We start from the raw sequence: 57671 nt of genomic DNA, 5'->3' as shown, positions 1-57671 counted from the left end.
GTAGTGAAAATCCGATGGAAAAAGCAGCTAGCGGAGCAAGTGAAAAAGACTGCATCGCTAAACCTGCTTGGATGCCATATCCAAAGCTATCAACATTAATGAGTAGAGCAATCATGACAAAGTAAGAACGTTGGTATAAGGGAATTTCATTAAATAGGTTGTAGACACCTAAACAAATCATCATAACCCCTGCAATAGACCCCATATAGTGAGTGGGCACAATTTCACCAAGTAATCGACCGAAGCCCATCGAAACAAAAATGATAAACCCAGAAAACATCGCAATAACAAAAATAACCGATAAAGAGATACGAATTCGCTTTAAACCAAAAAGTAAACCAATGGCAAAGCCATCAATGCTCATAAGCATCGATAAAATGAATACATATAAGAGTTCTTTTATGGCGAACCCTCCCTTTATAAAGGTGTTGTAGTTAATACGTATGCCTGTTCAACTCTCTATATGAAAAATAGCGTATCAAAAAAAGAAACACGCTACATAGTAGTCACTTTATTTTACCGTAAATCTATAAGTTCGTAATGTTCTAAGTAGCTTTCGTAATACAAAAGTACTTCATTCACGTACTCATCACTTTGATTGTACGCAAAAAGTGCTTTTTTATAGTCCCCTTGTTTTGCACCGTGATCCGCTAAATATTTTGCAGCAGCAAAAGCGGAGTCCGTGACATCGAAAGGATCAGCTTTTCCATTTCCACTTGCATCAAGTCCATAACCATTATGTGTTTCAATTAACAAAATGTCAGTTAAATCAACGTCTTCATCGATTGTGCCAAGATCTGAACCGGGATGAGTCCAACCTATCCACGTTCTAGGCATGAATTGAAAGTGTCCAACTGCTCCGACAGGGCTGATAAGTGGGTCCATCGTGGAGAACACTGTTTCAACACGATGGACAGAAGCTAACAACTCCCAGGGAATGTCAAATTCTTCGGCGGCTTTTTTATAAATTGGATAATACTGTTCAGGTATAGAGTGTTTTCCTAAAGTAGCTATGTAAGTAATTTGCCGAATTTTATCTTGTTCTTCGATAATAATTAATGAAGCGATTATTAAAATACCTAGTAATAAAAATCTAATTCGTTTTTTTCTCAAAGTAAGTCATCCTTTTTTAATGTGCCTTAATTATATACGCTTGTTAATAAAACGAATAGTCCTTTTAAAAAATTACTAAAATCATTCAAAGCAGGCACTAGAAATGCGTGTTACACTAAGAAAAAAAGAAGCGAGGAGAAATAGGTTGAAACAAATTTATTTGGATTACAATGCAAGTACGCCAGTTGATCAAGAAGTAGTAACGAAGATGTTGCCTTATCTAACAGAACACTATGGGAATCCGTCTGCGTCACATTTTGCAGCAGTTGAAGCAAAGAAAGCGGTTGAACACGCGCGAATGCAAGTGAGTTCCCTTATTGGGGCGAATATTGACGAGGTGATATTTACGAGTGGCGGAAGTGAGTCGAATAATTATGTCATTAAAAATGTGTTTGAGAAATTCTCCTACAAAGGAAAGCATATTATTACCTCTTCAATTGAACATCCGGCTGTCCTAGAACCTCTAGCCTATTTAAAGAATAGAGGAGCAGAGATTACATATGTTAGCGTTGATTCGTATGGAAGAGTGAATATAGAAGAGATTGAAAAAGCACTTAAACCAGAAACAATCCTAATTACTATTATGCATGCCAATAATGAAATAGGTACAATTCAACCTATAAAGGAAATCGGGCAGTTGGCACGTAAGCATCGAGTTCTTTTTCATACCGATGCGGCTCAATCAGTAGGGAAAATAGATATTAATGTGGATGATTTAAATGTTGATTTTCTGAGTATCGCTGGCCATAAGCTTTATGCTCCAAAGGGCGTAGGTGCTCTCTATAGTCGGAAAGGGATAAATATAGGTTCTTTTATTCATGGAGCTGGGCATGAAAGCGGTCGACGCGCGGGAACGGAAAATGTCATGCTGATTGCAGCGCTAGGTCAGGCTTGTGAGGAGTGTAAGAAAAAGAAAGAAGAGAACTTTCGAATTCTAGAGTTAAGAGACTACTTTTTGGGTAAATTAAATGAGGAGTTTCCTGGTAAGGTAAGGCTCAACGGGCATCCGACAGAACGGCTGCCAAATACATTAAATGTTAGCTTTAAAGACAAAATTGGGAGCGAAATCTTATCCGAGGTCCCTGAACTTGCTGCATCAACAGGCTCGGCTTGTCATTCTGGTATTGTCACCCTCTCGCCTGTTCTAAAAGCAATGGGATTATCTCCTGAAGAAGGGAAAGGGACGGTGAGATTTAGCTTGGGTAGAATGACAACGAAAGTAGAGATAGAACAGGTAGTACGCCTATTACACTCTGTTTTGTAAGCATATTATTTTACAGAACAGAGTACGATTCGTTACACTTGGTTCCTAGTTAAAATAAGGGAGTGTATGCACTATGAGTACGGTAACTAAGTCGGGTGTTTTTCAACTAATGGAGGAACGACATTCGGTTCGTAAATATGTGCCCGATGTTGAAATCCCGAAAAGTGAATTAGAGGAAATGCTACAGGCTGCTTCTGAAGCACCCTCTTCTTGGAATTTACAACATTGGCGTTTCTTGGTTATTGATGAAAAGGCAAAAAAAGAAGAATTATTGCCAATTGGCTATAATCAACAACAAATTGTAGATTGTTCAGCAGTTATTGTCATTCTTGGTGATGTGGAAGCAAATAAAGAAGCCGATTCAATATATGAAGAAGCTGTTAAAAAAGGATCAATGCCTAAAGAAGTAAAAGATACTTTGGTTGGTCAGATAAACAGTGCATATAGCAAAGAAGGTACCTTTGCACGTGATGAAGCGTTTTTAAATGCTTCATTAGCAGCAATGCAAATAATGCTTGCTGCTAAAGCTAAGGGCTATGATACATGCTCAATGGGTGGGTTTAATCGTGAAGCATTAGTTGAAGCATTTCATATTCCAGAACGGTTTGTTCCGGTTATGTTATTATCAGTAGGAAAAGCGGAGAAGCCAGGTCATCCCTCTGCTCGTAAGCCAGTAAGTGAACGTATAATTTACCAATCGTTTTGATGTAAAAGGGCGTCCAAGGAAAGCTATAGAAAAAAGTAAAAACCAACCTTTTGAGCTCTAAAAAGGTTCAGTTTTTACTTTTTCAGTGCTTTTTTTGTTTTTAACGTTGAATTAAGAACGTGCTTAAACGAAGGCAAAGAGCGTAACAGTGCTCATATTGGGGCCTCTTTAAAATAAAGGAAAGAAACACTCATAGAGCTAACTTCCTCGCTCCGTATAGACTCGGAGGTTAATACATAGAGAATGTAATAAAAAAGGAGAAACGTATGATCGATCTTCATTTTGAACAATATCAAGAATGCAAAATGACCGACATGAAAATTGTCGATTCTTACCCTGTTTCCCGATGGACTCATTGTACAGTATCGTTTAAAACGCAGACATTACCAGAGAAAATGATAGACCCAGCAGCTCTTGTTATTTTAAATGAATCAGGAGATGTTTTACAAATCATTCTTCAAGAAGAAGGATGTGATTCTCCTAATTTTCAGTTTACTGAAAACGAAAAAGAACAATTCAGCAAATGGATTCAATTTGAATTATCAGAAGGATAATTTAGCCAATGCCTGACATAGAAAAAAGACAGCGGAAATTCCGCTGTCTTTCACTTACCCACGATCCCGAACTTCGTAAATAGCGAATTTTAAGTATTCTCCTTCTTCTTGGCTAAGAAGCGTAGGATGGTCTATCCCAGCGCCACTCCAACGTAGCTCTCTTAGTATTTTTTTCGCATCGAATGCAGCTTCTTGAATCATCTCATCAAACTGATAGCCGCGAACGTGGAAGGAACAACTTGCAGTTACAAAGTAACCACCGTCTTTAACGAGCTTTAATCCGTTTAAGTTAACATCTTTATATCCACTTAACGCTTTCTTTACAGCATGTTTTGATTTAGCAAAAGCAGGAGGGTCAACAATAACAACATCCCATTGTTTTTGTTCTTTCACAGCATCTCTTAAATAATCAAATGCATTGGCGACAACAAACTCAACATTGTTGAAGTTATTTAATGCAGTATTACGTTTAGCTGTCTCAATGGCGTATTCGGAAATGTCAACAGCAGTGACGGTTTTTGCACCGTATAGGCAAGCATTTAACATAAAAGAACCTGTATGAGTGAAACAATCAAGTACAGTGCTGTCTTCTTGAATTAAAGGTTGTATAGCTTGTCGATTTTCGCGTTGATCGAAGAAAAATCCAGTCTTTTGACCATCCTTAATGTCAACAATATATCGCACGCCATTTTCTTCAATCTCTATTTCCGTATCTGATTCTCCGTACCAGAAACCTTTTTCTTGTTCTAATCCTTCTAACTCTCGTACGTATACATCATTACGTAAATAAATAGCTTTCGGTTTAAAGACCTCAAGCAAACCGTTTAAAATCCAGTCTTTTCGTACTTCCATGCCGAGAGCCATAATTTGAACAACAAGAACATCCTCATACTTATCAACAACTAAACCAGGTAAAAAATCACCCTCACCGTAAATAGCTCGGCATGATTTGACTTGGGGAAGGAATCGCTGACGATGTTGCCAGGCTTTCCGAATTTGGTTTAAGAAAAAAGCCTCATTTATCGTATCATTGTTATTTTGAGTAAGCATACGAACGATCATTTGGGAATCAGGGTTAATAAACCCTTGACCAAGAGGGAATCCTTTGTGATTAACGACTTGAACTAAATCACCAGGTGAAAAGTCGCCCTCTATTGATTCTACTTCGCTTTGAAAGACCCAGGGGTGTCCGTGCTCAATTCGTTTACGTCGATTTCTTTTTAAACTAACTTTAATCAAAAGTGTCACTCCAATATACTTTATTTCATTCGTACTTATCATACTTAATATAAAGAAGTTAATCAACGTCTCCCTCTTTGACCAATCTTCTGTGTTTAGTTGGTCAAAACTTTAAAATAAGAAATCACTTTTTCAGTATTATTTTTAATATCTATTGATTTTTTTTGAAGGTTTAGTTTATGTTCACGGTGAAAATTATCAGCTTCCTTATTGATATTTTGCGTCCATTTTTTGAAATTCAAATGTTCTTCAGGTGTGAAACTTAGTTCAACTGTTGAACAAATGAAAGAACGACAAACTGTATTTTTAAATGACGGTGGGAGAGTACAGCCTCTTGTTTCTTCAAAAAACTGACATACAGAATACGACGTTTTTAAATCTTCTTGCTCAAGAACAGAAAGTGTGGCTATATCTTCTTTTGCAAAAGTCGAATGAACTTTAGCATGGACAACGATGTGATAGGGATGGATGCTCACATCACTAGTTTGTAGTAAGCGGTGAAGAAAGGATTCGTTTTGCTTAATTATTTTTGCGATTTCAAAAAGTCCGAGAACTGGACTATAAGAACAACACCCAACACGAGGTACTTGTTCATTCGGTGGTTGAAAATGTTTTTCCTGGCAATTCATACAAGAGTTGGTAAGGATTTGGCTGTGTTTTTCATCAAAATAAATCATATAAAAAATTCCTCGCTTCTTTTTTGAAAAAAATGTGTATATTTTATGACAAACAACTAGATTTTCTATACAAAAAGTTTTACAATTTCAAGTTGAAGATACTTTCTATCCTTACTATTTTTATTCCATGCCCTTTTTTTATAGGGTCGTTTGGAAAGTACCTCAAACAAATCTATGAATGATTGAAGATAACCTTTGAGTGGATGTTACAATCATGTTAAAATGTACGTGTAAGCGTTATAAAATAATATCATTTATAGATTTGATTTAAAAGTAACTAGGAGGTTTTTATCACATGTCCAGCAAGGAGAACACACCGGAAGAACCATGGCAAGGATTTCATGGTCCGAACCTTGGCGTCGCAATTGAGCTTTACGAAGAATTTACAAAGGACCCAGAAGCTGTTGATGAAGAGTTAAGAGAGCTATTTCAAGCATGGGGACCACCACCTTCGTCTTTAGAAGCTGATTCGGTTCAAACGACAAATGCTTCAGTAGCTTCAGCTGCAGGAGCGGGCATGATGAAAAAGATTGTAGGAGCGATGAAATTAGCTGATGCAATCAGAACCAAAGGCCATTTAGCATCTGATGTCCACCCAATTCATAAAGACAGGAAGAATGATGCGTTTTTAGAATTAAGCCGATATAATTTAACGGAAGAAGATTTAAGACAACTTCCAGTCGATTTAATTTGTCCGGATGCACCGTCTCACGTTAAAAATGGACTAGACGCTATACGTCATTTGGAGAACATGTACACAAAAACAGTAGCTTTTGAATTTGGACATGTTCAAGATGAAGAAGAACGCAATTGGTTAAACAAAATGATTGAGTCAGGTATGTTCTTGCCGAATTTCACGAAACAACAACGTTTGAATCTTTTGAAGCGTTTAACAGAGGTTGAAGGCTTTGAAAAGTTTATTCATCGCACGTTCGTTGGACAAAAGAGATTTTCAATTGAAGGTCTTGATGTGATGGTACCGATGCTTGATGAAGTCGTAAGAGAAGCTGTTCATGAAGGTACAGAGAATATCATGATTGGAATGGCTCATCGTGGTCGTTTGAGTGTCCTAACTCACACGTTAGGCAAGCCTTACAATATGGTGTTTTCAGAGTTTTTACATGCTCCTACCAAACTTGTTGAGCCAGAAAAAGGAATTAATGGCTGGACAGGAGACGTTAAGTACCATTTAGGTGCGGATCGTCAGATAAAAGACGATAACACAGCAGAGGCTACAGTGACTCTTGCTAATAATCCAAGTCACTTAGAATTTGTTAGTCCAATTGTCGAAGGATACGCTCGTGCTGCTCAAGAGATTCGTACCTCAAAGGGGTTCCCTGAGCAAACTGTTTCAAAAGCGTACTCAATTTTAATTCATGGTGATGCAGCGTTTCCAGGACAAGGTATTGTGACTGAAACCCTTAACCTTAGTCGTCTTAAAGGTTACCAAACTGGTGGGTCTCTTCATATTATTGCAAATAATAACATCGGGTTCACCACGGAAGCACATGATTCTCGTTCTACTACATATGCAAGTGACCCTGCAAAAGGATTTGAGATTCCAATCCTTCATGTTAATGCAGATGATCCTGAAGCTTGCTTAGCAGCTATGCATTTGGCTTTCCAATATCGTAAAAGATTCAAAAAGGATTTTCTTGTTGATTTAATTGGTTATCGTCGATTTGGTCATAACGAAATGGATGAACCATCGGTAACTCAACCTGCACTCTATAATAATGTCCGTAAGCATCCTACAGTGCGAACGCTTTTTGCAGACCAATTAGTCGGATTAGACGTTATTGAGAAGTCTTATGCAGAAAAATTGGATAAAGAAATCCAAGAGAACTTGCAAGCTGAATATGATAAGGTGTCAGGCAATCAGTCTGAAGGGGTAAAGGAAATGTCGCCTCCTGATTTTGTTGTCAATGGTCTACCAAAAGTGAAAACAGCTGTATCTATGGAAAACTTAAAATTAATTAATGAGTCATTATTAACTTGGCCAGAGACATTTACAGCTAACGAAAAACTAGAAAAGATTTTAAAACGTCGTTATAATGCATTTGACACAGACGGTAAAATCGATTGGGCTTTAGCTGAAACCCTTGCTTTTGCTACTATCTTAAATGACGGAACACCTATTCGATTAACTGGTCAAGATTCCGAACGTGGTACGTTTGCACATCGTCATCTTGTATTACATGATAGATTAACTGATAAGCTATATACTCCATTGCAAGAGTTTGAGGAAGCAAATGCTTCTTTTGCAGTGTATAATAGTCCTCTTTCAGAACAAGCTGTGGTTGGTTTTGAATATGGATATAATGTTTATGCACCCGAGACATTGGTAATTTGGGAAGCACAGTTTGGGGATTTTGCAAATGGTGCTCAGGTTATTTTTGACCAATGGGTATCTGCGGGACGTGCAAAATGGGGACAAAAATCTGGATTAGTTTGCTTACTGCCTCATGGTTATGAAGGTCAAGGTCCAGAGCATTCAAGTGGGCGTGTTGAACGTTTCCTAGTTCTAGCGGCTGAAAATAACTGGACAATTGCAAACTGCACTACAGCTGCTCAATATTTCCACATCTTAAGACGTCAAGCTGCCATTCTTGAAAAAAATGCGGTGCGTCCACTTATCATCATGACGCCGAAAAGTTTACTGCGTAATCCGGTTGTCGCTTCAACACATGATGTGTTTACAGATGGAGAATTCCAATCTGTATATGAGCAACCAGGACTTGGAGACAATCATGATAAAGTTGAGCAAATTGTTATGTGTAGTGGTAAGGTTTCGATTGAACTTGCCGATCGCATACAAAAAAATAATGAGCAAAATTGGGAATGGCTTCATATTGCGCGTGTTGAAGAGCTATATCCGTTCCCGAGAAAGATTATTCGTGAACTATTGGCACGTTACAAAAACCTAAAAGATATTGTTTGGGTTCAAGAGGAACCTAAAAACATGGGTGCTTGGCCATTTATCGAGTCACGTATCCGTGAGATCACTCCTCAAGGTGTAAACGTTAGCTACATCGGACGTACACATCGCTCAAGTCCTGCAGAGGGTGACCCAGTTGCGCATAAGAAAGAACAAGAACGAATTGTAAGCGAAGCGTTGACTCGTAAATAATAAGGAGGCCATATCCGTGATTGAAATTAAAGTACCAGAACTAGCTGAATCGATTACTGAAGGAACGATAGCACAATGGTTAAAGCAAGTAGGAGACCATGTTAATCAAGGTGAATATATTGCTGAACTTGAAACAGATAAAGTTAATGTAGAAATTACTGCAGAACACTCAGGTGTGATTAAGGAATTCAAAAGAGAACCGGGTGATACCGTAGAAGTGGGCGAAGTTATTGCTGTGATTGATGAAACGGCTTCTGGTTCTACTCCTGCTGCAGAGACTGCACAAGAAGAAACAAAAGAAGAAGAAACTAAGAAAGAAGAAAAAACAGAAGCACCAGCAGCAAAGGTAGAAGAATCGTCTACAGGTGATCGTCCAATTGCATCACCAGCAGCACGCAAATATGCTCGTGAACATGGAATTAATTTGAGTGAAGTATCATCAGTGGATCCACTCGGCCGTGTACGCAAACAAGATGTAGAAGCTTTTGATAAGAAGCCTGCACCAGCTCCGAAAAAGGCGACTTCTGCACCAGCAGCACCACAAGAGCAACCAGGCAAGCCAGTTGAACGTGTGAAGATGTCACGTCGTCGTCAAACAATTGCGAAACGCCTTGTTGAATCACAACAAACGGCTGCTATGTTAACAACATTTAATGAAGTCGATATGACTGCTGTTATGGATGTTCGGAAGCGACGTAAAGACGCGTTCGTAGATAAAAATGGAGTAAAGTTAGGGTTTATGTCTTTCTTTACAAAAGCCGTAGTGGGAGCACTTAAGGAATTTCCATTATTAAATGCAGAAATTCAAGGTGATGAAATTCTACTTAAGAAGTATTATGATATTGGCTGTGCTGTCTCAACAGAAGAAGGATTAGTGGTTCCGGTGTTGAGAGATGCGGATCGACTTAGCTTTGCAGGCATTGAACGTCAAATTGGTGAATTGGGTAGAAAAGCACGTGATAATAAGCTTTCTATTGCAGATCTCCAAGGTGGAACGTTTACGATTACAAATGGTGGTGTATTCGGTTCACTTATGTCAACGCCAATCTTAAATGCTCCACAAGTAGGGATTTTAGGAATGCACAAAATTCAATGGCGTCCAGTTGCAATTGATCAAGAACGTTTTGAGAATCGTCCAATGATGTATATTGCCCTTTCATATGACCATCGCATTGTTGATGGGAAAGAAGCAGTAAGCTTCCTTGTCAAAGTAAAAGAACTTATTGAAGACCCAGAATCTTTATTGTTAGAAGGTTAATATTTTACGAAGAACCTCTTTGATTTCTCAAAGAGGTTCTTTTAAAGTCTTTAGATCAATCTTAAGAGGATGAAAAAAAGATCATTTTGATTTATAATGTTAAGGTAGATAAAAGGAGGAGACGAAAATGATCCATCAGCATTGGTTAGATAATAAAACAATTCGAGATGTGGAATGTATACATACGGACGCCAAAAAATATATGGTTAACCGGGCATTAACTACCGGCAAAACCTACGAACTAAAAAATGAAACAGAAGAGTTCTATTTTGTTATTGATAACACAGGAAAAATCGGCGGGTATTACAAGGACTACTTTAAAGGATAGGGGGTGTGTCAGTAGGTCGGTTTTTGGCCTGATGACACACCCTCAGCAATGTAATAAACGGATCCGTACCATATACTTTTGAGATAGTAACTTGTAACTTGAGTAATTTCATTGCTAAAGTTTTGTATTTACTGTATATTTTAGGTAATAAATGGTCGGATAAAAAGGAGTGATTGGATGGATACAGCCACTATTATTCAATTTATTCAAAGTCATGGCTATGTCGCACTTCTTTTAGTTTTTACAATTGGTTTATTTCTATTTCCTGTTCCTAATGAACTGCTAATAATGAGCGGTGGCTGGCTTGCAACAACTTATCTATTAGACCCGATTCCTAGTTTTTTAATTATCTATTTATCTATTTTTTTCCACGGCACGATTTTATATACCATAGGGTCTCTAGTTAGCAAGAAAGCTCATATTTCGTTTAAACCAAACTCAATTTGGCAGAAAAATGCAGATAAAGGGAAAGAATTATTGGAGCAATATGGATTAAAGGCGACTTCATTTAGCTACTTTTTTCCTTTTATACGGCACGCAATCCCTTTTAGTGTCGGAATATCAGATATTTCCTATCGCCGTTTTGCCTTAATAGGCTTTAGTTCTGCTTTTGTGTGGATGAGTATTTACTTTTTCCTCGGTCTTCACTTCGGTCGTTCGATTACTAACTGGACGACGTTTATTGACCAAGTTATCTTTGTAGCTTGTGCAACAGTAGTAATAGTTATTATCTTTCAAATAGTTAAGAAAAAAAAGAAAAACCAGAAAGAGCCATATATGCATTCTTAAATGAATCTCTCATTTCTCTCTTATGATGTTACATCAATAAGAGAGACGTTCACCGCATTTTAACAACGTTGTTATTACATGAAGAAGGAGAATAGAGATGATAAAACTAGGAGAAGTTCTGACGAAACTAAACCAACTTGTTTTTTCAATAAATTTAGTTGGATATAAGCAATGTGAACCCACTTGGTACCATGACCCAAGACAGCAATCTTTTCATTCTCTCTGGTTTATTGCTAAGGGGAAGGGTGATTTTATAATAAATGGAACAAGTTATCCAGTGGAATCTGGTAAATTATTTTTTTTCGAACCGAGTATGGTTTGTGAACGTAAAACAGATATTGAGGAGCCGTTAGAATACTATTTTATTCGATTTACCTACGCATCTGCTTTTATGGAAAAAGAACAATGGACCTTTGGAGAAGAAAGAGACGTTTCTTTTCCAATGTCCGGCATGTATAATGTGCAAAATTCTGCTCATATCATTAATTTACTTGAACAAATCCTTCACTTAAGAAAAAGACGTGGGGCCATTGTTGCGATGAAACGAAAGCTACTTTTTTGGGAGCTACTATTAATGATAATTCAAGATTTTCGTTCACAAAATTTAACGGGTAATACTACAAATGCAATTGATAGAACGGTTGATTATTTAACTAGTCACTACCAAGAGGCTATTACGTTGGAAAATTTAGCTCAGATGGCTGGGATGAGCGTAAGTCACTATTCTAGATTATTTAAGAAATTTATTGGGTATAGCCCAATGGATTATTTAAGACACTTGAGAATGGATCGTGCAAAAGAGTTAATTGTGTTTTCTGATTCTAGGTTAAAAGAAATCTCGCAAAGTGTTGGCTACCAAGATGAATTTTTCTTTAGTCGCACATTTAAAAAAGTGGTGGGCGTGTCACCTACTGAATTTGCAAAAAAACATAAAACGAAATTAACGTTACCTTCAAAATGATTGAAATGCCTATAGAACACCATCTTTTTCTTTAGTTTTATTCTCACCGTCTTCTAGAGTAATGACGGTGAGAATACTAAATTTATTGGATATGAGGAGAACAAACCTGGTTGCTTTTTTTAGAAACTTCTTTGTTTTGAATTTCAAAAAGCTGAAAATAAATTCCTTTACGTTTAAGAAGATCATTATGTGTTCCAGATTCTTTTAGGAGCCCTTTATCCAGAACGATTATTCGATCTGCATCCTGAATCGTGGACAAGCGGTGGGCGACGATAATTGTCGTTCTATCCTTCGATAATTTTTTTAAAGCTCGTTGAATTAATTCTTCTGTCTGTGTGTCAATATTGGCTGTGGCTTCGTCTAGAATAAGAATGTCTGGGTTAAAGGCTAGTGCCCTCAGGAATGAAATTAATTGTCTTTGACCACTTGATAAAATGATCCCTTGCTCTCCAAGTAGTGTTTGATAACCGTTTGGTAAACTTTCAATAAAATCTTCAAGGCCGATGGAACGGGTTAAGTTCATAACATCTTCCTCTGATAAATGTTTGTGATGAAGACGAATATTATGCGTGACATCGCCAGTGAAGATATAGGGGTCTTGTTGAATGATGCCTACCCTTGTTCGTAAATCAGTTAATTTAGTTTTCTTAATATTATAGCCATCGATGGTAATAGAACCTTTTTGAATATCATAAAAACGTGATATTAAGTTAATGATCGAACTCTTACCCGCTCCTGTTGCACCTACAAAAGCAACAGTTTCTCCTCTTTGTATTTGAAAATTAATATCTTTTAGAACCCATTCTTGATCCTGATATGCAAACCAGACATGTTCAAATTTTATTTCACCGTGGATAGTTTTCGGCAAAGCAACAGCGTCCGGATGATTTTCAATTGCCGGTTGCTCTTCAAGCATGTCAAAAATCCGTTCAGCCGATGCCATTGCCGTTTGAATTTGATTATACCTGTCTGCAAGTGCCATTAAAGGTTGAAAAAATTGGCGAATGTAGTGGGTGAAAGCATAAACAACACCGAAGGTTAAGGCGCCACCCATCATGCCCATTCCGCCATACCAAATAATCAGGGCCAATGCAATGTTACCTAAGAAACCAATTGCTGGGTTGAAAATGGAGTTCACTATCGTTGCCCGCATGCCTGCTCGATAGTGTTCTTCATTTAATTGGTCAAATTGTTTGATTTGTTTATTTTCCCTTGTGAAAAGTTGAATAATTCGGATACCTGATAAATTTTCTGCTAGATTAGAATTTAATTTGGATAATAGTAGTCTTGTATACCGATGCGCATGCCGAATGAGTTTCTTATAGAACACGCTTAAAATAAGCAAGACAGGTATGACCGTAAAGCTAATTAATGTTAAGCGCACGCTCATTTGTAGCATTATAAAGAAAATACCAATTAAAATTAGTATTTCTTTCACAAGATTAACGATAACCTGTGAGTATAACTGATTTAAAGCCTCTGTATCATGTGTAACCCTTGTAACTAGCCGACCTACAGGATTCCTGTCAAAGAACTGCATCTGCATTGTGGAGAGGTGTTTAAAAATTGTCTGACGAATATCAAAGATAATTGATTGACCTGTAAACTGGAGCAATCTATCTTGAAAATATGTTAGCAGTGAAGCTAGAATAATAGTTCCTAAAAATAGGGCGGCAATCATAGAAAAACCCTGAAAGCTTTCTTGAAAAGAAGTCTGAACCGTCAAGTAGTCATCAATTGCCACTTTAATTAAATATGGTTGAGCTAGTGTGGCACCAACAAAGATTATTGCTAAGAAAAATGAAATGACGATTTTCTTCCAATAAGGTTTTGCATACCGAAGTAATTTTAATAAAAGCTTTCTATCTACAACTTGAACGTAGTCTTTTTCATCATGAATATTCATTCATTACCTCCTGTTTCTCTTAATTGAGAATTTTGGTAAGGCTGGAACATGTTTTAGGCTTTGCTTAGCATACATGCTCTGATACATACCACGTTGGAGAACTAGCGAGTCGTGAGTTCCTTGCTCAACAATCTGGCCCTGATCCATTACAATTATTTGATCAGCATCTTGAATGGAAGAAATGCGATGACTTACAATAATTGTTGTCCGGTTTTTCATTTGTTCGCGAAGTCCTTTAAGAATTTTTTCCTCGGTCACTGCATCCACTGCAGAAAGACTATCATCAAAAATAAGAATTTCGCTTTTCTTAATTAATGAACGGGCAATGCTTAATCGTTGACGTTGCCCACCCGAGAGAGAAATGCCTCGTTCACCTAAAGGCGTTTGAAAATGTTTTGGAAATTCAATAATATTATCGTAAACTTGTGCTAACTTTGCGGCCTCCGTAATTTCTTGTTCGTTATAATCAGCGGGATCAAAAGCAATATTCTCCCCAATTGTTGAGGAAAATAGGAAATTTTCCTGTGGAACAATCCCGACTGAGTGTCGCAACGTATTTAACGGAATCTGATATAAATCATAACCGTCAATAAAAATAGTCTTTCTAGGTGGATTATAAATGCGAAGCAATAGGTTGATAAGTGTCGTTTTTCCGCTCCCAACCTTCCCGACAATAGCTAAACTCGTGCCACATGGAATCGATAGATTAATATTATTTAATGCAATTTCTTTACTATCTGGATAAGAAAATGTCAGATTTCTAATCTTAATATCTCCTTGAATGGTAACATTCTCTAGAACATCTTCTTCATCTGTCACTTCAGGTTTTGTATTTAAAATTGTACGTAATCGCTTATTTGAAGCCCAACCACGTTGTAAAATATTGATAACTTTTCCGAGGTTTTCAACAGGGGCAATTAATAATGATAAATAGGTATTAAAGGCAACAAATTCTCCCAGAGTTATTGTTCCATTCATGACGAGCATCCCACCAAAAAAAATCGAGAGTAAGTAGCTTAAACCAACAATAGCAATACTTACTGAGTTAAATATCGAATTGGTTAGGATAAGTTGTTGATTTGCGAAAACATTTTTCTGGTTTTCATTTTCAAACTTTTGACGTTCATCCTTTTCTTGAGTATATGCTTTAATTACCCGAATGCCCGAACAAAATTCTTGTACAGTGCTTGTAAGATGACTAATGGCTTCTTGAACTTTTGTGGAGCGATCTTGTATTTGGAAACGAAACTTATAAGCTAAAATCGTTAATCCAGGTAATGGGAGAATGACGAGTAGCGTTAACCATGCATTAATGGTTATTCCCATTGCCACAACCGCGACAGTGATTAATATCACCACCTCAATAGTGAGAAACACCCCTCCCATGGCAACTTCACGGATAACATTAACGTCATTAATGGCGTGCGACATTAAGTCTCCAATACGGTTTTTATTGAAATACTGAGAGGGAAGCTTAACCCAGTGAGTAAAGAGCCGGTGACGAACACGCTTCTCAAGAATTCTTGATAACCGAAAAATATAAATTCTACTAAAGGAGCGAAAGAATGCAATAATAAATCCAACGATAACAATACTAATTGCTAAACGGATAAGTAGGCCTGTATTGACGGTTTCGTCTTGGATACTGTCCGCAAAGCGTTCTAAAAATGTTGGAATCAGTAATTGAAATAAACAAGAGATGGACAATAATATCACACCAAAAATATATTGCCATTTATGTCTAATTAAATGTTGTTTAACAATCGATTTAGATTCCAAGCGTATTTCCTCCTTTTGAAAACGGTTTATTGTGTGTAAAATTAGAATAAAGCAAATTGTATGTATTAAACATGGATTTCCTTATCAGCTTGCATGGACTTTTTTGCTTTTTGATAAAAAGGAAGTTGTGTAGGGGAGGGGACAATGGACTGAGATATTAACTTAGGACTGTTACAAAGTCGCCGTAAAAGAATAAAAAGGATGCCCGAAAGTGGTCATTGACCTTGGGCATCCTTTAATTGAGCTATTGAAGCATACTATTTATTTTGCAACTTGTAGAAATTCATTGTACGTCATTTGCTTATCGATAATTCCATCCTCGGTAATTTCGATAACACGGTTGGCAATTGTTTCATTAAATTGATGATCATGAGAAGAAAAAATCATCGAACCTTTATAATTAATCAGTCCATTATTTACTGCAGTAATGGATTCTAAATCAAGATGGTTCGTTGGTTCATCAAGTAAAAGAACATTCGCACCGCTAAGCATCATTTTTGAGAGCATACAGCGAACTTTTTCTCCACCTGATAAGACACTTGCCTTCTTTAAAACTTCTTCTCCTGAGAAAAGCATACGGCCAAGGAATCCACGGAGAAACGTATCGCTATCATCTTGAGGTGAATATTGTCGTAACCAGTCAACAATGTTCATCTCGCAGCCTTCGAAGAACTCTGAGTTATCTTTTGGGAAATATGCCTGGGATGTCGTTACACCCCATTTATAGCTACCACTATCTGGTTCCATTTCACCAGCTAAAATTTTAAAAAGTGTTGTTTTAGCAATCTCATTATTTCCGACAAGAGTAATTTTATCATCCTTGTTCAGCGAAAAGCTAACATTGTTTAAGACGTTTACCCCATCAATTGTTTTTGACAGGCTGTCGACAGTCAGCACATCATTGCCTATTTCACGTTCCGGCGTAAAATGAACATAAGGATATTTTCGTGATGACGGTTTAATGTCATCAAGTGAAATTTTTTCAAGCGATTTTTTTCGAGACGTGGCTTGCTTTGACTTTGAAGCGTTCGCGCTGAACCTTGCAACAAAGGCTTGAAGATCTTTTATCTTTTCTTCCTTTTTCTTGTTTGCATCTTGTGCTAATTTAAGTGCTAGCTGACTAGATTCATACCAGAAATCATAGTTACCCACATAAATTTGGATTTTTCCAAAGTCAAGATCAGCAATATGTGTACAAACTTTATTTAAGAAATAGCGGTCATGTGAAACAACAATGACAGTATTTTCAAAGTTAATAAGGAATTCTTCTAACCAATTTATCGCCTTTAAATCAAGATGGTTCGTAGGCTCATCTAGTAAGAGTACATCTGGGTCACCAAATAATGCTTGTGCAAGTAATACTTTTACTTTTTCAGACCCACTTAAGTCGCCCATTTTTTTTGTATGAACGTCCTCGGAAATCCCTAAACCTTTCAGAAGGATAGAAGCTTCTGATTCTGCTTCCCATCCGTTTAATTCTGCAAATTCACCTTCGAGTTCTGCTGCTTTAATCCCGTCTTCATCAGAAAAATCTTCCTTCATATAAATGGCATCTTTTTCTAACATTACTTCATATAGGCGAGCATGGCCCATTATGACGGTGTTTAATACTTCGTGCTCTTCGTATTCAAAATGGTTTTGTTTTAATACTGCCAGACGTTGACCTGGCTTCATATGGACGTCGCCAGCTTGTGGTTCAATTTCTCCAGATAAAATCTTTAGGAACGTGGACTTACCAGCTCCGTTGGCACCAATTAACCCATAACAGTTTCCTGGTGTAAACTTAATATTTACTTCCTCGAATAATTTACGGTCCCCATATTGTAGACCTACATTTGTAACAGTAATCATCTATGAATTGCCTCCAATGTCCGAAATTACATTATTTCACCTCTATAAGAATACCCTTTTTTTGATGCAAAAACAAAGGGTTTCATCTATGAATTTAAAAAAAATGATTTTGACACGTGGGTGGCGGTTCTAAAATCCAACTATGAGAGTCGAGATTTTTTTGGTACTCTCTTTCTTAAGAGTTTTTTTAAATCAAAAACGGTGAGGTTTATAATAAATCATGATACGATAAAGAAAGACGAACTACGTCCAAACACGGAAATAATATACGATTAGACCTGCTGCTGTAGCAAGCATCGTAATCGTTAGCAGCTTCATGGATTTCATCGAGTAATTAACGATGATTGCCCCCAGTAAAATAGCAAAATAGAGAGAATAATCGAGTGGAAATTGACGAAGCGAAGTGATAAATGAAGCTTCTGTAAACATGTAGATTAGCAAAGGGGAAAGCATTACTACGGTAATAACAAAAAGACATATCGTATTGATTCTTTTCAAGGAACTTTGCATAATAAAACACCTCTTTTATTTGATTGTGTAGGATAGAATTCCCTCAATGTTTTTTTTTATGTAGGAAAGGAAGGTTGCCCATGGTGAAAATTCTTCAGGCAGAGGAACAACTGAAACATTATTTTGGCTATTCTCAGTTTAGAGAAGGACAGCAACAAATTATTGAACAGATTTTAAATGGTCATGATTCGATTGGTATTATGCCAACAGGGGGAGGGAAATCAATTTGTTATCAAATACCAGCCTTGCTTTTACCTGGAATAACACTTGTCCTCTCCCCACTAATTTCGCTAATGAAGGATCAAGTTGATGCACTTGGAGAGGTTGGAATACCGGCTACTTTTTTAAATAGTACATTATCAAAACAAGAAGAATTACAACGACTATCTCAAATTAAAGAGGGACAATGTAAGCTAGTTTATATTGCTCCTGAAAGACTCGAACAGCATTCGTTTTTAACCTTTTTGGACGAGCTAGAAATTTCGCTCGTAGCAATTGATGAAGCACACTGTATGTCTCAGTGGGGTCATGATTTTCGACCGAGTTATTTGCGAATTTCAACCTGGCTAAATCAACTTTCGATAAAGCCATCCGTTCTTGCTTTAACAGCAACAGCGACAGAGGATGTACGTCGTGATTTACAACAGCATCTTAATGTAAATGATGAAAATGTATTTATTACTGGATTCGGCCGAGAAAATTTAATGTTTCAGCTTGTAAAGGGAGCCGATAAATGGAGATATGTTGAACGTTATATACAGAATCGGGCAAATGAAGCTGGTATCATTTATGCATCAACGAGAAAAGAAGTCGAGTTACTATATGAGCGATTAAACAAAAAAGGCCTTCGGGTTGGGATGTATCATGGTGGGATGGGGGAACAACTGCGACAAAAACATCAAGATGCATTTATTCATGATAAAACCACTATTATGGTTGCAACCAATGCCTTCGGGATGGGTATTGATAAATCAAACGTTCGCTTTGTTCTTCACTATAACTTGCCTAAGAATATTGAAGCTTATTATCAAGAAGCTGGAAGAGCAGGAAGAGATGGCGAAGTGAGTGAGTGTGTTCTTCTTTTTTCAGCGCAAGATATTCGGACACAGTCTTTTTTTATTGATCAATCGGATTTACAAGGAGAAAGAAAGTCCCAAGAATATGAAAAGCTACAACAAATGGTGGCATATTGCCATACGGAAATGTGTTTACAGCAATACATCCTTCGATACTTCGGAGATGTTGCGGACGAAAGCTGTGGAAAGTGTAGCAATTGCAATCGTTCAGGAGAGAAAATTAATCGAACCAAAGAAGCGCAAATGGTATTTTCTTGTATGAAACGAACACGAGAGAGATTCGGGAAGACGATTGTAGCTCAGATTTTAATTGGTTCAGAAAATCAAAAAATTAAACAATTTGACTTGAATCAATTACCGACCTATGGCCTTATGAAAAATTGGACACAAAAAAATCTGGCTGCTTTTATTGATTATTTATCAGCAGAACAATATATTAAACCAACAGGTTCATCTTACCCGACCTTGCAATTAACCGAGAAGGCTTTGTTCGTCCTAAAAGGGGACGAAGAAGTGTTTCAAAATGAGATCCAAACCGATGATGCACCAAAACAACAGGATGATGTGTTTGAAGCGTTACGGGTGTGTCGTAAGGAGTTGGCTGATGCGCAAAACATACCACCGTATCTTGTATTCTCAGATAAAACCCTTCGACAAATGAGTCAATTTATCCCTATAACACTAGAAGAGTTAAACGAGATACAAGGGGTAGGTGAGCAGAAACTTCAAAAGTATGGGGAATCTTTCCTTACGGTGTTGCAAACATTTGAGGAGAAGAAGCCTGCAGGAGATATACGCCCCCCGCTTGATACACCGAAAGCGAAATCCTCATCGGGGAAAAAAGGTAGTTATCTTGAAACAGTGACCCTTTTTGGGGAAGGATTGTCAGTTACAGACATTGCTAAAAAGAGACAGTTTTCAGAACAAACGATTTTGAATCATTTAATCAAAGCCTATCAAGAAGACGAATCATTGAATTTACAGCAGTATGTCAACGATGAAAAACGGCATTTAATTGAAAGTGTTGCCAATGAAGTAGGAACTGAATTCCTTCGTCCGATTAAAGAGCAGTTACCAGAAGAAGTGACATACCAGGAGATTCGTTTCGTTTTAGGGAAATAGCGGTATATATATAAATCGCCAACAAACACTATGAGCAATATGAACAGATAATAAAGGGGATTATAGCATGGCAATAAAAATCGTAACGGATTCTACGGCAGATTTAACACAGGAGATGATTGACAGCTACCAAATAACCGTGGTTCCTCTCTCAATTACTGTTCGGGGAAAGACTTATTTGGACGGGGTTGATATTACGAAGAAAGAATTTATTGATATGTTAATTGCTTCAGATGAGTTACCGAAAAGCTCTCAGCCTGCTCCAGGAGTGTTTGTTGAAACTTATAATCGACTAGCAAAGGATGAGGATGCCAAAATTATCTCGATTCATTTAACAGAAGGAATGAGTGGTACATATCAATCCGCAAATTCAGCTGCTGAAATGAGTGATGCGAATGTTACTGTTATAAATTCTCGATTTATTTCTCATGCGCTCGGTTTTCAAGTGATTGAAGCAGCAAAGATGGCAAAGAATGGTCATGCCGTTGAAGAAATAATTTCGAGGTTAGAACAGATTCGTAATCAAACCTCATTATACTTAATGGTTGATACCCTGGAATATTTAGTAAAAGGGGGGAGGATTGGGAGAGGAAAGGCATTACTTGGATCGCTTTTGAAAATTAAGCCAATTGCTTCTCTAGCTGACGGTGTCTATTCCCCGTTTGCCAAAGTTCGTACATATACTCAAATGATTCAACTCCTCACTAAGACATTTTTGGAAGAGACAGAAGGAAAAACAATTAAAGGTGTGGGTATTGCGCATATTGAAGCCGAAGACCTGGCAGCAAAATTAGAGAAATCATTACTTTCCGTTTCAAGAGATATACCGATATTAATTTCTGAAACATCGCCAATTATTAGTACTCATACAGGGCCAGGTGCGATTGCATTAATGTATTACTCAGAATAACTAAAAATTAAAGGGTGTGACTTATGTCAATTATTAAAGAAGTAACCACAGAACAAGATTGGAAAGAGGTATTTGAGTTATCGAGCATTAATCCTGTTTTTATTTTTAAACATAGTACAACTTGCCCCATAAGTGCAGAAGCACATGCGGAATATCTAGGGTTTGTGGAGGAACATGAAAAGGGCGAGCTAACCTTTTCATTAGTTCGTGTGATTGAAGAACGTCCAATATCTAATCTAATTTCGAAAGAACTTGATGTTAAACACGAATCACCTCAATTAATTTTGATTAAAGATAAAAACGTTCAATGGTCTGCATCTCATTGGAATATTACGAAAAAAAATATTACTAAATTTTTGGGGTAAAGAAGAGAAGCGCTCTATTAATTACGAGCGCGCTTTTCTTTTTTACGTGCCATAACAATATATGTAAACACTAGACATCCTGTTCCTAAAATTGAGCATAGATACTGAAGGACTCGCATAGTTTCCATAATATCACCTCCTATATTTAGGGTGCTCAGGAAATTGCTTTCCATACTTTCACTATTTGAACCAACTGTTATGTTGTCTGTGTTGGGTGATTCCCTATGCTAATAACCGGAACGATACTCGGTGGATATTTGGTTTTTAAAGAGGAACTTGACAAGGTCATAATGAATAGTTCGCTCGCTTTCTCCTCAAACTATTAATGAGGTGAGGACATGAACAAACCAATGTTAACAGCATTGATAACTATAGGGATAGCTCAATCTCTAAAGATCCCGATTAAGAAAGCAAAGACAGGTAACTGGGATAAAGGAACATTAGTGGAAACAGGTGGGATGCCAAGCTCCCATTCTGCTGGAGTTACTGCGCTCGCAACCTATGTTGCATTAGAACGAGGCGTATCATCCATTGATTTTGCACTATCGACAGTCTTTGGACTTATTGTCATGTATGACGCACAAGGGATACGTAGGCAAACCGGAGAATTAACAATAAAAGTAAATGAAATGGATGCCGAGCTTGAACAAGTAACGGATAGCTATGACCATAATCTTAGTCATCGACAAGCGGTTAGGCTTCGTGAGCGCTTAGGTCATCAACCAGAAGAGGTACTCGGAGGTGCCCTTTTAGGCCTTGTAACAGGTTCACTTGGTTATGCGTTAACCAAATCATAGTACCAAGCGTCAGTTACTTTAACTGGCGTTTTTGAGCTTATAAATAACGGTATTGGAGGTTAATAAAATATGAGTTTGCTATTTTTGAAGAATAAAAAGAGTAGAAGGTATATCTATTTTATTGTTGGCTTTATATTGTTAATTTATTTTATTCATTTTCAAAACAATTCAATTGAAACCACTGAATATACATTTAATTCGACTAAGATTCCCAACAGCTTTGAGGGCTATAAAATTGTTCAACTATCAGACTTACATAGTAAATCTTTTGGTAACAACCAAAGTCAATTAGTGAAAAGGGTTGAGAAAGTAAACCCAGATCTAATTGTATTTACGGGGGATTTAGTAGATTCAAAAAGATATGAAGAAAAAAACAGTCTTTTGTTGATGGAAAGACTTGTTGAGATTGCTCCTGTTTATTTCGTAACTGGTAATCATGAATGGTGGTCTGGGAAATTTGATAGATTGGAAGTTAAATTAAATAATATAGGTGTACATGTTATGAGGAATTCAGTTGAAGAAATAGACAAGGGGGGAGAGAAGTTTCAAATTATCGGAATTGATGACCCCGCAAAAGCTAAGAATGCCTACTCAGACCAAGAGATAGCAGAGGGTACTATAAAAGATATATTTCAAGAGGTTGAAAAACATGAAACTTTCAACATTTTATTAGCTCATAGACCAGAATTATTCTTTTTATATTCACAATTTGGTTTTGATTTGGTTTTCTCAGGGCATGCGCATGGTGGTCAGTTTAGAATTCCGTTTATCGGTGGAATTGTAGCACCAAACCAAGGGTTATTCCCAGAATTCTATTCAGCAAAATTCATTCTAGATCATACCACAATGATTGTGAGTAGAGGGCTTGGAAATAGCATCATTCCTATAAGACTCTTTAATCGTCCAGAAATAGTAGTTCTGACGCTCCAAGCGCCAAATAACCAATCGTAATCTATGAGATAATAGTTTAATTCTAGTAGTCAAGTTTATAGTTAATAATGGTATTGGTAAATAGCTCTATTAACGTGCTAATAACGTTTTTATTAGTCCATGTATAGCAACTTAAATAGGAAATCTCTTTAATATTAAACTGTTACTTTAATTAAACACAATTCCTACATAGATAATAGCGTGGTATAATTTATTAATAGCAACAGTCGAGGAAATTCCAAACTTTTTTGAAACCATTCTTGAAGTTGGGTCGTTTTATAGCTAGAAATAAACAACAAAGAGTAGGGGGAAGTTAAGATGAAGAGAACACTAAAATATATACTAGTAGCAGGATTAGCAATAACCCTCGTTGCATGTGGTACAGTCGAGGAAAATGATGAAGTAAATGGTACGCCTGAAGAGGAGCAAGTAGAGGAACCGGCAAATGAGGATCCTGAGGTTGTGGAGGAAGAACCTGAAGAAGAGCCTGTAGAAGAAGAGGAACCAGTTCAAGAAGAACAAGAGCCATCAACATCGATTGAATTAGCAGATGAAAAAGAAATTGATGTTGTTGTGGAAGGTGAACATGAAAAGAGATTAGCTCAGTTTAATCGAGCACCACTCGGTTATGCTATTTATATTTTACAAGATTATACATTGGTGAGCGAAGAACCGAATCGTGATGTCATTTTCTCAAATTATGATGAAGAATTTTTTACGAGAATTACTTCTAATGGAGCTAACGCGGATGTCGAGCAAATGAAACAAAACATACTTGACCACGCAGAAGGAACGCTTCAAGAGGATGCAGATGTACCGTTAGATGGAGTTGAGTATGCGATTGTTGAAGAAGTAGAAATGAATGGCACAAAAACCACAGTGGTTCATACAGCTAAGAAATATGAAGAAGATGTATTGAGCTTTACTTTGTTTCTTCCTTCAAAAGAAGCTGCTGAAGGAATTGGTCCAAGTATGTGGGCCATGCTTAAAACGATTGAATAAAAGAAAAATGAGGTGCCCAAGGGGAGGACAATCCCTTGGAGTGCCTTTTTTTTGTAGAAAATAGGCAGTGAATTCACTATCAATATACTTCAGGCCGATGGACGATTCATGCCAAAAATGCCTTTAACTCGTGGAAAAGTGGCAACAATTCCTATGAGATTTCGACTGAAATGGAGAATATGTTTGAGGCTTTTTCAATATTGATACTACTATAAAGGAGATACAAACCTTAGTAGCGAATGATTCCACAACAGGTTATTCTATAGATAATACTTAGCTCTTATCACCAGACACCAAACTCAAAATAGTTTTGTTCAAATTCATGATACACGTGGGGGAGTATTTCAAATGGACATTTTAAAAACAACCAATCTAACAAAGAAATTTGGTGAATTCACAGCGTTAAATGGTGTAAATATCGGAATCAATAAGGGAGAAGTGTATGGTTTCATTGGGCCGAATGGAGCAGGAAAGTCAACGACAATTCGGATTTTACTAGGTATCTTGAAGGCATCAGGAGGGGAAGCCAAGATATTTGGACAGGATGTTTGGACAGACGCAGTCGACATTCACAAACGTATTGCGTATGTACCGGGTGATGTAAATCTTTGGCCAAATCTAACAGGCGGAGAAGTCATTGATTTATTTATGGCATTACGTGGGAAGAAAAACAAAAATCTTCGTGAAGAATTAATTGAAAAGTTTAACTTTGACCCCACTAAAAAATGTCGAACCTATTCAAAAGGAAACCGGCAGAAGGTTGCGTTAATAGCTGCGTTCTCATCAGATGTAGATTTGTACATTTTAGATGAGCCGACATCAGGACTGGACCCACTAATGGAAAAAGTATTTCAAGATTGTGTGATTGAAGCAAAAAATGAAGGGAAAAGTGTTCTCCTTTCTAGCCATATTTTATCTGAAGTTGAGAGGTTATGTGATAGAATCGGAATTATTCGTCAAGGAACGATGATTGAAACAGGAACGTTAAAAGAACTACGCCATTTAACTAGAACGAATTTGCTTATTGAAACGAAAAAACCGATTTCGTCTTTAAATACATTAAAAGGGGTTCATGATATTAAGAGAATAGAGGAAGCCCTTTCCTTTCAGGTTGATACAGAAGAATTAGCTAAAGTGATGAAGCATGTTAGTGAGTTCGGTTTAGTAAAACTAGAAAGTTCCCCGCCTGCATTAGAAGATTTATTTATGCGCCATTACAAAACAGAAGCAAAAGGTGAAATATAATGGGGAAGCAGCTGTACAGTCAAACAGCGCGTATGACACTCTTCATGATACGACTCGATCGTTTACGGCTTTCAATTTGGTTAATGGCTTTATCGTTTATTACAATCGTTACTGCTTCTGCATTTACTGATTTATATCAAAATGAACAAGAAAGACAGGTAATTGCTGAAACAATGAGGAACCCTGCGATGACAGCAATGATTGGACCAGGTTATGGCTTGAATGACTATACTGCTGGTCCGATGATGGCACATCAAATGTTGTTATTTACGGCCATAGTGGTAGCGCTAATGAATATTTTACTTGCTACACGTCATACACGGGCAGATGAAGAGGAAGGGCGAGTCGAATTAATTAGAGCTCTTCCCGTGGGGCAGCTAACCAATGTAGGGGCATCGATAATTGTTTTGTTTAGTGCAAACCTATTGTTAGCTTTACTTATCGGTTTTGGTTTGTATGGTTTGGGAATTGAAAGCATGGACCTTGAAGGATCCCTTTTATACGGAGCCGCTATAGGAGCAACGGGAATACTTTTCTGCGCTGTGACGGTTCTATTTGCTCAAGTTTCAGATAATACAAGAGGAACGATAGGAATTTCTTTTACAGCTTTAGGGGTAGCCTATCTCGTGCGAGCGGTTGGAGATGTTAGTAATGAAATGCTTTCACTGTTTTCACCACTTAGTTGGATTTTAAGAACTGAAGTGTATGTAAATAATTATTGGTGGCCCATATTCGTAACAGTTGGAATGGGCTTAGGCATTGTCGTTGTTTCCTTATATTTAAATAGAATTCGAGATTTGGAATCAGGTTTTTTACCTACAAAACCTGGTAGAAAACACGCAAACCGTTTTTTATTAAGTCCGTTGGGGCTTGCATTTAGACTACAACGTACAGGTATCATAGCATGGGCGGTCGGGATGTTTATTTTAGGTGCTTCTTATGGATCGGTATTAGGTGATTTAGAGTCTTTCTTTTCGAGCAATGAAATGCTGTCTGAGTTATTCCCACCAGTAGAGGGGCTTTCGTTAACTGAACAATTTTTAACAATGTTAATGTCTGTTATTTCCATGATATGCACAGTCCCTGCTTTGTTGCCTATACTTAAAATTAGAGCAGAAGAGAGAAAAAATCGCATTGAACATGTACTGACTCATTCGGTATCGCGTACGAAATTAATGGGAGGTTACTTAGCGCTTTCACTGTTTTTTGGTTTTGTGATGTTATTCTTAGCGTTAACCGGATTGTGGGTTACAGCTTATTCAATGATGGAAGAACCTCTTTCTTTTACAATGATGTTTGCTGCTCTGATGGGTTATTTACCTGCGATTTGGCTCATGACAGGTTTGGTCGTACTATTTATAGGCGTATTTCCCCAATTGGCGAGCATTATCTGGTTGTATTTAGGTTATTCCTTCATTGTCGTTTACTTAGGTGGGTTGCTGCAATTCCCGGAATGGATGGGGGAGCTTTCTCCATACGGTCATATCGCACAACTCCCAGTTGAAGAGATGAACTATTTAAAGTCTTTCACCTTAATTGGTCTGGCGATTTCATTCATGCTAATTGGGTTTAGAGGTTATAAAAAACGTGATATTATAGGGGAATAAGCAAAAATCTTCTATGTTATATCGAATAGTAAAGGTTGGGAAAGAGTGGAAAAGGTTAAACAAAAGGCGGTTCATTATCTATATACGTATTCCTGTCATGAGGATGAACGTTCTTTGTCTCAGTTAGAAATGCGCTCACTCTTTGGGTCTGTTTCTGAATCGTCAATTATTGAGAGTCCAATTCGAATAAAGCCAAGCAGAAGTCCATTTATAAGAGAGAGAATAGATGTAATCTACAAAGGGAAATGCTTGGATGATATTCTCCGTCAATGTCAGGGATTTCAACCAATTGCTTCGACTTTCAAGGTGATTTTTGTAAAAAATGATGATTTACCTAAAGATGAAATCGTAGTGTTTGAGGAAAGACGTAAAATCGAGCGTGACATTGGCTTGCAAATTCAAGGTAAGGTTGATTTACTCAAACCAAAACAGTTATATGCAATTATGAAATTAAAAGAAGGTTGGGTTTTCGGTCAATATGTCAAAGGTGAGTCCATATGGTTAAAGCATCAAAGAAAGCCTCAAAATTATTCAACTGCCCTTAGCACGCGTGTTGCAAGAGCGGTTGTCAACATCGCTGTCCCTAATCCGAAAGGTAGAAAAGTAATCGACCCTTGTTGCGGAATAGGAACAGTACTAATCGAAGCATTATCAATGCATATCGAGATTGTGGGGAGTGATATAAATCCACTTGCTGCGATTGGCGCACGAGAAAACATAGCCTATTTTGATTTATACGGAGAAGTCATGTTAAAGGATATACGCAATGTCATAGGCGATTATGATGTGGCTATTATCGATATGCCATATAATCTTTGTTCTGTATTAGATCCGACAGAGCAACTGGAAATGCTTCAAAGTGCACGCAGATTTGCGGATAAGGTCGTTGTTGTCACGATTGAGCCAATTGATGATTTACTTAAGAAGTCTGGTTTTACCATCGTGGATCGTTGCGTCGCTAAAAAAGCGAGATTTTCTCGAGAAATCATTGTTTGTGAATAACCAATCCTCCAATTAATTAAATGATAGATTGTCTAAAGCACTTGTAAATGTTGCAAGTGTTTTTTGTCTTTGAGAGCTTGGATAGTTGATTCATAAGGTCTATAAAAAGGGCAGGTTTTTTGTAAACGCTTGTTGGGGTGCACTGAACCTTTCTGCTTTCGTAAGGTAGTTTTTATGGGGATTAGATGATGAAACAGAGACTAAAGGAGGGTTATGGTATAATTGTTATAGGAATAAATAACGAGAATAGTATTAATGAATTTGAAAATAGAAAAAGAGCAGGACGTTGGATGATGAAGCGCTCTTAATATTAAAGAATACTTAGTGGCTGTCTGATCGAACTATCATCGAATGGTTCATAGATAGAAAGAGTAGGTACTTGAAAAGGCATTATTGTATATTTGTTAGCATGACTGTCTTTTTTTATTCTTATAATTTGGCGTTTTCTGGTGATACATTTCTTTAGAATAGAGGGATTTTATGTTATCTAAGTTTATAAAAATGTTCTCAAAAGGTGGTTCAACTAAAGAGAAAGTCTCTAATGCAAAAACCAAACCAAAACAAAAGGAAATAAGAAATAAAGTTACAGCTACAAGAATCGGTGAACTTGGAGAATATAAAATAGATATTCAACTTGACCAGCTTTCAAAAGAGTACAAGTGTTTGAGCGATCTGATGGTGAAAAATCAAAAGTCAAAAACGGGTTATTCTCAGATAGATCATATTGTCATTACACCATATGGAATAATTGTGATTGAAACGAAGAACTATCAAGGCACAATCTATGGAGGAAAAGGAAGAAAAACTTGGCTGGTTAACGGGAAATTTAAGTTTATGAATCCCTTTGTTCAGAATTATGGACATATCCAAGCTTTGAAAGGTTACTTAGACACTAAATACAGTGATGTATTTATATCAATGGTGTCTTTCACAAAACGCTGTACGTTCAAGATAGATGATATTGAGCTAAGAAAAATCTCTTCTAATGAAATTATTGTTTATGACATAGAATTATCGGACTTCATACATAGAAAATTATCAGTGATGAAATTGCAACATAAAGAACCATTGCTAAGTGAAAAAGAAATTAACTCAATTTATAATGTTATTTCTGATGCCAACATAATTGACATTGTGGTTAGAGAAAAACATGTTACAAAGTTGAAAGAGAACAAAGAACATACAGTCAAACAACCCCAGCATCCGGAGAAATGTGTTGTGTGCAGTGAGCCAGTATCTGAAAAGGTTAAAACCTATTGCTTATCAAACAAGAAATTCAAAGAAAAAGTTTATTGTTTCCAGCACCAAAAAAACATTACTTGAATAATAAGAAAATAGGTGATTCCACATGGAAAAGTCAAAATTACTAACAAAGACAAAGTTGTCTGAGTTAGTGGGGTGGTCTGAATCAACGGGTAGACTATGGGTCAAGGATTTCAAAGATTATATACCTACTGAGATAAATAGAAATAAGGTTATGTATAATCAGGAATCTTTAAGAATACTTACTTTCCTAAAGAAACTTAATGAGCTTGGGTTAACAAAAATAGAAATTAAACAAATTATAAATAAAGAGGAATTGCCGATAAATATTAAAGAAGAGGAACGATTTATCGAAAAGTGCAAAATTGATAGAGTACATAAAGTTTATAACGAAAATATAAAAGATACTATTCCTTCTGTAAGAGATATGATGATTCCCTATTTAGAAATGATAAAAGAAGGTGGAGCATATTCAGCAAGTGATATTACTGAAAAACTAGTTAAGTGCTTTAAATTAAGTGAAGAACAAAGATTAATGAAGTATGAGAATAATAGCGATATTATATTTTTATCTAGAGTGAGAAGTGTACGGTACAGTTTGAAAAAAGAAAGTTATATTGAAGAAATTAATAAATTAACATATCAAATAACAGACCACGGATTAGATTTATTAAATGAAAGTGGGGGTGAAATTCAGGAAGAGATTGAGGAATTAGAGAAAGTTGTGGACCCTTTAACGGTAGTTAAAGAAAAGCTAAATGAATTAAAAAGTGAATTAGCTGACAATCTTCTTAAACAATTAAGAATTGTTCATTGGATGAAATTTGAAGATATAGTCGTAGAATTACTAACGACTATGGGATATGGCGACGGGGAAGTGACTCAAAGAACCAATGATGAAGGATTAGATGGGGTTATAAAAGAAGATAAACTAGGGTTAGACAACATTTATGTTCAAGCCAAAAGATATTCCGCTAATAATTCTGTTGGTCGTGATGTTGTTCAAAGTTTTTCGGGAGCATTAGATGGAAAAGGATCCAGAAAAGGTGTTTTTATTACTACTTCTTATTTTACAGAGGGTGCAAGAAAGTATGCTGAAAAGTTGGAATCAAAAAAGATAATCTTAATTGATGGTATAGAACTTTCGAAGTTAATGATTAGTCATAATGTGGGGGTGGATGTTAATCATACTTTTGTGGTGAAAGCAATTGATTATGATTATTTTAAAGATGAATAATTAGAAGTGAAATTTCTACTTAAAACTTTACTTTCAGGGGTGAGTGGAAATAACAATCAAGTTAAAAAAATAAGAAAAACTCTTTAGAAATTCACTTGGGAGTTTTTCTTATTTTTATTCAATAACATAGTATTGGTCATATTTTTAGATTTTATCAAGAGTCAGTGTTAGCTTAATAATACACTTTCATCTTTTCTTCAATAATTAAATCTAGGTCGGTTTAATTTTCACCTACCGGTTAGGCTTATCTATATTTCAACTGAACCCTTGGTATATTTATGACTTTTACGGAGAAATACATTCTCCGCTTCCTTGCATTTAATCATTCCAAAGGATCGTCCCGCTTTGAGTTTTACGGTCAATCTCTATATGGAAGCGATGTTTCTGATAAAAATGGATGAGTCTGTCAAGATGATTCCAGTCACGTTTGGCAATATCACCTGAAATGTATTGAATGTTTTGGCTTTTGGCGTGTTCTTTTAAATAGTTTATACATATAGAGCCATACCCTTTGTTTTCTTCACCTTTAATATCTCCAATAAAGATTGTGTGAGTTCCAACATATTTTGCTTGAATGGTAAAGTCCCAAACGCCGCGATAAGCTGATTCGCATTCATTTAACATAATTTTACAAGTGCGCCCATCATCTATTAAGTACACAATCACCCATTTTTCTTCCTTTGTTTGTTCAATTCCTAGAACTTGTGCTTGCTTAGCAATTTCCTTTAAATTTTCCTGCATTCGAAATACTTGAAACTCAAGTTCTTCTAGGTTCTGCTTTAACAGTTCGGGCTCTTGTTCTTTGGTGGTAAATGCCCTTTCGCTTGTTAATAGCACCGAATCCCCCCTTTCTTCACTTTACAAGTATTATATTATATGCGAAGCGTAGACAAATGACAATAGGAAATTGACAGGTACTAGAATTATGCAAAAACGGTGGAATTTTATTTCTGATTGTTTTACAATGAATTAGCACCTGATCCTAATATTAACTCATTAGAAGAAATGAGGTTTTACATACTATGCTTCAATCAACGGCACGTATAACAGCGATTGGCTCTTATGTTCCAGAGCGCATTATGACAAATGAAGACTTAGAGTTACTTGTTGAGACCAATGATGAATGGATTGTTCAAAGAACAGGGATAAAGGAACGACGAATTGCAAAAGAAGATGAATTTACGAGTGATTTAGCTTATAAGGCTGTATTAAATATGCAGAAACGATTCAATAAATCGATCGAAGATGTTGATTTAATTATCGTTAGTACATTAACGCCGGATTACCGAACCCCAAGTGTTGCTTCTCGCATTCAAGCAAAGTTAGGAATCAAGAATACAGGGGCATTCGATTTAAATGCTGCTTGTGCTGGTTTCACCTATGGATTACATGTCGCAAATGGTTTAATAACAGCGGGCGTACATAAGAAAATTCTTGTAGTCGGTGCGGAGACCATTTCTAAAATTACGGACTGGACTGACCGTACGACTTGTATCTTATTTGGGGATGGTGCTGGGGCTGCTCTGGTAGAATACGATGAGCAATCGCCGAGTTTCTTATCGGCACACGTTGGCTCTAACGGGGAATCAGCCATTAATTTATATGGAACAAACTTAGCTAACCAAATGGATGGACAAGAGTTAAATCCAAGTGGAAACCTTATCCAAAATGGACGTGAAGTCTATAAATGGGCTGTTACAACCGTACCAAAAGGAATGAAAGCTGTAACTGAAAAATACGGAATTGAATTAGCTAACGTTTCTTGGTTTGTCCCACATAGTGCAAATATGCGCATGATTGAGTCAATATGCGACCGCACTGGTGTGTCAATAGATAAAACCTTAACGAGTTTAGTTCATTACGGTAATACGTCGGCAGCCACCATTCCTCTAGCACTTGATCTAGGATTAAATGAGGGTAAACTTAAAAATGGCGACATTGTTTTATTATACGGTTTCGGTGGGGGACTAGCGCATTCTGGTTTGTTAATTAAATGGAATTTAGATAATTAAAAGGGCGTCAAAGCGGGTTATTCGCTTTGACGCCCTTAAAATATTGCATTTTTTTTACGAAAAAGTAGTTGTTTTTATTTTTATATTAAAAGGCTCTAAAATTGCGGGAATATTTATAGTGTCTAGTTTTAAAAGGTATTCTTCAAATGAAGTCATTTCTAGTTCCGGAATATCGCATAAAATCGTTGCTAATTTTTTGCTGAGAATAGAAGAGTCTTGGCCTGCAACTAGCTTTTTTTTATAGCGATTAAAGCTTGGGTCGAGCGATTCAAGTTCATCAAATAATCTTTCAATTGAACCATATTGTTGTATGAGAGGCAGAGCAGACTTTTCACCCACACCTGGACATCCAGGGATATTATCACTTTTATCTCCAAGTAAAGCTTTTACGTCAATCCATTGATTTGGTTGAATGGAATAGTCTGCTGTAAAATGGTCGACAGTGTATAACTGGTCTCCTTTTTTACTGGCAATAATTTGCGTGGTTTGTTCATTTAGAAGTTGAAGTAAATCACGGTCATTACTGTATATGAAACAAGATTGTCCTGGAAATTGCTTTGTCCATAAGCATGAAATCGCACCGATGGCATCATCTGCTTCATACGGGGGTGTTACAAGCTGTTTCATGCCCATCGATTCTAGTAATGTTTCACAAGTTTGATATTGTTGGATTAGGGCTTGAGGCAATTCGCCACGCGTTTGTTTATAATCAGGGAAGTATTGTCTCCGAACGGAATCCTCTCTTTTTACGTCCCATGCGACGGCAAGATGGGAAATAGAATGAGATGAAACGAGGTGAAACAGTTTTTGGAAAAACACGCGCAGTCCATTTGTGTAGAGCCCCTCACTTGTTTTTGGGAGGTCTTCTTCATTTTTCCCATAAGCTGTGGCAAAATAACCACGACTCAAAAGGTTAAATCCATCTATTAATAGTAATGATTGAGTTGTTTGCAAGAGTAATATCTCCTTTTCAGTGGTTTTCGTCCGTTCTTTATTTTATCATGATTTTAACTTCAAAGAAGATCAAAAAAGCAGGCTTTTTAAAGGACACTGGAAAAGGTAAAAACCGTACCTTTTTCAGTGCCCTTCTATAAAGAACCTGTTTTTTATTAGTTAGCTTATGAAGTGGTTTGAAAAATATAGCATTGTAAAACGGTCACGAATCAGATGAGCCTCACCTAGACTAGTTTGTACGAGTGTTTGCTCAACTCCAAGCGCCTCGGGAGTTGAATCTCCTCCAATGTCATCAATCATTTGTTTTAATTGTGCAGGAGAAGGGATTTTATCGATTGCTGCTATAATTTCTTGCTTATGGGTGATGACTTTCCAAATAGCAGGATGGTCATTCGCTTGTTGAAGTTCTTGAAGTGCTTGTTCATCCGAGAGAAACGCTACGAAATCTTCTTTATAAAGCTGAGCAATGATTTGCGCTGTGACTCCAACTTTAGCCCCATGTAAAATTTGCGGCTGATCATTACGTAAAAACTCCATCTCCCAAATATGCGAAATATGATGCTCAGCTCCTGAAGCAGGCGCTGAATGACCAATTAACAGCATCGCTAGTCCTGAAGCTACTAAGCCTTCAAGGAGGATTTTGACACCCTCTTCGTTTGCTGCCGCAATTTGTTCGATATGATCCACACAGTATTGCAATGCATCGTTCGTAATCTCTGCAGCAAGGGGGCAATAAGGTTCATCAGCTACTAAGTGGCCAAACGTCCAATCAGTAAGCGACGTGTATTTTCCGAGAATATCCCCAAAACCAGCAGCGATCATTTTCTTCGGTGACTTAGCGAGTACATCAACCTGAGCAAAAAGGGCAATTGGCGCCTGCATTTGGAATGTTTTTTTCATTCCTTTCACAACGACAGGGGCTCCCATTGAATTAAAGCCATCCACAGAGGGAGCTGTTGGAATAGAGATGAACGGTTTCCCCATTTTGTAACTTACAAAGCGTGTAATATCATGAAGGGTCCCTGAACCAACAGCAAGAAGAACGTCTGTGTGGTTTGGTGTTTCAAGAAGGCCTTGGACAAGGGCCTCTTCATTTGCTACAACATCACCCTGATTGTTTTTTTCGACAACACATGTATGAACATTGATTCCATTGTTTTTCAAAACAGTATGAAAAGAATCACCTAAAACAGATTGAATCACTTCATCTGTCACAATTGTTACATCTGTGAAAGACTTTTCGAGCAGATAGGCAGCTGCTTTTTCAAATGCTTCGTTGCTTATCTCAATTTTTTCAATGGCAATATCAAAATGCTTATGGCCACATGTACATTGATTTACGCGTTCCGGTAAAGTGGAAAGGTTTGCTATCATTTAAATTACCTCCTACTATTTAGTTAACTCACTAAGTGTATTAATGACATATAAAGGTTTTCTACGACCGATTAATGTATTAACATGTTCTATTTTGGTGTTGCCTGTTAGGACTAGGGTGGTTTTAATATCATGCATGTTCCCGAGTACGATATCTGAATCAGGACTGTCGCCGACAATCATGCATTTTTCAGCGGGCACCTTAATTAGATCGAGGGCTGCTTCAACCATAAAACAAGAGGGCTTTCCGATTACAATTTCCGGTAGTTTTCCAGTAGCTCCTTCAATTGCTCCGATCATTCCAGCCACATCAATTGCACAGCCTTCTTCATTCGGAAAGGTTTTGTCGGCATTTGTAGCAATGATTCTTGCACCATTTCGAACCGCTCGAAAAGCTAAATTTAAATCATCATACGTTAATGTTTCAAATAAAGAGATTAAGAGAAAATCAGCTTGTTCTGGAGACGTGGCAAGCTCGACTTCATGGTGAAGTAATTCTTCATGCAAACCTGGGTCGCTTAATACCCAAATTAGAGCTTTAGGGTAATGGCGTTTAATAAATTTGGCAGCAACAGTAGAAGCAAGCATAAGTTCATGTTCATCGATTTCAACACCAGCATGTCTTAACTTTTCAACACACATTTTTCCTGAGATGTTCCCGCGATTGCTGAAGAGAACTACCTTTTTATTTTGCGCTCTTAGTTGTGAAATTGCTACGTCTGCACCAGGAATCAATTGACTCCCTGTTAATACGGTTCCGTCAATGTCAATTAGAAAACCTTCAACGTTTTCAAGCATGTCAGCGCTCCTTTTTTGTTACTCTTTCTTTCTATTATCAACGCAAGATAGCGAATCGTCAAACATTAATTGTGCATTATTGTGTTTTTTTGATTTTTGTTGTGTTTTGTATCTTTATTTCTTTTAACAATTGATAAATTGTGGTATATTTATGGAGGTTATTATTAATAAGGAGTTGTTTGCATGTGTTAGCGCCTAGTCGACGAAATAAAATTATGCAAAAGTTGCGTGAACAAAAGCAAATTACGGTAAAAGAAACAGCTCAAGAAATGAATATTTCTGTTGGAACACTCCGTAATGATTTAAAAGTTCTCGAAGAAGAGGGTTTCTTGACTCGGACGCACGGTGGAGCCATTTTACCAAAAACATATGAGAAAGAGTTTTCTTTCATTTCACGTAGCGAGATCAATATAAATGAAAAAAAAGCGATAGGCAAAGAAGCTCTTAAGTTATTAGAGGGGAAAAATTGTGTCATTATTGATGCTAGTTCAACTGGGTTAGAATTCGCGAAATTATTATTAGATTACCGCCATTTAACGGTCATCACGAACGGATTAGCTACAGCACAGCTTTTATCACAAAACCCACAAATTACGGTAATCATTGTTGGAGGGGTCGTTCGTTCAGGAAGTAGTGAGGTAGAGGGGTTACTTGGTCAGTCTCTCCTTTCGCAAATTCATGCCGATTTATTTTTTACATCTGCTCATGGGATCACTAAGGAGCTTGGCATGACCGAATTTAGTATTTATGAAGCGGAGTTAAAAAAGGCAATGGGTGTAAATGCAGACCGAATTGTCGTGATGATGGACTCTACTAAAATTGGAAGAAAGTCAATTGCTTCCTCTATTAAGCCTTCACAAATTGATGTCTTTATTACGAGCACAAAGAGTGATCCTGAATTTTTAAAGGATTTAAATGAAAACTATCCGATGGAAATTATTACAGCTAATGTTGAATAAGATAAATAGTGGAAATGGAGCTGGAAAAGAGATGGCGATTACGAAAACAAAATTTGGAGAAATTGACGGGAACGTTGTTCAAGCCTACACAATTAAAAACAAAGACCTTGAAATGACTTGTATTGATTATGGTTGCATTATTACAGGTTTATTAGCACCTGATGAAAAGGGAAAAAAAGAGAACGTTGTATTAGGGTTCGATACATTAGAAGAATATCAAAAGGATTCTCCCTATTTTGGAGCAGTTATTGGTAGAAATGCGGGGAGAATAAAAGACGCGACATTCGAGTTAGATGGCGTAACGTATCAATTAGCAAAGAACGACGGTGAAAACAACTTACATGGTGGTCCTAAAGGGTTTGATAAGGTAATATGGGATGCGACCATATTTAATGAAGAAAATAAGATTGAGTTTACGTACACCAGTGCTGATATGGAAGAGGGATATCCTGGTGAATTGAAAGTGAAAGTTACTTATACTTTAACAAATAATACACTAGATATTACATATGAAGCCCAAACCTCGAAAAAGACGATTGTTAACTTAACGAACCATACTTATTTTAATCTAAGTGGCGATTTAAAAGAGGATATATTGAATCATCAATTAACCTTAAAAAGTAGCCAGTTTATTGAATTAGGAGACGATCTTCTGCCGTCAGGTTCTTTGGTTGATGTGGAGGGGACAAGTTTTGATTTTCGTGCCGGTCGAAAAATTATTGATGGAACAAAGTCAGATTTTAAACAAAATCTGTTAGCTGGATCTGGATATGATCATCCGTTTATGCTTGATGAAAACAAAGACGAGGAAATTGTTCTTGAAGATGCAAGTAGTGGAAGAAAGCTAATCATTGAAACGAGTGAGCCAAGTGTAGTTCTTTACACAGGAAATCAAATGGATGATTCCTTCTCGATTCGGAATCGTCAGTCGCGCAAACACATAGGGCTTTGTTTAGAAACACAAGGTCCCCCAGATTCCATTCATCACCCTAAGTTCGCTTCAGCAATCTTAGAAAAAAATGATGTTTATAAATCAAACACCACGTATCGCTTTACGACAATAAGCTAATTCTATAGTTATCTAAAAAGATCACCTTCGGCGGTGGTCTTTTTAAGTTGTACGGTCTTGTACGGTAAGTTATTTAATAGCTGAAATACATTGGGATTTATAGAGTATCTGCAGCTTAATGAGTTATTTTAAAAAAAGTAAAAAAAAGTAGTGAAAATTTGTCCGTACAAGTATATAATGAACTTACAGTGATATTAGAGAGGAGTTGGCATTCATGCTTGAAGAATTAAAACAAGCGGTTTTAGACGCAAACTTAGCACTTCCTACATACAAGATGGTGACGTTTACATGGGGAAATGTTAGTGGGATTGACCGTGAAAAAGGTTTAGTGGTTATTAAACCAAGCGGTGTGGAATACGAAGATATGAAAATAGAACATATGGTTGTTGTGGACTTAGATGGAAATGTCGTTGAAGGTTCATTAAAACCTTCGTCAGATACGGCGACTCATATCGTCCTTTATAAAGAGTTTCCAGAAATCGGTGGAATCGTGCATACACATTCACCAGGTGCAACTAGTTGGGCTCAAGCAGGCCGGCCTATTCCTGCTCTTGGTACTACGCACGCTGACTACTTTTATGGTGAGATTCCATGTACGAGACGGATGACTGAGCACGAGATAAAAGGGGCTTATGAGTTAGAAACAGGAAATGTAATTGTTGAAACGTTTAAAAGCGAGAACATTGACCCAAATATGGTTCCAGGTGTACTTGTTAATGCGCATGCACCTTTTGCTTGGGGGAAAGATCCGCATACAGCTGTTCATAATGCGGTGGTTCTAGAAGAGGTTGCTAAAATGGCAACTAATACATTTGCTCTAAATCCAAATGCTAAGGCGATGGATCAAACGCTTCTCGACAAGCATTTTTTAAGAAAACATGGCGCAAATGCCTATTACGGTCAAAAATAAGTTTGAGTAGGAGTGATATTTCATGAAAAAGTATACTATTGGGGTCGATTATGGAACGGGTTCTGGTCGTGCTGTACTTGTTGATTTACACGATGGAACAGAGGTTGCTGACCACGTAACAGAATATCGACATGGTGTCATTGATGAACGTTTACCTGAATCGGGTATCAAGCTTGAGCATGAGTGGGCACTTCAGCATCCACGTGACTACATAGAGGTACTAACAACTTCAGTCCCTGCTGTAATAAAAGAATCAGGAATTAACCCAGAGGATGTGATTGGCCTTGGTATTGACTTCACTGCGTGCACAATGCTCCCAGTTGACGATAAAGGTGAACCACTATGCTTTAAACCTGAACTTGCAGAAAGACCTCATAGCTGGTTAAAGTTATGGAAGCATCATGCAGGTCAAGAAGAAGCCAATTTAATAAATGAGATTGCTGAAAAACGTGGAGAAACGTTCTTGCCTCGATATGGTGGGAAAATCTCTTCTGAGTGGATGTTGGCAAAAATATGGCAAATACTTAATGAAGATAGCGAAATCTATGATTTGACTGACCAATTCCTTGAAGCAACAGATTGGGTCGTTTTCAAAATGACAGGAAATATTACAAAAAACAGTTGTACTGCTGGCTATAAGGCAAATTGGCATAAAAAAGATGGTTATCCTTCAAAAGATTTCTTTAAAGCTCTTGATCCACGACTTGAAAACTTAACGGAAACTAAGCTTCGTGGGGAGATTCTTCCTTTAGGGACAAAAGCGGGGGAACTCTCAGAGGAGATGGCCTCACTTATGGGCTTGAAAGCTGGAATTGCGGTTGCGGTTGGAAATGTTGATGCTCATGCTGCAGTGCCTGGAGTAGGAGTGACTGAGCCTGGTAAGCTAGTAATGGCTATGGGTACATCAATTTGTCACATGCTTTTAGGTACCGAAGAAAACCAAGTAGAAGGTATGTGCGGGGTTGTTGAAGACGGAATTATTCCTGGGTATCTAGGTTATGAGGCTGGTCAATCTGCAGTTGGTGATATTTTTGCATGGTATGTTGAAAATGCCGTACCTGCGTATGTAAAAGAAGAAGCAGAAAAAGCTGGCGTCAATATTCATGTTTGGTTGGAACAAGAAGCTTCGAAGTATAAGCCAGGGCAATCAGGCTTACTTGCTTTAGACTGGTGGAATGGAAATCGCTCTGTTTTAGTGGATACAGAACTAAGCGGATTGATAGTTGGCATGACCTTATTAACAAAGCCTGAGGAAATTTATCGCGCTTTACTTGAAGCAACCGCATTTGGTACACGTAAAATCGTTGATGCCTTCCATCAAAATGGTGTACCAGTTGAAGAGCTTTATGCGTGTGGAGGCTTACCACAAAAGAACCGTTTGTTAATGCAAATTTATGCAGATGTAACAAATCGTCCAATCAAGGTAGCGGATTCTAAGCAAACACCAGCACTTGGAGCAGCGATGTTTGGAGCTGTTGCAGCAGGTGCAGATAAGGGTGGCTACGATAGCATTGTCGAAGCAGCAAAGAAGATGGCACGAGTGAAAGATGAAGCGTTTGAGCCAATTCCAGAGAACGTCGCTATTTATGAAAAACTATACCAAGAATATTCAACATTGCATGATTATTTTGGTCGTGGTGAAAATGATGTAATGAAAAGATTAAAAGCGATTCGTCAAGGTTAATAAAATTATCTAGATTATAAGAGGAGGAATAAACATGTTAAAAGTAAAGCCATATGAGTTTTGGTTTATTACAGGAAGTCAGGATCTTTACGGGGATGAAGCCCTTCAGCAAGTAGCAGAACATTCAAGTCATATTACAGACGGATTGAACAAAGAAGGTAACTTCCCATTTAAAATTGTCTTCAAACCAGTTCTGAAGAATTCAGATTCGATTCGTCGCTTATGTGTCGATGCAAATACGGATGATAATTGTGCGGGGATTATTACATGGATGCACACGTTCTCACCTGCAAAAATGTGGATTGCTGGTTTATCTATCTTAAATAAGCCGCTTCTTCACCTGCACACGCAATATAACCGTGATATTCCTTGGGATAAAATTGATATGGATTTTATGAACTTGAATCAATCTGCTCATGGTGATAGAGAGTATGGATTTATTGGAACGCGTATGAATATTGGCCGTAAAGTCGTTGTTGGTCATTGGCAAGATAAAAATGTACATGCTCGTATGGCTGATTGGATGCAAACGGCTGTTGGTGTAACTGAGAGCAAGAATCTTAAAATCGCTCGTTTCGGAGATAATATGCGTGAAGTAGCTGTTACAGAAGGTGACAAGGTTGAGGCGCAAATTAAATTCGGTTGGTCGATTTCAGGTTTTGGAGTTGGGGATCTTGTTGAATATGTAAATGCAGTTTCAGATAGCGAAGTAAAAGAATTATTTGATAAATATCAAGAATTGTATGAAATTGATCCTGAAGGGCTAAAGCCAGGAGCTTATCAAGATTCTATTTTAGAGCAAGCTCGAATTGAAATTGGATTGAGATCGTTCCTAGAAGAAGGTGGATTCCAAGCATTTACCACGTCCTTTGAAGTTCTTCATGGGATGAAGCAGCTTCCCGGACTAGCTGTCCAACGATTAATGGAAGATGGATACGGTTTTGCAGGTGAAGGTGATTGGAAAACAGCGGCATTGCTTCGCGTTATGAAAATTATGGCTAATAATAAAGGAACTTCATTCATGGAGGATTACACCTATCATTTAGATCCAAGTAATGAGCTTGTACTCGGATCTCATATGCTTGAAGTATGTCCAACTGTGGCTGCGAACAAGCCAAAGATTAAGGTTCATCCACTAGGAATTGGCGGGAAAGACGACCCAGCTCGTATGGTATTTGATGGAGCAGCAGGTGCAGCTTTAAATGCATCACTCGTTGATATGGGTGGGCGTATGCGTTTGGTTGTAAATACTGTAAATGCTGTTGAACCGCAACAACCAATGCCAAATCTTCCAGTAGCACAAGTATTATGGAAGCCAGAACCTTCATTAAGCGAATCTGCAGAGGCATGGATATACGCTGGAGGAGCTCACCATACGGTCTTCTCATTTGAGGTCTCGGTTGACCAGTTATACGATTGGTCTGTAATGACAGATATTGAATGTGTAATTATTGATAAGGATTTGAAGATGATTCCGTTCCGTAATGAACTAAAATGGAATGAAATTGCTCGTAAATTCTAAGCATTCATGTTTAGAGAAGCGGAGCTTTGTATGTTCGCATACAAAGCTTCGTTTTTTAGTTTTTGAAGGGATGCAAAGATGGAATCTTCATGATAAAAGACGTCTCTTTATATGGTATGATAGTTGTACGGATAAGTTTAAAATGATTAGACAAAGTTGATGTGCAACGAAGAGGTGTGACACAATGCAGACAAAATACAATATGGTTAAGCAAGCGATTAAGTCGAAAATCCTTGATGGGACCTTCCGACCTAATCAAAAGATACATTCTGAAAATGAATTAATGAAACAGTTCGGTGTGAGTCGTCATACCACGAGAAAAGCGATTGGTGAACTTGTCCATGAAGGATGGCTCTATCGTTCGCAAGGATCTGGAACCTTTTGTGCAGAACGTAAATTGGAGGAGACCCATCATCCATCTGCATCTAAGAGAATTGCTATCATTACAACCTATATATCTGATTATATTTTTCCAACTATTATACGCGGTGCCGAGTCATATTTCAGTGAAAATGGGTACCAAGTCAGTGTGTTTAGTACAAATAATGATGTAGAAAAAGAGAAGTATTTCCTTGAAACAATTTTAGCTCAGCAATTTGATGGCATGATTATTGAACCGACAAAAAGTGCATATGCCTCACCAAATATAAATTATTTTTTTAATTTTGAACGATTAAATATTCCTTATATTATGATTAATGCTGTCTATGATGAACTTGACCCGATTAGTTTAGTTTTGGATGACGAAAAGGGAGGATTCATTCAAGCCGAGTACTTAATTAACCTAGGTCATAAGGATATTATCGGTTTTTTTAAAACAGACGACCTCCAAGGAGGAAAAAGGCTGAAAGGATACGTTAAAGCTCATCGCCAATATGGAATCCCTTTAAATCCGAAAAACATCATTACCTACACGACTGAAGAAAAGAAAGAAAAGCCTAGAAAAGAATTAACCAAACTTCTTAGTAATCCATCCGAGCGACCAACAGCGTTAATTAGTTATAATGATCAACTTGCGCTTACTTTATTAGATGTATTAAGAGAACATGGTGTTCAAGTCCCAGAAGAAATGTCGCTTATTGGGTATGATGACTCGTTTTTAGCGCAAGCGTCTGAGGTGAAATTAACGACGATTCAGCACCCTCAGCATAAGATGGGGCAAAAGGCAGCATGGATGATTGACCAATTAATTCAACAAAGGCATTCACCAGTTCAAACAAGCCAGCAAATCGAGTCCTTTATGTATGAACCACGATTAGTTATTAGAAACTCAGTAAGAGGACGAATTTCAACTGAGAAAATAGATTAGCACAAAGAACTCTTTTTGTTGAGAAAGAGTTCTTTTATTATGAACGAGTCAAGATTTTTAAGATACTAGGAGAAAGAAATAAATTCACTTGGAAAATCAATTTCAAAGTGTTAATATTTATATTAATAGATTAATAATATTAAATAATAAGGTTAAAGGAGATGACATTTATGGCAGTTGATTTAAAGTATCCGATTGTTGAGCAGAGGGCAGATCCGTGGGTATATAAGCATACGGATGGTTTTTATTATTTTACAGGGTCAGTACCTGAATTTGATTTAATTGAATTAAGACGTTCGAAAACCATTTCGGGATTGAAGGATGCTGAGAAGGTCGTTGCCTGGAAGAAACATGAGAGTGGAGAAATGAGTGCAAATATATGGGCGCCAGAACTTCATCATGTAGAGGGGAAATGGTATATTTACTTTGCAGCAGGTCGAGTAGCGGGATCGAGAGAAGATTTATATGACCACCGGATGTATGTTCTTGAAAATGATGCTTCCAATCCTTTGGAGGGGAGTTGGATAGAAAAAGGTCAATTAAAAACAAAGTGGGAATCTTTTTCATTGGATGCAACAACATTTGAACATCATGGGAAAAGATATTTGGTTTGGCCACAAAAAGACCCGAAGATTAAAGGTAACTCCAATTTATATATTGCTGAAATGTCCAATCCGTGGACGATCACGGGAGAACAAGTAATGATCTCTACCCCTGAATATGAATGGGAGAGAGTTGGTTATCTTGTAAATGAAGGGCCTGCTGTTATAATTAGACATGGAAAAGTATTTATAGCTTATTCTGCCAGTGCAACTGATTATCACTATTGTATGGGTTTATTATCTGCAGATGAATCTAGCAATCTTTTAGAACCGGAATCATGGTCTAAGTCCTCAGTTCCAGTCTTTCAGACGGATGAGCAAGAAGGATTGTATGGGCCGGGACATAATAGCTTTACAGTGACGGAGGATGGGAAAGAAGATGTGATTGTTTACCATGCGCGAGACTATAAGGAGATTAAAGGGAATCCACTAGATGATCCAAATCGTCATATGCATGCACAGATATTTAAATGGGACGACAATGGGTTTCCTGTGTTTGGTAAACCGAAAAAAGAAATATCTTATTAGAATCTGTTCAAAAGCTCAATGCGCAGGTTAATTATCCTCCTGTTGTTTGATTAAACGGGACTGAAAATGTATAAAAACAGCCAAAAGCTTATTAGAAGCTTTTGGCTGTTTTTTTTGTTTGCATTTAGTGATTTGTTGTTTCCTTTTCATAAAAAAGTCGGAAAAGGATATCTTGATTGTAGTTACCAAACCCTTTTCCAAATAACGTCACGCCGCCAACGTGTTCAGCATTCTCATCAACAGCAATTCGAAATGTCCATTGTTTATCCCGAATAGAGACGTCCGCAATAGTTACGTTAGAAATCTTCGTTCCATCGATGAATGTACCTTTTTTGGTAATCCTGAGAACCTTAAGAAGACCATATTGATTTATAACTTTTGGCCACCATTGTGGTGTGTATTTTCCGCGACTATCACCAAAATCTCCGGGACTCGTCCATTTACCTAAAGAAATATTATTTAAAATAAAGCTAATATCTGAAGGCCAATTTTCATTTGTGAATGGGGCTTCAGATGACAATTCCATTGATACTTCAAGTTCTTTAGGTAATTGCGTTGAGAGGAGGAAGTTTGGTGTTTTGTATTCCACAAAGCCTTGTTTAAACCAGAGAATTTTTGCATCCACGCGTGCAGGATCTAAAAAAAATCTCGCCTCATCAAATTCACCAATATACGTTTCAGTTGTAGCAAGCCCACATGTTGGAACGACATCGAAATCGGTATAATGACCGACAGAAAGTTCAGTTTCATGATATTCCCGTTTTTGTGAGAGTAGAGTCGGGAATAAAATTTCGATTTTTTCTACATTTAAAATACAAAGTTTTTGCACGCCTGCTTTGCCAGGAACCATTTCTGTACGGATAATATTGGCTTTTTCTAATTTTTTTATGTGCATGGTCATAATTGCGCTACTTAAGTTAACCGCATCAGCGAGCGCTTTAATATTCATCGAACGTTCTGACAAAAAATGAATGACAGATAAACGAACTTTACTAGCGAGAGCCTCGTAAACAGGGAGAGACTCTGTGGAGATATCTAACTGCATATAGGCCTCCATCGTATTTATAAAATGCTTATAATCTATGATACCTTTTCACTATCGATTAAACAAGCGATTTTACCTGTCTATCGGTGCAACTAAGGTTGGAGGTTTGTCAATATAAAAGGGTATTGCAGTCGTTTGGACCTTAAGGACACCCTTTGCTCTTAATCATCATACGAATAGGTCCAGAAACGTTCAGTATATAACCAATTTAAGGCCTCTTCGTCTCCGGCTATCCATTTCGGTTCCATATCTTGAAGCATCCAAGCGGTTTGTGATAAGTGAGCTTTCATTGCTGCGATTTTTTGGTTAGAATAAGCAGAAACATCCACTATTACATCAGGAGTGCCGATTTCTGCTTCATGATTGTTGGAGAAAGCAACACAATGTAGGGTTGGACGCTTATGCTTTTCTATTTTTTTTACAGCGCGAACGACCGCGCGCCCAGTGGCATCATGGTCAGGATGTACAGAGTACCCAGGGTAAAATGTAATAACAAGCGATGGTGATAACTCAACAAGGAGGTCGTAAAAAAGGGTTGTAAGTTTTCTATCGTCTTCAAATTCAATCGTCTTATCTCGGAAGCCTAGCATTCTTAAATCTGAAATTCCGATTGCCTCTGCAGCTTGTAATAACTCTTTTCTACGAATGACAGGAAGTGATTCTCTTGTAGCAAAGGGCGGATTTCCTAAGTTGCGTCCCATTTCTCCTAATGTTAAACAGGCGTATGTAATAGGAGTTCCTTCGCTACTATACTTAGCGAGTGTGCCTGAAACACCAAAGGCTTCATCATCAGGATGGGGGAATATAACAAGTACATGACGTTCTTTCATAGCTTATCTCCTTCCTTTCATTCAAATGGGGTGTGGCTTATTTGCAAGGCAACAGCTAGTTTGCCGTCAAATCCATGTCCAGCTAGGAGTAGCCTTCCAAAGGAATCTAATTCGTAATGGGTTAGCCCTTCTGCATAAATCCAACCAATTTCAAGCTTTAAACCGACTCGATATGGGCCTTCACCAACAATTTTTCCGTGCTCGTAACTAACTTTTGCGTTCCGTATGTATGCACTAGCGGAAAAGAAAGATTGATCATGATGAGAGGCATAGGATCCGTTGGTAGTTTCTAGGTGGATGTAGATTTCTTGATTTGCAAACTGGTCAATTAGAGTTTGTGCCTTTGTGATTTGAATGTTTTCCATCTGCTTTCCCCCTGTCTATTTGAATAATACTATTATAAAATAAAAACATAAAGAACGATAATGATCCGCGTTAATGATAAGTTAAAGAGAGAGAGTTGGACAATTGTAGGAGGAACAGAGATGACTGAATATAAGGATAAAGAACCCAATTTAGATGAACATGAAGAGCCTAGAGCGGACGAATTCTTATACGAAGGTGTGGACGACGAACTTAAAGAAGAATTAGATAAGAAAAAACAAAGACGTCTTCGTTTCATCCGAATTATCGCTCTTGCTGTGTCTGTCTTTTTAGTTGGGAATGTTTTTAGCATTTGGTTTAATTTATTTAACTTAGATTCCTTAAACCTCATGCGAACTTCAAGTGAGTTATCACAGGAAGAAGAAATTCAAGAATATAAACAAGCAGTCGTGACCATCCAGACTGAAAGATCAAAGGGGACAGGTTTTTCTGTAACAAGTACAGGCTTAATTGTAACGAACGACCATGTAGTTGACGGGAATGGTCCAATAATGGTGATATTCCCATCAAATGAAAGATTTGTTGGTGAAGTTATTTTGAGTGATGAGGAAAGTGACATTGCCATCGTTCAAATTGATGGTTCGGAATTACCTTTTTTAAGGTTAAGTGAAAATGGAGCAATTTTAGATGAACGTATTTATGTTATAGGGAACCCACTACTCCAAACACAAATTGTTAACGAGGGAACAATTCTTGAAAAAAAGGACTCTTTTGATGTCGTGAAAATCTCGGCACCCATTTTTCCGGGACACAGTGGGAGTCCGGTCTTGTCTAATAATGGAGAAGTTGTCGCTGTGGTATATGCCAAAACGATCCCGTCGCTTTTTACTGACGATGAGAGCGAAGGATTAGCGATTCCGATTAAGATAATACAGGATAAATTAAACACATTAAAACAAGCTAACGAATGATTAGCGAGGCCACTGAAAATCGTACCTTTCAGTGGCCTCGAACACCAACCTTTTAAATACCTTGATTATATAGATATGGCTCCGCACATTGCGCGCCCTGTTATGAGAAACCGACTCATAGCAGGGCTTTTTTAAATGAAGAAACAGCTTCACTCATTGCGTTATGATTAGCTAGTTTTTTGTTTTCAGTACCTATTGGCAAGGCTATAGAATAAATCGTTCTTTAGATTTGGTTTTCCTACATAAGATATCAAGATTTTGGTTAATTTACTATTATCACTCTGTATTGAGGAGGCTGGTTTTTGGTTACCGTCGTTTTTAGTCTAGTTTTTATTGGATTAGCATTGTTAATGAGTGTTTTGGATGCTTTTGTTTATCAACAGTCATTTATTCAAAGTGTCCTACAGTTAATATCTATTGAAGCGGGCACCCGTCGTATAATCGTTCTTTTCACAGCGATTGCTGGGTTCGCAACTAGTGTGATTACCGACATTAAATTATCTAAAAAAAAGTCAAAACAACAGGAAGTAACTTAATGAGGGATACATATGAACGAATCGCGAAAAGAAGTAATTTCATTATCCCAGCTATATATTCTTATGGTCATTTTTTTAATTGGTACGGCGGCATTTCTTGAAAGGGGTGGTGAAGCAAAACAGGATATTTGGATAGCGGAATTGCTGGGCATTGTTGCCGGATCTGGAATTTTGCTATTATATTGGTCTTTGCTTAATCAATCTAAAGGGAAAAACATATACGAGCTTTTCCAATTAGCGACAGGCCGTATCATTGGAAATCTTCTGGTATTTGTGTATTCAATTTATTTTCTATACCAAGCTTCAAGAATTCTTAGGGATGGAATTGAATTATTGAAGATAACAATACTTAAGGAAACTCCAATTGAAGTTATGGCCATTGCATTTATGGTTGTTTGTGGGTACACGCTGTGTTTAGGACTTGAAGTCCTTGCTCGTCTTACAGAGATTCTGGCCCCATATATATTAGTCTTTCTCTTTTTAATAGGTATCTTTCTGTTTGCTAGCGATGCAATTGAATTTAAAAATTTTTCACCAATACTTGCAGAAGGCCTCGGCCCAATTAATGAAGCCTTTTTCCCAAGAATGCTAGTTTTTCCATATGGAGAATTAATCGTTTTCACTGTAATCTTTTCAGCTAGCTCCAGTACAAAAGCTGCAAAAAAGGTCAGTGGACTTAGTTTGATTACTGCAATATTCTTTTTAGTTTATATTGAGGGTCTTGAAATCGCTTCTCTAGGAGAAGGAATGAAAACTCGGTCTCTTTACCCATTTTTAATAGCAACGAGAGAAATTGCATTATTGGAATTTTTTGAACGTGCAGATATATTAGTTGTATTCATCCTCGTAACAGGGGTTTTTATAAAAGTAAGCCTTTATTTCTATGCAGCATTAAAAGGACTTGAGAAGCTTTTCAATATCTCGTATCAAAATCTCTGCGTTCCTATTACCCTGCTTCTACCTCTCTTATCTATTATTGTTGCACAAAACATTAATGAACATAATATCGAGGGGTTGGAGTTAACACCATTTCTTCTCCATATCCCCTTACAACTCGGCGTTCCTTTTCTCGTTCTTCTCATACTCATTATAAAAAAAATCAAGAAAAGAAAAGGAAAGCAACCGCCAACTAATAAAGGGGAGAGTTCTTTATGAAGGTCGGGCAAAGAGAAATTCTTTCCGTTCAACAATATATGATATTATTAATAATCTTTCTTATCGGAACAACAGTAGTAGTTGGTTCAGGCGAAGAAGCCAAGCAAAATTTATGGATTGCACAAATGATAGCGATGTGTTTAGGGATTGTATTAATTTATGGCTACAGTTACCTTGTTACACGTGGTGGCGGAAAACATTTGTATGAGTTATTAGTTTCGACCTTTGGTAAGAAGATTGGAATGACGGTATCCTTTGGATATGTTTTGTATTTTTTTTATATTGTAACAAGAAATATTCGAGATTTGGGAGAGTTAATGAAAGTGACTCTTATGCCTGTTACACCACTTGAAGTGATATCAATTACAATGATACTTGTTGCTTTTTATATTTTATACCTTGGTCTTGAAGTGCTTGGACGGATAACAGAATTTCTAGCGCCTTTGGTAATATTTTTTTTATTAGTGATCGGGGTTTTAATCTATTTAACAGGTCGCATGCAAATACACCATCTTCAACCGGTTCTTGCGGAAGGTTTTCAACCAATATTAAAAGCTGTATTTCCGACAATGCTTACTTTTCCCTACGGCGAAACCGTTGTTTTTATGGTTTTTATGACATCGGTTTCCCGAATAAACAAGACTGGAATGAGGGGGATTGCAGCAGTCATAATAAGTGGATTGCTAATTGTATATGCTGATTTAGTACAGCTTACAACGTTAGGAGAGAATGTAAAAAATCGTTCTTTGTTTCCATTACTTATCGCAGCACGTGAAATTGTAATTATGGAGTTTTTTGAACGAATCGATATTCTTGTTGTCTTTATTTTAATGATTGGGATTTTAGTTAAGGTTTGCGTATTTTTTTATGCAGGATTGAAAGGTATTGAGTTTGTGTTCAACATACCATACCGTGTTGTTCTCTTACCTCTCACACTGATAATCCCACTATATGCCTCCTTGATTGCCGAAAATATCGTTTCTCATTTTGAAGAAGGATTAGAGAAGGTTCCTTATCTCTTACATCTTCCTTTCCAAGTAGGAATTCCAGCAATTCTCCTAACTTTCCTCCTTTTTAGTAATAAGAAAAAAAAGAAAAAGGAAGGAGAGGTGACGCACGGATGAAACTATACAAGAAAATCATTGCGTCAAAGCGTTCAAAAAAAGGAGTACAGGAACAGCCCGGTGATATTCTTCAACCGAATGAACAGAAGCAAAACCTTTCTCGCTTTTTGGGAAATAATGAATCAACAATCAACAATATTTTCAATAAAAACTTTGACTACTATCATGAACGAACAGTTGTTGGTCGAAACGATGCTTCTATTATCTATTTGAAAAGTATGGTAAGTGGAGATGCCGTCTCCGAACATGTAATGGAAACATTGGCAGAAGCCTATCAACATAAACCCACTATTGAAACTAATAAGGAAGTTGAAACGTTTCAAAAAACCTATTTTCCAAGTAGTGATTTTACTTTTGTTGAGTTTGAACATGAAGTGGTTTGGTATGTTTTGTCTGGTTATTGTGTCATTTTGATTGATGGGGTGAGCAAGGGGCTTGCTATCAATGTCAGAACAAAAGAAAAAAGAGCAATTGAACAATCGCAAACCCAAACAATTATCCGTGGGCCTCAAGATAGTTTCACTGAAACCTTAACAACCAATATTAGTTTAATCCGTCGTAAAGTGAAGAATCGATATTTAGTTTGTGAAGAGATGACAGTTGGAACAAAGACCCAAACTTCTGTGTGTTTAACCTATTTAGAAGATGTGGCAGACCCGTTAATCGTAAAAGAAGTGAAAAAGCGTATCTCTAAAATTGACATTAATGCTATCTTTGATTCGGGAAATATAGAGGAATTAATTACAGACGAGGTTTATACACCATTTCCAACGATTTATCATACAGATCGTCCGGATACTACCTCCACAAAAATAATAGATGGGAAAATAGCGGTTGTTGTTGATGGAAGCCCATTTGTGATTATTTTGCCTGTGGTTTTAACCGAATTCTTCCAAGTAAGTGAAGATTATTACCAAGGCTTCTTAATGAGCTCTTTTACTCGTTCCATTCGCTACTTGGCATTCATGATTGCCTTAATTTTACCTTCGCTATATATTGGCTTAACAACGTATCACCAACAACTTATACCAACAAATTTAGTATTTAATCTCCAAGCACAACGAGAAGGTGTTCCTTTTCCAGCGGTTGTTGAGATTTTAATGATGGAGATTACCTTTGAGATTCTAAGGGAAGCCGGTGTACGGATGCCTCGAGCTGTTGGTCAAGCCGTATCAATTGTTGGGACACTTGTTATCGGTCAAGCAGCCGTTGAAGCAGGGATTGTTTCCAACTTCCTCGTGATTGTCGTAGCACTCACGGCAATGGCAGGTTTTGTCTCACCTATTTACTCTTTCGCTAACTCAGCTAGATTGCTTCGGTTTGGCTTAATTTTACTTACTGGTTTCTTAGGTCTATATGGGACCCTACTAGGTATTATTGTTATACTATCTCATTTAGCAAGCCTTCGCTCATTTGGAGTCCCTTATTTGGCACCTGTCGGACCATTTATTCTAAGTGGCCAAAAGGATACCATTTTTCGATTTCCCATTAAAAGCTTAAATAAGAAGCCAAGTTTTCTAACAAAAAAAGCGACAAATGAGAAAGAAGCGAATAAAAGCAAAGAAGGTGAGAAGTCTTGAGGTGGGTCATTATTATCTTACTTAGTTTATTCTTAATACTAGGTTTAGGAGGCTGCTGGGACCGTCGTGAATTAAATGACATTACCTTTGTCGCAGGAATGGCCATTGAAAAAGGGAAAACAGCTAATTATGAAATAACGTTAGAAGTAATTAATGCAAGTCAGTTAAATCCTAAAACGGCCCAAGGGAACACCCCTACAGTTTCTTTTTCATTGGAAGGGGATACAATTTCAGAAATAGACGATAAAATGAACATCGGTCTTACTCGTCAGTTGGATTTTTCCCATACACGAACGATTGTGATAGATGAAGCGTTAGCGAGGGAAGGTGTGGGCCCCTTTCTTCAATATATTGAACGAAGTGCTGAATTTCGTAACGATTTTCATTTATTAATCGCAAAAGATGTCAAAGCAAAAGAAATCATTAAGACGCTATATCCTGTCCAACTCGTTCCTTCAATGAAGCTTGACGTCCAATTAAAATCACTTGCAGAAGAATGGGGAGGATATCCAGAGGTTCGATTTATCGAATTCACTTCCAATATTGCTTCAGATGGAAGACAGCCTGTTGCTGCTGTTGTGTCAATAGAAGGGGACCCTAGTAAAGGAGAAACCGTTCAAAACAATCAGAAAGCCTCACTTGAAGCGAATGTGGTTGTAGATGGATTAGCTATCTTCGATGAAGATAAACTTATTGGTATGTTATCTATAGAAGAAGCTAGAAATTATGTTTGGACACAAGATATACAGAAAACAACAGTTATAGCTGATTGTAACCCAGACCAATTTTTTTCTGTACGTATTTTTAATTCTCACACGGAAATAAAAGCTAGTTATCAAGGGGAACAACCAGTCATTTTAATCAAACTCGTTTTAGAAGGTGAGCTTCAATCTACTCAATGTGCAAAGGATGAAACGAGTAAAATTAAGACCTTTGAAAAATATGAAAAGATTTTGGCAGAGGAGATACCTCGAATGATAACTACTACCATCGGTAAAGTTCAGGAACAGTATGGCGTTGATATATTTGGTTTTGGGGAAGAAATGGAACGTCAACAATACAAAAAATTTAAGTCTGTAAAATCGAAATGGAATGACGAATTTAAACGGGCAAAAATTGATGTAGAAGCAAAGGTATTTATTCGCCGTGATGGGATAAGAAATGAGAGTTTTATACAAGAACTGGGTAAATAAAAACTAGGTTCTTAACCTTATTAGTATTTATTTGCTACAATAGAAGAATGAATTAATGGAAGAAGTTGGGGGAGAGACGAAATGACACTGTTAAGCGAAGAAAGCTTTGAAAGTCGAATTAATATAGTTAAACAATGTACAAAACCCTTTTTTGACCGAGCATGGGAACATGACAAAGAAGGATCTTTTCCAAAAGAAAATATTGATGATTTGCGTAAGATTCAATATCAGGCTCTAACGGTACCTAAAATATACGGAGGACTTGAGATTTCTTTATTTGAGCTTGTTCAACTTCAAGAGACAATTGCAGAAGCAGACGGTGCAACATCTTTATCAATTGGTTGGCATATTGGCATCATTAAGAATCTTTTTGAAAATCCGAGTTGGGAGGAACATAAATTTGCAGATCTTTGCAAAAGAGTGGTCGAAGGGTCACTAATTAATGCTGCGGTAACAGAACCAGAGACGGGGAGTCCGACCCGTGGAGGGAAGCCAGTAACGAGCGCGAAAAAAAACAAAAATTCTTGGATTATTAATGGAAGAAAGACGTTTACGACAATGGCTCCAGTTCTAGACTTTTTTATTGTTAGTGCAGCAATTGAAGGGTCTGAAATGGTAGCGAACTTCTTGATTTCAAAGAATGCACAAGGTTTATCAATTAATAACACCTGGAACATGATGTCGATGCGCGCAACCGGTAGTCATGACTTGATTTTAGAAAACGTCACAGTGGCAGAGGACGATTTAGTTGAGTATATCACCCCAGGGGATAAGCCGGCTGCGGGTTGGTTGTTACATATCCCTGCGTGCTATCTTGGAATCGCACGTGCAGCAAAAACTTATGCGGTGAATTATGCCAAAAGCTATTCACCAAATAGTATTGAAGGAACAATTTCTGAACTTCCAAATGTGAGACAGAAGATTGGAGAAATTGAACTTTTACTTCACCAAAGTAGTTATTTTCTATATGGAGTTGCTAAAAAATGGGATGGAGCAAGCGAGAATGAACGAAACCAAATGAAGCCAGAGCTTGCTGCAGTGAAAAACTGTGTGACAAATCAAGCGATTGAAGTTGTTGATCTGGCGATGAGAATTGTTGGAGCTAAGAGCCTATCATTAGAGCATCCCCTCCAAAGATATTATCGTGATGTACGTGCAGGGCTGCATAATCCTCCTATGGATGATATGACAATCATGCTACTCGCACAACATGTATTAAGTAAGTCGTAACACCATAGGATTATGAAAGCTTACCAACTGTTATCACTCAACTACTTGAGACAAAAAAATGAGATAAGGGGGAGGTCCCATGCGCGTTTTTGCGAAACCTAAGGTTGTTGTTAGCCAATGTTTAGAATTCAGCGCATGTCGGTATAACGGCGACAAAATTAAGGATGAAATGATTGTTGGGCTTCAACCTTTTGTTGAGTTTATCCCTGTTTGTCCTGAAATTGAAATTGGTCTAGGGACACCTAGAGAAGTGATTCGCCTGGTCGTTAAAGGTGATGAGACAAGGCTAGTACAGCCCAAAAGTGGACAAGACCTAACGATGGAAATGACTGAATTTTCTCGTGATTTTCTGACTGCACTTGAAGAAGTTGATGGATTTCTTTTAAAAGGTCGTTCCCCAAGCTGTGGCATTACAGATGCAAAAGTATATAGTGGAATAGAGAAGGCACCTGTTGTGCGAACAGGAAGCGGACTTTTCACAAAACATATAAAAGAATTGGTGCCTGATACAATTCTTGAAGACGAGGGACGTTTAAAAAATTTTGTCATCCGTGAGCACTTTTTTACGCATATTTTTACAATGGCAGAATTCCGCGAGCTAAAAACAAACCAGAAAACAATATCTGGCTTGATGCAATTTCATGCTAAAAATAAATATTTATTTATGGCTATTCATCAAGATAAAATGAGGCAAATGGGAAAATCTGCTGCCAATCATGCAAAGAGGTCGGTAAATGAAGTTTATCGTGATTATGAACTCGCTATGTGTGATTTGTTTTCAAGGCCTCCAAGTGCAGGTTCTCATATTAACGTATGTCTGCATGTATTTGGTTATTTTTCAAAGCAAGTGACAGTAGGAGAAAAAAAACACTTTAATTTTGTGCTTGAAAAATACCAGCAACAAAAAATACCATTAAGTAGTGTTTTAACAATTCTTCGATCTTGGTGTTACCGTTTTGAGAATCAATATTTGTTGAGCCAAACATATTTTGAACCTTATCCAGAAGCTTTAATTGCAATTAGTGACTCTGGCAAAGGTCGAAACTTATCGTAATATACATGTTATTAAAAAACAGGAATCTTCACTATTGGGAGTCCTGTTTTTTTGTGTGTTAATACAGATAAAAAACCATTGACTATTATAGTACAGCTATCCTATAATGAACCTAAGAAAGAAAGATTAAAAGTAGGAGGGATACATCGTGAGTGCAACAGTTAGAAATACAGAGAGAAAAACTCAGGAAGTTCAAGAAGAACCTACAATCTTAGATATGATAAACGAATATTACAGTAGCAATTAATAACTTTATAAGAGGTCTGTCTAAAAGGGTAAAGAAATCACTCAGACAGACCTCTTTTTGCATGTTGGTGTCAAGCGTTCAAAGTAATGTTTCTTGCAATAAAGTAAGAAATAGGATATAATTATAATATTGATTTAAATTTCTTGTAGTAAAGCGACTTTCTAATCACGTGGCACGGTCATAGGAGCCGTAACGATGAAAGAGAGGTAGGGCTTTTATTGTTTAAAAAGATGAAAACGGGTCTATACCCTTTATACAGATTTCTTAATAGTACCGCAAATAAGAGTTTATTATTCACATATTATAAGGAATAGTCACTCTATGAGGGACTTTCCTTATAATATGTGAATTTTTATTTACCTCGGATTGTAAATACGATTGGCATATTAGAGAAAATCATATGAAGAATGGAGTTTTTAACATGGCACAAACTGGTACAGTTAAATGGTTCAATGCTGAAAAAGGATTCGGTTTTATTGAAGTAGAGGGCGGAGACGACGTCTTTGTACACTTCAGCGCAATTACAGGTGAAGGTTTTAAATCATTAGATGAAGGTCAATCAGTTGAATTTGACATTGTTGATGGAGACCGTGGACCGCAAGCTTCTAACGTAGTAAAGCTATAATAGAAGTTTAACCCTCCTAACTATTTAGGAGGGTTTTTTGCATATTTTTGGAGAAGACTACCAGTGAAGAGATTATAGTATCAAGTTGAATTCTCCACTGCAACAAAAAAAAGACTCCATATAGGAGTCTTTTATGCATTATTAAGCTTTTTGAACGTTAGCAGCTTGCTCGCCACGGTTACCTTCAACGATTTCAAATGTTACAGCTTGACCTTCTTCAAGGCTTTTGAAACCTTCAGATTGGATAGCTGAGAAATGTACGAATACATCGTCTCCACCTTCGCGCTCGATGAAACCGAATCCTTTTTCTGCGTTAAACCATTTTACTGTACCTTCTAACATGTTGTTTCCTCCTATTGCATGCACCTATGTACACATTGTATTACTATCTTCGTCATTAATAAAATTGCAAGAGGAAAAAACACAGTTGGTATTCCTACTTTCCATCTTAAGAACGAACAAAAATAATTAACCTTATAATAGCATATCTATTTTTAGAAAGCAAGGTTTCAACATGCTCACTCACTTAAATAAATTACTTTTTCTGGATAGTCTACAGTGCATTAAAAAATAAAATATCCTATATAATCAGAGTGTTTTATGGGGAGGATTTGATTAGTTAGCTGATTATGCTTTTGTTTTGCAGTATTTAAAGAAAACCCTTACAATAATTATCGAACACATTAACTTAATTGGAGGAAAACCTCATATGAACTTTAGGACTCTTGGTAAAACGAATATGAAAATTAGCGAAGTTAGCTTTGGAACTTGGGCGATTGGCGGTGATTGGGGAAATGTGCAAACAACTGATGCCGTTGAAGCTCTTAAACATGCAATTGACCAGGGAGTTAACTTTTTTGATACAGCTGATGTTTACGGGGGAGGAAGAAGTGAAGAAATCATCGGACAAGTACTCAAGGAGCGTTCTGAGCGAATATATGTTGCTACCAAGTTTTGTAGAAGTGGCGATATTTCAGATCCGAAGACATACTCCTATGAGCAGGTAAAAGAGTATGCTGAAGCAAGTCTAAAAAGATTGAAACAAGACGCAATAGACCTTTATCAAATTCATTGCCCTCCCACAGAGATACTTAAGGACGGAGAAGTCTTTCACACATTAGACCGTTTACAAAAAGAGGGACTTATTCGAAACTATGGTGTAAGTGTAGAGTCTGTGGAAGAAGGTCATATTTGTATTGAACATGAGAATGTTGCTTCGCTTCAAGTTATTTTTAATATTTTTCGTCAGAAGCCACTAGACTCTCTTTTTAAGGAAGCTTTAAAAAAGAATGTTGGGATAATTGTGCGACTTCCGCTTGCAAGTGGATTACTAACAGGTAAATACACCGCTTCAAGTACTTTCGAAGAAAATGATCACCGTAATTTCAATCGTGATGGTCAAGCATTTAATGTCG

Annotated in this window: 54 protein-coding genes (2 of these 54 cut by a window edge); 38 read left to right on the top strand and 16 right to left on the bottom strand. The window is 37.3% G+C overall.

Annotated features, from left to right (window positions below):
- Together CEF19_RS22575 and CEF19_RS22570 are read right to left on the bottom strand one after the other, a co-directional pair.
- Nucleotides 1-370, bottom strand: partial view of an MntP/YtaF family protein gene (locus CEF19_RS22575; protein ID WP_100408138.1) — the 5' portion only. The gene continues 113 nt to the left of window position 1, outside the view; 370 of the gene's 483 nt are visible here — the first part of the coding sequence; its start codon is at nt 368-370; its stop codon lies off the left edge, out of view.
- 146 nt (nt 371-516) lie between these two features.
- The gene (locus CEF19_RS22570) at nt 517-1113 is read right to left on the bottom strand and encodes a lytic transglycosylase domain-containing protein (RefSeq protein WP_100408137.1); all 597 of its coding nucleotides are present in this window, start codon (nt 1111-1113) and stop codon (nt 517-519) included.
- A gap of 145 nt (nt 1114-1258) precedes the next feature.
- Between CEF19_RS22570 and CEF19_RS22565 the strand changes: the two genes are divergently transcribed.
- The 3 genes from CEF19_RS22565 to CEF19_RS22555 all read left to right on the top strand — a co-directional run bounded on the left by CEF19_RS22565 (nt 1259) and on the right by CEF19_RS22555 (nt 3637).
- Nucleotides 1259-2377, top strand: a complete 1119-nt coding sequence (locus tag CEF19_RS22565; RefSeq protein WP_100408136.1) for a cysteine desulfurase family protein — start codon at nt 1259-1261, stop codon at nt 2375-2377.
- 73 nt (nt 2378-2450) lie between these two features.
- Nucleotides 2451-3083, top strand: a complete 633-nt coding sequence (locus CEF19_RS22560) for a nitroreductase family protein (protein ID WP_100408135.1) — start codon at nt 2451-2453, stop codon at nt 3081-3083.
- Between the two features lie 266 nt (nt 3084-3349).
- The gene (locus CEF19_RS22555) at nt 3350-3637 is read left to right on the top strand and encodes a hypothetical protein (protein ID WP_100408134.1); all 288 of its coding nucleotides are present in this window, start codon (nt 3350-3352) and stop codon (nt 3635-3637) included.
- Nucleotides 3638-3691: 54 nt separating this feature from the next.
- On the opposite strand, the gene CEF19_RS22550 is transcribed toward CEF19_RS22555, so the two are convergent.
- Both CEF19_RS22550 and CEF19_RS22545 read right to left on the bottom strand, forming a co-directional pair.
- Nucleotides 3692-4876, bottom strand: a complete 1185-nt coding sequence (locus tag CEF19_RS22550; protein WP_100408425.1) for a class I SAM-dependent rRNA methyltransferase — start codon at nt 4874-4876, stop codon at nt 3692-3694.
- 95 nt (nt 4877-4971) lie between these two features.
- Nucleotides 4972-5553, bottom strand: a complete 582-nt coding sequence (locus CEF19_RS22545; protein WP_100408133.1) for a hypothetical protein — start codon at nt 5551-5553, stop codon at nt 4972-4974.
- Between the two features lie 295 nt (nt 5554-5848).
- Between CEF19_RS22545 and CEF19_RS22540 the strand changes: the two genes are divergently transcribed.
- The 5 genes from CEF19_RS22540 (at nt 5849) to CEF19_RS22520 (ending at nt 12019) form a co-directional block, all read left to right on the top strand.
- Entirely contained in the window at nt 5849-8683 is a 2835-nt protein-coding gene (locus tag CEF19_RS22540) for a 2-oxoglutarate dehydrogenase E1 component (RefSeq protein WP_100408132.1), read from the top strand.
- Nucleotides 8684-8699: 16 nt separating this feature from the next.
- Entirely contained in the window at nt 8700-9941 is a 1242-nt protein-coding gene (gene odhB / locus CEF19_RS22535; RefSeq protein WP_100408131.1) for a 2-oxoglutarate dehydrogenase complex dihydrolipoyllysine-residue succinyltransferase, read from the top strand.
- 127 nt (nt 9942-10068) lie between these two features.
- Nucleotides 10069-10269: a DUF6501 family protein gene (locus CEF19_RS22530; protein WP_100408130.1), complete on the top strand. Its 201-nt coding sequence runs from the start codon at nt 10069-10071 to the stop codon at nt 10267-10269.
- Between the two features lie 177 nt (nt 10270-10446).
- On the top strand, nt 10447-11058 hold the full coding sequence (locus tag CEF19_RS22525) for a DedA family protein (protein ID WP_100408129.1): 612 nt from the start codon (nt 10447-10449) through the stop codon (nt 11056-11058).
- A gap of 97 nt (nt 11059-11155) precedes the next feature.
- Complete coding sequence (locus CEF19_RS22520) at nt 11156-12019, top strand: AraC family transcriptional regulator (protein WP_100408128.1); 864 nt, start codon at nt 11156-11158, stop codon at nt 12017-12019.
- Nucleotides 12020-12101: 82 nt separating this feature from the next.
- Here the strand turns inward: CEF19_RS22520 and CEF19_RS22515 are convergent, their stop codons facing one another.
- The 4 genes from CEF19_RS22515 to CEF19_RS22500 form a co-directional block, all read right to left on the bottom strand.
- The gene (locus tag CEF19_RS22515; protein WP_100408127.1) at nt 12102-13925 is read right to left on the bottom strand and encodes an ABC transporter ATP-binding protein; all 1824 of its coding nucleotides are present in this window, start codon (nt 13923-13925) and stop codon (nt 12102-12104) included.
- Between the two features lie 3 nt (nt 13926-13928).
- Nucleotides 13929-15704 carry an ABC transporter ATP-binding protein gene (locus CEF19_RS22510; RefSeq protein ID WP_100408126.1) on the bottom strand — a complete coding sequence of 592 codons (1776 nt, stop codon included), beginning with the start codon at nt 15702-15704 and terminating at the stop codon, nt 13929-13931.
- 261 nt (nt 15705-15965) lie between these two features.
- Complete coding sequence (locus CEF19_RS22505; RefSeq protein ID WP_100408125.1) at nt 15966-17555, bottom strand: ABC-F family ATP-binding cassette domain-containing protein; 1590 nt, start codon at nt 17553-17555, stop codon at nt 15966-15968.
- Nucleotides 17556-17798: 243 nt separating this feature from the next.
- Entirely contained in the window at nt 17799-18065 is a 267-nt protein-coding gene (locus CEF19_RS22500; protein WP_100408124.1) for a hypothetical protein, read from the bottom strand.
- A gap of 80 nt (nt 18066-18145) precedes the next feature.
- Between CEF19_RS22500 and recQ the strand changes: the two genes are divergently transcribed.
- From recQ to CEF19_RS22445, 12 genes are all read left to right on the top strand, one after another.
- Complete coding sequence (gene recQ / locus CEF19_RS22495) at nt 18146-20263, top strand: DNA helicase RecQ (RefSeq protein ID WP_100408123.1); 2118 nt, start codon at nt 18146-18148, stop codon at nt 20261-20263.
- Between the two features lie 67 nt (nt 20264-20330).
- Nucleotides 20331-21173: a DegV family protein gene (locus CEF19_RS22490; RefSeq protein ID WP_100408122.1), complete on the top strand. Its 843-nt coding sequence runs from the start codon at nt 20331-20333 to the stop codon at nt 21171-21173.
- A gap of 23 nt (nt 21174-21196) precedes the next feature.
- Nucleotides 21197-21538 carry a bacillithiol system redox-active protein YtxJ gene (ytxJ, locus tag CEF19_RS22485; protein WP_100408121.1) on the top strand — a complete coding sequence of 114 codons (342 nt, stop codon included), beginning with the start codon at nt 21197-21199 and terminating at the stop codon, nt 21536-21538.
- Between the two features lie 338 nt (nt 21539-21876).
- Nucleotides 21877-22335, top strand: a complete 459-nt coding sequence (locus CEF19_RS22480; protein WP_100408120.1) for a divergent PAP2 family protein — start codon at nt 21877-21879, stop codon at nt 22333-22335.
- 69 nt (nt 22336-22404) lie between these two features.
- On the top strand, nt 22405-23286 hold the full coding sequence (locus tag CEF19_RS22475) for a metallophosphoesterase (protein WP_100408119.1): 882 nt from the start codon (nt 22405-22407) through the stop codon (nt 23284-23286).
- A gap of 297 nt (nt 23287-23583) precedes the next feature.
- Nucleotides 23584-24267: a hypothetical protein gene (locus CEF19_RS22470; protein ID WP_100408118.1), complete on the top strand. Its 684-nt coding sequence runs from the start codon at nt 23584-23586 to the stop codon at nt 24265-24267.
- A gap of 348 nt (nt 24268-24615) precedes the next feature.
- Nucleotides 24616-25512 (top strand): ABC transporter ATP-binding protein, encoded by an 897-nt coding sequence (locus tag CEF19_RS22465; protein ID WP_100408117.1) that lies wholly within the window; start codon nt 24616-24618, stop codon nt 25510-25512.
- The gene (locus CEF19_RS22460) at nt 25512-27119 is read left to right on the top strand and encodes an ABC transporter permease (protein ID WP_100408116.1); all 1608 of its coding nucleotides are present in this window, start codon (nt 25512-25514) and stop codon (nt 27117-27119) included. Before CEF19_RS22465 ends, CEF19_RS22460 begins: the two co-directional genes overlap by 1 nt.
- Before the next feature lie 45 nt (nt 27120-27164).
- Nucleotides 27165-28121, top strand: coding sequence for a TRM11 family SAM-dependent methyltransferase (locus CEF19_RS22455; RefSeq protein WP_227522063.1), 957 nt, complete (start codon nt 27165-27167; stop codon nt 28119-28121).
- Between the two features lie 185 nt (nt 28122-28306).
- The gene (locus CEF19_RS24065; RefSeq protein ID WP_264755150.1) at nt 28307-28429 is read left to right on the top strand and encodes a hypothetical protein; all 123 of its coding nucleotides are present in this window, start codon (nt 28307-28309) and stop codon (nt 28427-28429) included.
- A gap of 172 nt (nt 28430-28601) precedes the next feature.
- Nucleotides 28602-29444 (top strand): nuclease-related domain-containing protein, encoded by an 843-nt coding sequence (locus CEF19_RS22450; RefSeq protein ID WP_100408115.1) that lies wholly within the window; start codon nt 28602-28604, stop codon nt 29442-29444.
- Nucleotides 29445-29469: 25 nt separating this feature from the next.
- Nucleotides 29470-30621 carry a restriction endonuclease gene (locus CEF19_RS22445; RefSeq protein ID WP_100408114.1) on the top strand — a complete coding sequence of 384 codons (1152 nt, stop codon included), beginning with the start codon at nt 29470-29472 and terminating at the stop codon, nt 30619-30621.
- 318 nt (nt 30622-30939) lie between these two features.
- On the opposite strand, the gene CEF19_RS22440 is transcribed toward CEF19_RS22445, so the two are convergent.
- Nucleotides 30940-31458 carry a hypothetical protein gene (locus CEF19_RS22440; protein WP_100408113.1) on the bottom strand — a complete coding sequence of 173 codons (519 nt, stop codon included), beginning with the start codon at nt 31456-31458 and terminating at the stop codon, nt 30940-30942.
- A 185-nt stretch (nt 31459-31643) separates the two neighbouring features.
- Between CEF19_RS22440 and CEF19_RS22435 the strand changes: the two genes are divergently transcribed.
- Nucleotides 31644-32633: a ketoacyl-ACP synthase III gene (locus tag CEF19_RS22435; protein WP_100408112.1), complete on the top strand. Its 990-nt coding sequence runs from the start codon at nt 31644-31646 to the stop codon at nt 32631-32633.
- A 54-nt stretch (nt 32634-32687) separates the two neighbouring features.
- Here the strand turns inward: CEF19_RS22435 and CEF19_RS22430 are convergent, their stop codons facing one another.
- The 3 genes from CEF19_RS22430 to CEF19_RS22420 all read right to left on the bottom strand — a co-directional run bounded on the left by CEF19_RS22430 (nt 32688) and on the right by CEF19_RS22420 (nt 35759).
- A complete protein-coding gene (locus tag CEF19_RS22430; RefSeq protein ID WP_100408111.1) occupies nt 32688-33587 on the bottom strand; it encodes a 5'-3' exonuclease in 900 nt (299 codons plus the stop codon).
- 159 nt (nt 33588-33746) lie between these two features.
- Nucleotides 33747-34961, bottom strand: coding sequence for a sn-glycerol-1-phosphate dehydrogenase (locus tag CEF19_RS22425; protein WP_100408110.1), 1215 nt, complete (start codon nt 34959-34961; stop codon nt 33747-33749).
- A 15-nt stretch (nt 34962-34976) separates the two neighbouring features.
- Entirely contained in the window at nt 34977-35759 is a 783-nt protein-coding gene (locus tag CEF19_RS22420; RefSeq protein WP_100408109.1) for an HAD-IIA family hydrolase, read from the bottom strand.
- A 185-nt stretch (nt 35760-35944) separates the two neighbouring features.
- Between CEF19_RS22420 and CEF19_RS22415 the strand changes: the two genes are divergently transcribed.
- From CEF19_RS22415 to CEF19_RS22385, 7 genes are all read left to right on the top strand, one after another.
- Nucleotides 35945-36718: a DeoR/GlpR family DNA-binding transcription regulator gene (locus CEF19_RS22415; RefSeq protein ID WP_100408108.1), complete on the top strand. Its 774-nt coding sequence runs from the start codon at nt 35945-35947 to the stop codon at nt 36716-36718.
- Nucleotides 36719-36749: 31 nt separating this feature from the next.
- The gene (locus CEF19_RS22410; protein WP_100408423.1) at nt 36750-37787 is read left to right on the top strand and encodes an aldose epimerase family protein; all 1038 of its coding nucleotides are present in this window, start codon (nt 36750-36752) and stop codon (nt 37785-37787) included.
- A 214-nt stretch (nt 37788-38001) separates the two neighbouring features.
- Nucleotides 38002-38697 (top strand): L-ribulose-5-phosphate 4-epimerase, encoded by a 696-nt coding sequence (gene araD, locus CEF19_RS22405; protein WP_100408107.1) that lies wholly within the window; start codon nt 38002-38004, stop codon nt 38695-38697.
- A gap of 22 nt (nt 38698-38719) precedes the next feature.
- Complete coding sequence (locus tag CEF19_RS22400; RefSeq protein WP_100408106.1) at nt 38720-40381, top strand: ribulokinase; 1662 nt, start codon at nt 38720-38722, stop codon at nt 40379-40381.
- Nucleotides 40382-40415: 34 nt separating this feature from the next.
- The gene (gene araA / locus CEF19_RS22395) at nt 40416-41903 is read left to right on the top strand and encodes an L-arabinose isomerase (RefSeq protein ID WP_100408105.1); all 1488 of its coding nucleotides are present in this window, start codon (nt 40416-40418) and stop codon (nt 41901-41903) included.
- A 184-nt stretch (nt 41904-42087) separates the two neighbouring features.
- Nucleotides 42088-43212: a GntR family transcriptional regulator gene (locus CEF19_RS22390; protein ID WP_100408104.1), complete on the top strand. Its 1125-nt coding sequence runs from the start codon at nt 42088-42090 to the stop codon at nt 43210-43212.
- Nucleotides 43213-43382: 170 nt separating this feature from the next.
- Nucleotides 43383-44342: a glycoside hydrolase family 43 protein gene (locus CEF19_RS22385; RefSeq protein ID WP_100408103.1), complete on the top strand. Its 960-nt coding sequence runs from the start codon at nt 43383-43385 to the stop codon at nt 44340-44342.
- Nucleotides 44343-44466: 124 nt separating this feature from the next.
- Here the strand turns inward: CEF19_RS22385 and CEF19_RS22380 are convergent, their stop codons facing one another.
- The 3 genes from CEF19_RS22380 to CEF19_RS22370 all read right to left on the bottom strand — a co-directional run bounded on the left by CEF19_RS22380 (nt 44467) and on the right by CEF19_RS22370 (nt 46582).
- Nucleotides 44467-45387 (bottom strand): ArsR/SmtB family transcription factor, encoded by a 921-nt coding sequence (locus tag CEF19_RS22380; RefSeq protein ID WP_100408102.1) that lies wholly within the window; start codon nt 45385-45387, stop codon nt 44467-44469.
- 161 nt (nt 45388-45548) lie between these two features.
- The gene (gene bshB2, locus CEF19_RS22375) at nt 45549-46217 is read right to left on the bottom strand and encodes a bacillithiol biosynthesis deacetylase BshB2 (protein WP_100408101.1); all 669 of its coding nucleotides are present in this window, start codon (nt 46215-46217) and stop codon (nt 45549-45551) included.
- Between the two features lie 17 nt (nt 46218-46234).
- Nucleotides 46235-46582, bottom strand: coding sequence for a YojF family protein (locus CEF19_RS22370; RefSeq protein WP_100408100.1), 348 nt, complete (start codon nt 46580-46582; stop codon nt 46235-46237).
- A gap of 120 nt (nt 46583-46702) precedes the next feature.
- On the opposite strand from CEF19_RS22370, the gene CEF19_RS22365 reads away from it, so the two are divergent.
- From CEF19_RS22365 to cspD, 9 genes are all read left to right on the top strand, one after another.
- Nucleotides 46703-47512, top strand: coding sequence for a S1 family peptidase (locus CEF19_RS22365; protein WP_157801058.1), 810 nt, complete (start codon nt 46703-46705; stop codon nt 47510-47512).
- Nucleotides 47513-47814: 302 nt separating this feature from the next.
- Nucleotides 47815-48048, top strand: a complete 234-nt coding sequence (locus tag CEF19_RS22360; RefSeq protein WP_100408098.1) for a hypothetical protein — start codon at nt 47815-47817, stop codon at nt 48046-48048.
- Nucleotides 48049-48060: 12 nt separating this feature from the next.
- Nucleotides 48061-49203, top strand: coding sequence for a GerAB/ArcD/ProY family transporter (locus CEF19_RS22355; protein ID WP_100408097.1), 1143 nt, complete (start codon nt 48061-48063; stop codon nt 49201-49203).
- Nucleotides 49200-50327, top strand: a complete 1128-nt coding sequence (locus CEF19_RS22350) for a GerAB/ArcD/ProY family transporter (RefSeq protein WP_100408096.1) — start codon at nt 49200-49202, stop codon at nt 50325-50327. Before CEF19_RS22355 ends, CEF19_RS22350 begins: the two co-directional genes overlap by 4 nt.
- The gene (locus tag CEF19_RS22345) at nt 50324-51907 is read left to right on the top strand and encodes a spore germination protein (RefSeq protein ID WP_100408095.1); all 1584 of its coding nucleotides are present in this window, start codon (nt 50324-50326) and stop codon (nt 51905-51907) included. The genes CEF19_RS22350 and CEF19_RS22345 overlap by 4 nt, the downstream gene beginning before the upstream one ends.
- Complete coding sequence (locus tag CEF19_RS22340; protein ID WP_100408094.1) at nt 51904-53100, top strand: Ger(x)C family spore germination protein; 1197 nt, start codon at nt 51904-51906, stop codon at nt 53098-53100. Before CEF19_RS22345 ends, CEF19_RS22340 begins: the two co-directional genes overlap by 4 nt.
- An 81-nt stretch (nt 53101-53181) precedes the next feature.
- Entirely contained in the window at nt 53182-54330 is a 1149-nt protein-coding gene (locus tag CEF19_RS22335; protein ID WP_100408093.1) for an acyl-CoA dehydrogenase family protein, read from the top strand.
- Between the two features lie 79 nt (nt 54331-54409).
- The gene (locus CEF19_RS22330) at nt 54410-55384 is read left to right on the top strand and encodes a YbgA family protein (RefSeq protein WP_100408092.1); all 975 of its coding nucleotides are present in this window, start codon (nt 54410-54412) and stop codon (nt 55382-55384) included.
- A 668-nt stretch (nt 55385-56052) separates the two neighbouring features.
- Nucleotides 56053-56256, top strand: a complete 204-nt coding sequence (cspD, locus tag CEF19_RS22325) for a cold-shock protein CspD (protein ID WP_100408091.1) — start codon at nt 56053-56055, stop codon at nt 56254-56256.
- A 141-nt stretch (nt 56257-56397) separates the two neighbouring features.
- Here the strand turns inward: cspD and CEF19_RS22320 are convergent, their stop codons facing one another.
- Complete coding sequence (locus CEF19_RS22320; RefSeq protein ID WP_100408090.1) at nt 56398-56598, bottom strand: cold-shock protein; 201 nt, start codon at nt 56596-56598, stop codon at nt 56398-56400.
- 367 nt (nt 56599-56965) lie between these two features.
- Here CEF19_RS22320 and CEF19_RS22315 point away from each other — a divergent pair, with 367 nt between their 5' ends.
- A protein-coding gene (locus CEF19_RS22315) for an aldo/keto reductase (RefSeq protein ID WP_100408089.1) crosses the window boundary here: on the top strand, nt 56966-57671 show its 5' portion. It continues 278 nt past the right edge of the window; 706 of the gene's 984 nt are visible here — the first part of the coding sequence; the start codon lies at nt 56966-56968; its stop codon lies beyond the right edge, outside the window.

Source organism: Bacillus solitudinis, from assembly GCF_002797395.1.
In the GTDB taxonomy this organism is placed as follows: Bacteria; Bacillota; Bacilli; order Bacillales; family Bacillaceae_D; genus Halalkalibacter_A; species Halalkalibacter_A solitudinis.
This window is presented reverse-complemented; position numbering and strand designations above follow the sequence as displayed.

Coding starts and splice junctions, on each gene's coding strand:
- CEF19_RS22560 (WP_100408135.1), top strand. CDS start 2,451: ATGAGTACGGTAACTAAGTCGGGTGTTTTTCAACTAATGGAGGAACGA.
- CEF19_RS22555 (WP_100408134.1), top strand. CDS start 3,350: ATGATCGATCTTCATTTTGAACAATATCAAGAATGCAAAATGACCGAC.
- CEF19_RS22545 (WP_100408133.1), bottom strand. CDS start 5,553: ATGATTTATTTTGATGAAAAACACAGCCAAATCCTTACCAACTCTTGT.
- CEF19_RS22540 (WP_100408132.1), top strand. CDS start 5,849: ATGTCCAGCAAGGAGAACACACCGGAAGAACCATGGCAAGGATTTCAT.
- CEF19_RS22530 (WP_100408130.1), top strand. CDS start 10,069: ATGATCCATCAGCATTGGTTAGATAATAAAACAATTCGAGATGTGGAA.
- CEF19_RS22525 (WP_100408129.1), top strand. CDS start 10,447: ATGGATACAGCCACTATTATTCAATTTATTCAAAGTCATGGCTATGTC.
- CEF19_RS22520 (WP_100408128.1), top strand. CDS start 11,156: ATGATAAAACTAGGAGAAGTTCTGACGAAACTAAACCAACTTGTTTTT.
- CEF19_RS22515 (WP_100408127.1), bottom strand. CDS start 13,925: ATGAATATTCATGATGAAAAAGACTACGTTCAAGTTGTAGATAGAAAG.
- CEF19_RS22505 (WP_100408125.1), bottom strand. CDS start 17,555: ATGATTACTGTTACAAATGTAGGTCTACAATATGGGGACCGTAAATTA.
- CEF19_RS22500 (WP_100408124.1), bottom strand. CDS start 18,065: ATGCAAAGTTCCTTGAAAAGAATCAATACGATATGTCTTTTTGTTATT.
- recQ (WP_100408123.1), top strand. CDS start 18,146: ATGGTGAAAATTCTTCAGGCAGAGGAACAACTGAAACATTATTTTGGC.
- CEF19_RS22490 (WP_100408122.1), top strand. CDS start 20,331: ATGGCAATAAAAATCGTAACGGATTCTACGGCAGATTTAACACAGGAG.
- ytxJ (WP_100408121.1), top strand. CDS start 21,197: ATGTCAATTATTAAAGAAGTAACCACAGAACAAGATTGGAAAGAGGTA.
- CEF19_RS22480 (WP_100408120.1), top strand. CDS start 21,877: ATGAACAAACCAATGTTAACAGCATTGATAACTATAGGGATAGCTCAA.
- CEF19_RS22475 (WP_100408119.1), top strand. CDS start 22,405: ATGAGTTTGCTATTTTTGAAGAATAAAAAGAGTAGAAGGTATATCTAT.
- CEF19_RS22470 (WP_100408118.1), top strand. CDS start 23,584: ATGAAGAGAACACTAAAATATATACTAGTAGCAGGATTAGCAATAACC.
- CEF19_RS22465 (WP_100408117.1), top strand. CDS start 24,616: ATGGACATTTTAAAAACAACCAATCTAACAAAGAAATTTGGTGAATTC.
- CEF19_RS22460 (WP_100408116.1), top strand. CDS start 25,512: ATGGGGAAGCAGCTGTACAGTCAAACAGCGCGTATGACACTCTTCATG.
- CEF19_RS24065 (WP_264755150.1), top strand. CDS start 28,307: ATGATGAAACAGAGACTAAAGGAGGGTTATGGTATAATTGTTATAGGA.
- CEF19_RS22450 (WP_100408115.1), top strand. CDS start 28,602: ATGTTATCTAAGTTTATAAAAATGTTCTCAAAAGGTGGTTCAACTAAA.
- CEF19_RS22445 (WP_100408114.1), top strand. CDS start 29,470: ATGGAAAAGTCAAAATTACTAACAAAGACAAAGTTGTCTGAGTTAGTG.
- CEF19_RS22435 (WP_100408112.1), top strand. CDS start 31,644: ATGCTTCAATCAACGGCACGTATAACAGCGATTGGCTCTTATGTTCCA.
- CEF19_RS22425 (WP_100408110.1), bottom strand. CDS start 34,961: ATGATAGCAAACCTTTCCACTTTACCGGAACGCGTAAATCAATGTACA.
- CEF19_RS22420 (WP_100408109.1), bottom strand. CDS start 35,759: ATGCTTGAAAACGTTGAAGGTTTTCTAATTGACATTGACGGAACCGTA.
- CEF19_RS22410 (WP_100408423.1), top strand. CDS start 36,750: ATGGCGATTACGAAAACAAAATTTGGAGAAATTGACGGGAACGTTGTT.
- araD (WP_100408107.1), top strand. CDS start 38,002: ATGCTTGAAGAATTAAAACAAGCGGTTTTAGACGCAAACTTAGCACTT.
- CEF19_RS22400 (WP_100408106.1), top strand. CDS start 38,720: ATGAAAAAGTATACTATTGGGGTCGATTATGGAACGGGTTCTGGTCGT.
- araA (WP_100408105.1), top strand. CDS start 40,416: ATGTTAAAAGTAAAGCCATATGAGTTTTGGTTTATTACAGGAAGTCAG.
- CEF19_RS22390 (WP_100408104.1), top strand. CDS start 42,088: ATGCAGACAAAATACAATATGGTTAAGCAAGCGATTAAGTCGAAAATC.
- CEF19_RS22385 (WP_100408103.1), top strand. CDS start 43,383: ATGGCAGTTGATTTAAAGTATCCGATTGTTGAGCAGAGGGCAGATCCG.
- CEF19_RS22380 (WP_100408102.1), bottom strand. CDS start 45,387: ATGCAGTTAGATATCTCCACAGAGTCTCTCCCTGTTTACGAGGCTCTC.
- bshB2 (WP_100408101.1), bottom strand. CDS start 46,217: ATGAAAGAACGTCATGTACTTGTTATATTCCCCCATCCTGATGATGAA.
- CEF19_RS22370 (WP_100408100.1), bottom strand. CDS start 46,582: ATGGAAAACATTCAAATCACAAAGGCACAAACTCTAATTGACCAGTTT.
- CEF19_RS22365 (WP_157801058.1), top strand. CDS start 46,703: ATGACTGAATATAAGGATAAAGAACCCAATTTAGATGAACATGAAGAG.
- CEF19_RS22355 (WP_100408097.1), top strand. CDS start 48,061: ATGAACGAATCGCGAAAAGAAGTAATTTCATTATCCCAGCTATATATT.
- CEF19_RS22350 (WP_100408096.1), top strand. CDS start 49,200: ATGAAGGTCGGGCAAAGAGAAATTCTTTCCGTTCAACAATATATGATA.
- CEF19_RS22345 (WP_100408095.1), top strand. CDS start 50,324: ATGAAACTATACAAGAAAATCATTGCGTCAAAGCGTTCAAAAAAAGGA.
- CEF19_RS22335 (WP_100408093.1), top strand. CDS start 53,182: ATGACACTGTTAAGCGAAGAAAGCTTTGAAAGTCGAATTAATATAGTT.
- CEF19_RS22330 (WP_100408092.1), top strand. CDS start 54,410: ATGCGCGTTTTTGCGAAACCTAAGGTTGTTGTTAGCCAATGTTTAGAA.
- cspD (WP_100408091.1), top strand. CDS start 56,053: ATGGCACAAACTGGTACAGTTAAATGGTTCAATGCTGAAAAAGGATTC.
- CEF19_RS22320 (WP_100408090.1), bottom strand. CDS start 56,598: ATGTTAGAAGGTACAGTAAAATGGTTTAACGCAGAAAAAGGATTCGGT.